General features: G+C 69.2%; 55 protein-coding genes and 1 pseudogene (1 of these 56 only partly in view). 27 read left to right on the top strand and 29 right to left on the bottom strand.

Translation table 11 applies throughout. The features are described 5' to 3' along the window. Together P0084_RS13255 and P0084_RS13250 are read left to right on the top strand one after the other, a co-directional pair. Positions 1–766: the 3' portion of a bifunctional 2',3'-cyclic-nucleotide 2'-phosphodiesterase/3'-nucleotidase gene (locus P0084_RS13255; protein ID WP_308917341.1), read on the top strand. It extends 1,175 nt beyond the left edge of the window; only the last 766 of its 1,941 coding nucleotides appear in the window; its start codon lies beyond the left edge, outside the window; the stop codon is at positions 764–766. 174 nt (positions 767–940) lie between these two features. Then, entirely contained in the window at positions 941–2,140 is a 1,200-nt protein-coding gene (locus P0084_RS13250) for a PQQ-dependent sugar dehydrogenase (RefSeq protein WP_308917340.1), read from the top strand. Between the two features lie 98 nt (positions 2,141–2,238). Here P0084_RS13250 and tig read toward each other — a convergent pair whose 3' ends face one another. The 5 genes from tig to P0084_RS13225 all read right to left on the bottom strand — a co-directional run bounded on the left by tig (position 2,239) and on the right by P0084_RS13225 (position 5,161). Next, entirely contained in the window at positions 2,239–3,567 is a 1,329-nt protein-coding gene (gene tig, locus P0084_RS13245; RefSeq protein WP_308917339.1) for a trigger factor, read from the bottom strand. A gap of 135 nt (positions 3,568–3,702) precedes the next feature. Next, positions 3,703–3,870, bottom strand: a complete 168-nt coding sequence (locus P0084_RS13240) for a hypothetical protein (RefSeq protein WP_308917338.1) — start codon at positions 3,868–3,870, stop codon at positions 3,703–3,705. Positions 3,871–3,949: 79 nt separating this feature from the next. Beyond that, positions 3,950–4,447, bottom strand: coding sequence for a MarR family winged helix-turn-helix transcriptional regulator (locus tag P0084_RS13235; RefSeq protein WP_308917337.1), 498 nt, complete (start codon positions 4,445–4,447; stop codon positions 3,950–3,952). A 67-nt stretch (positions 4,448–4,514) separates the two neighbouring features. Continuing rightward, positions 4,515–4,787 (bottom strand): succinate dehydrogenase assembly factor 2, encoded by a 273-nt coding sequence (locus tag P0084_RS13230; protein ID WP_308917336.1) that lies wholly within the window; start codon positions 4,785–4,787, stop codon positions 4,515–4,517. After that, entirely contained in the window at positions 4,784–5,161 is a 378-nt protein-coding gene (locus P0084_RS13225) for a helix-turn-helix domain-containing protein (protein WP_308917335.1), read from the bottom strand. The genes P0084_RS13230 and P0084_RS13225 overlap by 4 nt, the downstream gene beginning before the upstream one ends. 77 nt (positions 5,162–5,238) lie before the next feature. Here P0084_RS13225 and P0084_RS13220 point away from each other — a divergent pair, with 77 nt between their 5' ends. Further along, complete coding sequence (locus P0084_RS13220; protein WP_308917334.1) at positions 5,239–6,441, top strand: pyridoxal phosphate-dependent aminotransferase; 1,203 nt, start codon at positions 5,239–5,241, stop codon at positions 6,439–6,441. Positions 6,442–6,519: 78 nt separating this feature from the next. On the opposite strand, the gene P0084_RS13215 is transcribed toward P0084_RS13220, so the two are convergent. Together P0084_RS13215 and ndk are read right to left on the bottom strand one after the other, a co-directional pair. After that, positions 6,520–7,872 (bottom strand): MATE family efflux transporter, encoded by a 1,353-nt coding sequence (locus P0084_RS13215; protein ID WP_308917333.1) that lies wholly within the window; start codon positions 7,870–7,872, stop codon positions 6,520–6,522. 175 nt (positions 7,873–8,047) lie between these two features. Continuing rightward, on the bottom strand, positions 8,048–8,470 hold the full coding sequence (gene ndk, locus P0084_RS13210; RefSeq protein WP_308917332.1) for a nucleoside-diphosphate kinase: 423 nt from the start codon (positions 8,468–8,470) through the stop codon (positions 8,048–8,050). Positions 8,471–8,586: 116 nt separating this feature from the next. On the opposite strand from ndk, the gene P0084_RS13205 reads away from it, so the two are divergent. The 3 genes from P0084_RS13205 to P0084_RS13195 are packed head-to-tail and all read left to right on the top strand — an operon-like array spanning position 8,587 to position 11,656. Further along, complete coding sequence (locus P0084_RS13205) at positions 8,587–10,434, top strand: ABC-F family ATP-binding cassette domain-containing protein (RefSeq protein WP_308917331.1); 1,848 nt, start codon at positions 8,587–8,589, stop codon at positions 10,432–10,434. Further along, positions 10,431–11,033, top strand: a complete 603-nt coding sequence (locus tag P0084_RS13200) for a MarC family protein (protein ID WP_308917330.1) — start codon at positions 10,431–10,433, stop codon at positions 11,031–11,033. Before P0084_RS13205 ends, P0084_RS13200 begins: the two co-directional genes overlap by 4 nt. A 29-nt stretch (positions 11,034–11,062) precedes the next feature. Beyond that, positions 11,063–11,656 (top strand): retropepsin-like aspartic protease family protein, encoded by a 594-nt coding sequence (locus P0084_RS13195; protein ID WP_308917329.1) that lies wholly within the window; start codon positions 11,063–11,065, stop codon positions 11,654–11,656. A 156-nt stretch (positions 11,657–11,812) separates the two neighbouring features. On the opposite strand, the gene P0084_RS13190 is transcribed toward P0084_RS13195, so the two are convergent. Further along, positions 11,813–12,280: a DNA polymerase III subunit chi gene (locus P0084_RS13190; RefSeq protein WP_308917328.1), complete on the bottom strand. Its 468-nt coding sequence runs from the start codon at positions 12,278–12,280 to the stop codon at positions 11,813–11,815. Continuing rightward, entirely contained in the window at positions 12,270–13,745 is a 1,476-nt protein-coding gene (locus P0084_RS13185) for a leucyl aminopeptidase (RefSeq protein ID WP_308917327.1), read from the bottom strand. Before P0084_RS13185 ends, P0084_RS13190 begins: the two co-directional genes overlap by 11 nt. Before the next feature lie 233 nt (positions 13,746–13,978). On the opposite strand from P0084_RS13185, the gene add reads away from it, so the two are divergent. Next, on the top strand, positions 13,979–15,001 hold the full coding sequence (gene add / locus P0084_RS13180) for an adenosine deaminase (RefSeq protein ID WP_308917326.1): 1,023 nt from the start codon (positions 13,979–13,981) through the stop codon (positions 14,999–15,001). 34 nt (positions 15,002–15,035) lie between these two features. Continuing rightward, a complete protein-coding gene (locus P0084_RS13175; protein WP_308917325.1) occupies positions 15,036–16,109 on the top strand; it encodes a BMP family ABC transporter substrate-binding protein in 1,074 nt (357 codons plus the stop codon). A gap of 146 nt (positions 16,110–16,255) precedes the next feature. Here P0084_RS13175 and P0084_RS13170 read toward each other — a convergent pair whose 3' ends face one another. Beyond that, positions 16,256–17,113, bottom strand: coding sequence for a DUF4394 domain-containing protein (locus P0084_RS13170; RefSeq protein ID WP_308917324.1), 858 nt, complete (start codon positions 17,111–17,113; stop codon positions 16,256–16,258). Between the two features lie 102 nt (positions 17,114–17,215). On the opposite strand from P0084_RS13170, the gene P0084_RS13165 reads away from it, so the two are divergent. The 8 genes from P0084_RS13165 to rsmA all read left to right on the top strand — a co-directional run bounded on the left by P0084_RS13165 (position 17,216) and on the right by rsmA (position 25,976). Next, on the top strand, positions 17,216–17,830 hold the full coding sequence (locus P0084_RS13165) for a sigma-70 family RNA polymerase sigma factor (protein ID WP_374213654.1): 615 nt from the start codon (positions 17,216–17,218) through the stop codon (positions 17,828–17,830). Beyond that, on the top strand, positions 17,827–18,534 hold the full coding sequence (locus tag P0084_RS13160; RefSeq protein WP_308917323.1) for an anti-sigma factor: 708 nt from the start codon (positions 17,827–17,829) through the stop codon (positions 18,532–18,534). The genes P0084_RS13165 and P0084_RS13160 overlap by 4 nt, the downstream gene beginning before the upstream one ends. A 78-nt stretch (positions 18,535–18,612) precedes the next feature. Then, positions 18,613–19,740, top strand: a complete 1,128-nt coding sequence (locus P0084_RS13155; RefSeq protein ID WP_308917322.1) for an LptF/LptG family permease — start codon at positions 18,613–18,615, stop codon at positions 19,738–19,740. Then, positions 19,737–20,834, top strand: a complete 1,098-nt coding sequence (gene lptG / locus P0084_RS13150) for an LPS export ABC transporter permease LptG (RefSeq protein WP_308917321.1) — start codon at positions 19,737–19,739, stop codon at positions 20,832–20,834. Before P0084_RS13155 ends, lptG begins: the two co-directional genes overlap by 4 nt. Continuing rightward, a complete protein-coding gene (locus tag P0084_RS13145) occupies positions 20,834–22,966 on the top strand; it encodes an LPS-assembly protein LptD (RefSeq protein WP_308917320.1) in 2,133 nt (710 codons plus the stop codon). Before lptG ends, P0084_RS13145 begins: the two co-directional genes overlap by 1 nt. A 10-nt stretch (positions 22,967–22,976) precedes the next feature. Then, positions 22,977–24,179, top strand: a complete 1,203-nt coding sequence (locus tag P0084_RS13140; protein WP_308917319.1) for a SurA N-terminal domain-containing protein — start codon at positions 22,977–22,979, stop codon at positions 24,177–24,179. Next, positions 24,157–25,140: a 4-hydroxythreonine-4-phosphate dehydrogenase PdxA gene (pdxA, locus tag P0084_RS13135; RefSeq protein WP_308917318.1), complete on the top strand. Its 984-nt coding sequence runs from the start codon at positions 24,157–24,159 to the stop codon at positions 25,138–25,140. The genes P0084_RS13140 and pdxA overlap by 23 nt, the downstream gene beginning before the upstream one ends. Further along, positions 25,137–25,976, top strand: a complete 840-nt coding sequence (gene rsmA, locus P0084_RS13130) for a 16S rRNA (adenine(1518)-N(6)/adenine(1519)-N(6))-dimethyltransferase RsmA (protein WP_308917317.1) — start codon at positions 25,137–25,139, stop codon at positions 25,974–25,976. Before pdxA ends, rsmA begins: the two co-directional genes overlap by 4 nt. 38 nt (positions 25,977–26,014) lie before the next feature. Here the strand turns inward: rsmA and P0084_RS13125 are convergent, their stop codons facing one another. From P0084_RS13125 to P0084_RS13110, 4 genes are all read right to left on the bottom strand, one after another. Next, the gene (locus P0084_RS13125; RefSeq protein ID WP_308917316.1) at positions 26,015–28,558 is read right to left on the bottom strand and encodes a penicillin-binding protein 1A; all 2,544 of its coding nucleotides are present in this window, start codon (positions 28,556–28,558) and stop codon (positions 26,015–26,017) included. 97 nt (positions 28,559–28,655) lie between these two features. Next, positions 28,656–29,741, bottom strand: a complete 1,086-nt coding sequence (locus P0084_RS13120; protein WP_308917315.1) for an N-acetylmuramoyl-L-alanine amidase family protein — start codon at positions 29,739–29,741, stop codon at positions 28,656–28,658. Next, entirely contained in the window at positions 29,738–30,883 is a 1,146-nt protein-coding gene (locus P0084_RS13115; protein ID WP_308917314.1) for a pyridoxal phosphate-dependent aminotransferase, read from the bottom strand. The genes P0084_RS13120 and P0084_RS13115 overlap by 4 nt, the downstream gene beginning before the upstream one ends. A gap of 71 nt (positions 30,884–30,954) precedes the next feature. Then, positions 30,955–31,677 carry a helix-turn-helix transcriptional regulator gene (locus tag P0084_RS13110; protein ID WP_308917313.1) on the bottom strand — a complete coding sequence of 241 codons (723 nt, stop codon included), beginning with the start codon at positions 31,675–31,677 and terminating at the stop codon, positions 30,955–30,957. Positions 31,678–31,762: 85 nt separating this feature from the next. Between P0084_RS13110 and P0084_RS13105 the strand changes: the two genes are divergently transcribed. Next, entirely contained in the window at positions 31,763–32,185 is a 423-nt protein-coding gene (locus P0084_RS13105) for a RidA family protein (RefSeq protein ID WP_308917312.1), read from the top strand. A 46-nt stretch (positions 32,186–32,231) separates the two neighbouring features. Here the strand turns inward: P0084_RS13105 and P0084_RS13100 are convergent, their stop codons facing one another. Then, positions 32,232–35,456: an Rne/Rng family ribonuclease gene (locus P0084_RS13100; RefSeq protein WP_308917311.1), complete on the bottom strand. Its 3,225-nt coding sequence runs from the start codon at positions 35,454–35,456 to the stop codon at positions 32,232–32,234. Positions 35,457–35,951: 495 nt separating this feature from the next. Here P0084_RS13100 and P0084_RS13095 point away from each other — a divergent pair, with 495 nt between their 5' ends. Genes P0084_RS13095 through P0084_RS13085 form a run of 3 tightly spaced genes read left to right on the top strand, consistent with a single transcriptional unit; the run spans position 35,952 to position 37,308 of the window. After that, positions 35,952–36,281 (top strand): hypothetical protein, encoded by a 330-nt coding sequence (locus tag P0084_RS13095; protein ID WP_308917310.1) that lies wholly within the window; start codon positions 35,952–35,954, stop codon positions 36,279–36,281. Next, complete coding sequence (locus P0084_RS13090; RefSeq protein ID WP_308917309.1) at positions 36,281–36,703, top strand: hypothetical protein; 423 nt, start codon at positions 36,281–36,283, stop codon at positions 36,701–36,703. Before P0084_RS13095 ends, P0084_RS13090 begins: the two co-directional genes overlap by 1 nt. Continuing rightward, positions 36,700–37,308 (top strand): hypothetical protein, encoded by a 609-nt coding sequence (locus P0084_RS13085; protein ID WP_308917308.1) that lies wholly within the window; start codon positions 36,700–36,702, stop codon positions 37,306–37,308. Before P0084_RS13090 ends, P0084_RS13085 begins: the two co-directional genes overlap by 4 nt. A 54-nt stretch (positions 37,309–37,362) precedes the next feature. Here the strand turns inward: P0084_RS13085 and P0084_RS13080 are convergent, their stop codons facing one another. The 6 genes from P0084_RS13080 to purC form a co-directional block, all read right to left on the bottom strand. Beyond that, a complete protein-coding gene (locus tag P0084_RS13080; RefSeq protein ID WP_308917307.1) occupies positions 37,363–38,694 on the bottom strand; it encodes a sigma-54-dependent transcriptional regulator in 1,332 nt (443 codons plus the stop codon). Between the two features lie 11 nt (positions 38,695–38,705). Beyond that, positions 38,706–40,475 carry a sensor histidine kinase gene (locus P0084_RS13075; protein WP_308917306.1) on the bottom strand — a complete coding sequence of 590 codons (1,770 nt, stop codon included), beginning with the start codon at positions 40,473–40,475 and terminating at the stop codon, positions 38,706–38,708. Between the two features lie 32 nt (positions 40,476–40,507). Continuing rightward, positions 40,508–41,179 carry a phosphoribosylformylglycinamidine synthase subunit PurQ gene (gene purQ / locus P0084_RS13070; protein ID WP_308917305.1) on the bottom strand — a complete coding sequence of 224 codons (672 nt, stop codon included), beginning with the start codon at positions 41,177–41,179 and terminating at the stop codon, positions 40,508–40,510. A gap of 386 nt (positions 41,180–41,565) precedes the next feature. Beyond that, positions 41,566–42,600, bottom strand: a complete 1,035-nt coding sequence (locus P0084_RS13065) for a zinc-dependent alcohol dehydrogenase family protein (protein WP_308917304.1) — start codon at positions 42,598–42,600, stop codon at positions 41,566–41,568. 58 nt (positions 42,601–42,658) lie between these two features. Further along, positions 42,659–42,895 carry a phosphoribosylformylglycinamidine synthase subunit PurS gene (gene purS / locus P0084_RS13060; RefSeq protein ID WP_308917303.1) on the bottom strand — a complete coding sequence of 79 codons (237 nt, stop codon included), beginning with the start codon at positions 42,893–42,895 and terminating at the stop codon, positions 42,659–42,661. 1 nt (position 42,896) lies between these two features. Continuing rightward, the gene (gene purC / locus P0084_RS13055) at positions 42,897–43,658 is read right to left on the bottom strand and encodes a phosphoribosylaminoimidazolesuccinocarboxamide synthase (RefSeq protein WP_308917302.1); all 762 of its coding nucleotides are present in this window, start codon (positions 43,656–43,658) and stop codon (positions 42,897–42,899) included. A gap of 110 nt (positions 43,659–43,768) precedes the next feature. Between purC and P0084_RS13050 the strand changes: the two genes are divergently transcribed. Both P0084_RS13050 and bmt read left to right on the top strand, forming a co-directional pair. After that, positions 43,769–44,092 carry a DUF1476 domain-containing protein gene (locus P0084_RS13050; protein WP_308917301.1) on the top strand — a complete coding sequence of 108 codons (324 nt, stop codon included), beginning with the start codon at positions 43,769–43,771 and terminating at the stop codon, positions 44,090–44,092. 118 nt (positions 44,093–44,210) lie between these two features. Continuing rightward, positions 44,211–45,221, top strand: a complete 1,011-nt coding sequence (bmt, locus tag P0084_RS13045) for a betaine--homocysteine S-methyltransferase (protein ID WP_308917300.1) — start codon at positions 44,211–44,213, stop codon at positions 45,219–45,221. A gap of 98 nt (positions 45,222–45,319) precedes the next feature. Here the strand turns inward: bmt and P0084_RS13040 are convergent, their stop codons facing one another. After that, the gene (locus tag P0084_RS13040; RefSeq protein WP_308917299.1) at positions 45,320–46,393 is read right to left on the bottom strand and encodes a PA0069 family radical SAM protein; all 1,074 of its coding nucleotides are present in this window, start codon (positions 46,391–46,393) and stop codon (positions 45,320–45,322) included. Between the two features lie 113 nt (positions 46,394–46,506). Here P0084_RS13040 and P0084_RS13035 point away from each other — a divergent pair, with 113 nt between their 5' ends. From P0084_RS13035 to P0084_RS13020, 4 genes are all read left to right on the top strand, one after another. Beyond that, on the top strand, positions 46,507–47,481 hold the full coding sequence (locus P0084_RS13035) for an SGNH/GDSL hydrolase family protein (protein ID WP_308917298.1): 975 nt from the start codon (positions 46,507–46,509) through the stop codon (positions 47,479–47,481). Positions 47,482–47,556: 75 nt separating this feature from the next. Beyond that, entirely contained in the window at positions 47,557–48,255 is a 699-nt protein-coding gene (locus P0084_RS13030; protein ID WP_308917297.1) for a corrinoid protein, read from the top strand. Between the two features lie 62 nt (positions 48,256–48,317). Further along, entirely contained in the window at positions 48,318–48,830 is a 513-nt protein-coding gene (locus P0084_RS13025; protein ID WP_308917296.1) for a superoxide dismutase family protein, read from the top strand. Positions 48,831–49,039: 209 nt separating this feature from the next. After that, a complete protein-coding gene (locus tag P0084_RS13020; protein WP_308917295.1) occupies positions 49,040–49,732 on the top strand; it encodes a VPLPA-CTERM sorting domain-containing protein in 693 nt (230 codons plus the stop codon). Here P0084_RS13020 and P0084_RS13015 read toward each other — a convergent pair. The 7 genes from P0084_RS13015 to surE form a co-directional block, all read right to left on the bottom strand. Further along, positions 49,717–50,562: an ATP-binding protein gene (locus P0084_RS13015; RefSeq protein ID WP_308917294.1), complete on the bottom strand. Its 846-nt coding sequence runs from the start codon at positions 50,560–50,562 to the stop codon at positions 49,717–49,719. The two genes, P0084_RS13020 and P0084_RS13015, sit on opposite strands and share 16 nt — an antisense overlap. Beyond that, on the bottom strand, positions 50,559–51,455 hold the full coding sequence (tatC, locus tag P0084_RS13010; RefSeq protein ID WP_308917293.1) for a twin-arginine translocase subunit TatC: 897 nt from the start codon (positions 51,453–51,455) through the stop codon (positions 50,559–50,561). Before tatC ends, P0084_RS13015 begins: the two co-directional genes overlap by 4 nt. Next, entirely contained in the window at positions 51,452–51,886 is a 435-nt protein-coding gene (gene tatB, locus P0084_RS13005; protein WP_308917292.1) for a Sec-independent protein translocase protein TatB, read from the bottom strand. Before tatB ends, tatC begins: the two co-directional genes overlap by 4 nt. A 28-nt stretch (positions 51,887–51,914) precedes the next feature. After that, complete coding sequence (locus P0084_RS13000; protein WP_308917291.1) at positions 51,915–52,151, bottom strand: twin-arginine translocase TatA/TatE family subunit; 237 nt, start codon at positions 52,149–52,151, stop codon at positions 51,915–51,917. 109 nt (positions 52,152–52,260) lie between these two features. Next, positions 52,261–53,430: a peptidoglycan DD-metalloendopeptidase family protein gene (locus P0084_RS12995; RefSeq protein WP_308917290.1), complete on the bottom strand. Its 1,170-nt coding sequence runs from the start codon at positions 53,428–53,430 to the stop codon at positions 52,261–52,263. A 49-nt stretch (positions 53,431–53,479) separates the two neighbouring features. Next, positions 53,480–54,097: a protein-L-isoaspartate(D-aspartate) O-methyltransferase gene (locus P0084_RS12990; protein WP_308917387.1), complete on the bottom strand. Its 618-nt coding sequence runs from the start codon at positions 54,095–54,097 to the stop codon at positions 53,480–53,482. A 96-nt stretch (positions 54,098–54,193) separates the two neighbouring features. Continuing rightward, positions 54,194–54,979, bottom strand: coding sequence for a 5'/3'-nucleotidase SurE (surE, locus tag P0084_RS12985; RefSeq protein WP_308917289.1), 786 nt, complete (start codon positions 54,977–54,979; stop codon positions 54,194–54,196). A 65-nt stretch (positions 54,980–55,044) separates the two neighbouring features. Between surE and P0084_RS12980 the strand changes: the two are divergent. Beyond that, a pseudogene (locus P0084_RS12980) lies at positions 55,045–55,230 on the top strand (thioesterase); the annotation flags it as partial.

Below are 55,230 nucleotides of genomic sequence, written 5' to 3'. Positions count from 1 at the left end.
TGTCAGTCAAGCGCAACGGTGGTACGTCGATCAGTTATTGCAGGGCACGGAACACGAAGGTCTGCCGATCCTGTCCGCAGCGGCCCCCTTCAAGGCGGGCGGTCGCGGTGGCGCCGACTACTACACCGACGTGCCGGCGGGCGACGTGGCCATCCGGAACGTGGCGGACCTGTACCTCTATCCGAACACCGTGCGGGCGGTACGCGTGACGGGTCAGCAGGTGAAGGACTGGCTGGAGCGCAGCGCGGGCATGTTCAATCGGATCGAACCGGGCGGGGGTGAGCAGGTGCTGCTGAACCCCGACTTCCCGTCATACAACTTCGACGTGATCGACGGCGTGACCTACCGTATCGACCTGTCCCAGCCGTCCCGTTTCGACGCGGAGGGCGAGGTCGTGAACCCGGATGCGAACCGCATCGTGGATCTGGAGTACGATGGCGCGCCGCTGGACATGAACGCGGAGTTCGTGATCGCCACCAATAATTACCGCGCGGGCGGAGGCGGCAGCTTCCCCGGCACGGGCGACACGACGATCCTGGACGCGCCCGACACCAACCGCGACGTCATCGTCCGCTATATCGTGGAACAGGGCACGATCAGCCCCTCGGCCGACGGGAACTGGTCCTTCGTTCCGATGGACGGGACCGTGGTGCTGTTCGATACAGGGCCCGGCGGCGCGGCTTACGCGGACGAAGTACCAGGTCGTACCTTGGAACCGGCCGAGATCACGGAAGACGGCTTCCAGCGATACCGCATGCCGCTGTGACGATCGCAAACGGCCCCGGGGGCTGAGCCCCGGGTCTGTCCTTATGGTGGGACGGCGCCGAGCGGATCGCGGTCGACGAGCGGTCCGGGCACAAGCCGCCCATCCGATCGTGATGTGACCCCCTTCGCCGCCGCGCTAGCTGTGCGATCGAACCGATTATCCGGGAGACCCGACATGCCCATCCGTGCCCTTACTGCTGCCCCGCCCCTGGCGTTCCTCCTGATCCAGCCCGCCGCCTCGCAGGGCTTCACCTGGGGTGAGCGCAACACCGATTTCCAACCCGCCTTCGCGGAGCAGTTCCGCGCGAACCTCGAGGAGTCCGACGTCGATCTGAACGTGGAGACGGTGGTCGGTGGCCTGGTCCACCCCTGGGGGATCGCCGTCCTGCCCGACGGAGGCGGCTATCTCGTCACCGAACGCTCGGGGCAATTGCGCCACGTCACGGCGGACGGCAACCTGTCCGCCCCCATCGGCGGCGTGCCCGCCGTGTTGGCCCAGAACCAGGGCGGCCTCCTGGACGTTGCGGTCGGTCCGGAATTCGCCGACGATCGAAGGATCTACCTGACCTATGCCAAGCCCGTCGACGGCGGCAGCGTCACCGCGGCCGCGCGGGCTACGCTGTCGGACGACCTGGCCCAACTCACGGAGGTGGAGGACATCTTCGTCCAGGGGCCGCCGTCTCCGACGCCCATGCATTACGGATCGCGCATCGTCTTCCTGGACGACGGCACGGTCGCGATCACGACGGGCGAGCATTCCTCGCGCCGCGAACGGGTCTTCGCGCAGGATCTGGACAAGACCTACGGCAAGGTCATGCGTCTGAACCCCGATGGCACCGTCCCGGACGGCAACCCGTCCTTCGACGCCGCCGACGCCGTTCCGGGCATCTGGTCCTATGGCCATCGCAACGTGCAGGGCGCCGCCGTGGACGCCGATGGCACCCTATGGACGATCGAGCACGGACCCGCCGGCGGGGACGAGCTGAACCGACCGGAGGCCGGCCTGAACTACGGCTGGCCGGTCATCAGCTATGGCGAGAACTACAACGGCGACGAGGTCGGGTCGGGTCGGGCGGCGATGGAAGGCATGGAGCAGCCCGTCTACTTCTGGGATCCGGTGATCGCGCCAGGGGGAATGCAGTTCCATTCCGGGACCCAGTTCGGCGACTGGAACGGCGATCTGCTGATCGGTTCGCTCTATCCCGGCGGCGTCGTGCGCCTGTCCCTGGAGGAAGGGGTCGTGGTGGAGGAGGAGCGCCTTCTACGCGACCAGGGCCGCATTCGTGATGTCGAGGTGCTGGACGATGGAAGCTTCCTGATGCTGACCGATTTCGACAATGGCGCGATCCTGCAAGTGACCGAGGCGTCGGACTAGCTCGAGCCGGATCCGCCCGAACGTCGCGCGAACGATCTGGCGACCGTAATTCCCCCCGCTTTGCGCGAGGGGGCTTCCCCTGCTAATCAAAGTGCCAGCTAAGCGTCCTCTTCGAGCTTCTCCAACTCGGCCTGCAGCTCCTCCTTGCTGACGGTCCTGTCGGTGACCTCAGCCTGATCGAGGATGTGGTCGATGACCTTGTCCTCGAACAATGGCGCGCGGACTTGTTGGGCGGCCTGGGGATTCTTCTGAATGAACTCGAAGAACTCCCGCTCCTGGCCGGGATACTGTCGCGCCTGCTGCATGATCGCTTGCGTCATCTCTTGATCGGAGACCGTGACTTCCGCCTTCTGACCCAGTTCGGCCAGCAGTAGACCCAATCGGACGCGGCGTTCGGCCAGCTTGGTGTGTTCCTCCGTCGGCTCGATCTTGTCGTGGTCGTGGCCCTGAACGTCGGGGTTCTCCTCATGCCACAACTGATGAGCGATCTGATCGGCCTCCGCCTGCAGCAGGCTCGGGGGCAGATCGAAATCGACCTTCCCGTCGAGTTGGTCGAGCAGACGACGCTTGACGACTTGGCGCGCCGCGCCGGCGTACTCGGCCTTCAGACGTTCGGCGATCTGACCCTTCAACGCATTCAGATCCTCGGCACCGAAGCGCTTCGCCAACTCGTCGTCCAACGCGGCCTCCGCGGGGGCCTTCACCTCCTTCACTTTGCATTCGAACCTGGCCTGCTTCCCAGCCAGGTTCTCCGCTTGATAATCCTCCGGGAAGGTGACTTCGACGACCTTCTCGTCGCCGGCCGTTGCGCCGGCGAGCTGTGCCTCGAAGCCAGGGATGAAGCTGTTCGATCCCAGGACCAGGGGATAATCCTCGGCGGTGCCGCCTTCGAAGTACTCGCCGTCGACCGACCCCTTGAAGTCGATCACGACCTGATCGCCGTCCTCCGCTGCACCGTCCTTTGCCTCGAAGGTCTGGGCAGAGGATGCTAGTGACTTCAAAGCCTCGTCCAGATCGGACTCGGCTGGCTTGACCACCAGGCGTTCGATCGCCACGTCGGAGAAGTCGACCTCCGGCACGTCGGGCAGCGCCTCGTAGGACAGGGCGACCGCGACGTCATCGCCAGGCTTCCAGTCCTGGTTCGCCATTTCGACCTTGGGCTGCATCGCGGGGCGGTCGCCCGTCTCCTCGAAATGCTTGGACATGGCGCCGTCGATGCTCTCCTGCATCGCCTCGCCCATCAGGCGCAGACCGAACTGCTTCTTCAGTAGCGCCATCGGCACTTTACCCTTGCGAAATCCCTTCATCTCGACGGTGGGCTGCGCTTCTGCCAGCTTCGCGTCCACCTTCGCGTCGAGCTCGGAGGCGGGCACGGTAATGGAATAGGCGCGCTTGAGGCCTTCGTTCAGCGTCTCGGTGACTTGCATGTAGAGCATCCTCGGGGGCGTATGGCCGCCCGGGGGATCGCCGGTAGGACCCGGCCCGGGCGATGAAATCCGCGCCCTTCTAGGGATCGTTGGTTGGGGGTGCAAGCGGCGCCGAGGAAAGCCTGCGAAGCGGCGTCAGTTCGACGGCGACGGCGACCAGAGCCCGACGAACGCGATCACGAGGGCTGCGGGCATCGTCGAAGGAGATCGCGCTTCGCGCAGCACCGGCACGGTATCGGTGCGCAGTTCCTCCACCTCGATCTCGTGACGCTCCCGCCTACGCCGAAGCTTCTCCTTGGTCACGACGTCATTTACAGGAGGCCCGCTCGCAGTTCAGAGACAACAGTCAGTCCAATCTTCACCAGCCACTACCGTTCTGGGTTCAGTAGATGTACCGTATCTGATCGCTCCAATACCGTTCCACGCGACGAAGGGTGGATACGATCTCGACGAGACCGGCATCGGACAGGACGCCGGTGTGGCGGATCCCGTCGGCGTGGCGCTGGAACAGGTCGGCGACCGCGTCGCGGACGTCGCGCCCCTTCTCCGTCAGGCGGACGCGCACGGCACGGCGGTCGATCTCGCAACGCTGGTGGTGCATGTATCCCAGATCGACGAGCTTCTTCAGGTTGTAGCTGACGTTCGAACCTTGGTAGTAGCCACGGCTCTTCAGCTCGCCCGCCGTCACCTCGTTGTCGGCGATGTTGAACAGCAACAGCCCCTGGACGGCGTTGATCTCGAGGATGGACAAGCGTTCGAACTCGTCCTTGATGACGTCCAGCAGCAGGCGATGCAGGCGCTCCACTAATTGGAGGGAATCGAGGTATCCGGACATGAAGTCCGGCGCGTTCCTCGGTTGAATGTTGTCCAAGCGGCTCATGGGTGGCAGACCTTTCGCGGCGACGTTGGCGCATGTCGTCGCAGAAAAATCCCAACAAAGCGTAAAGTCAGCGGGATCGTGCCGCGCGTCGGTTCAGCGCGGCCATCAGCTGCGCGTATCGCGGAGGTGGCGCGTCGCGCCCGGTGACCCAGTTCAGAAGGTCGTGATCGGCTTCGCCCAAGGCCGCTTCGTACACGTCGACCTCGTCCGGTACCATCCCGTCGAGGTGCTCGTCCGCGTAGCCCCCCAGGATCAGATCCATCTCGCGGATGCCCCGCCGCCAGGATCGCAGGCGCAGGCGGCGCAGGCGCGTGGCGCGATCCTCTCGATCGTCGGTCATTCGACCCCCAGGCGTTCGCGGAGCCGATCTTCCAAAACTCTCAGGCGGTCGGACAAGAGCGCGGCGTCCTTGTGCGCCCTGATGACGGCTTCCAGCAGGCTGGCATCGTCCGTCCCCGCGACCGTCCCCTCGCCCACGCCCGTCAGCAGCCACATCAAGGACACGTTCAGCATGCCCGCCAAGCGCGACACGCGATCGGCGCGCGGCTCGGCGCGATCGGATTCCCATGCCCCAACGGTCTCCGACGAGACGCCGAGCCGGTCGGCCAACTCGGCTTGGGTCAGGCCCGCCGCCTCGCGCGCGCCCGTCAGCCGATCGCCGAACGTCGTGGCTTCGGGATCGTACCAATCGTCATCCGCGGCCTGGTCCGGCATCGCTCACGCTCCTTGATCCTGGGTCGGGGGCACCCTAGGACGGGCGCGCCGCCGCCGCAAACGCAGGGACCGACCCAATGGCCTTCCTCTCCGACACGCTGGACCGGGTGAAGCCGTCGCCCACCATCGCCGTGACCAACCGGGCCCGTGAGCTTCGGGCTGAAGGCCGCGACGTCATCGGCCTGGGCGCGGGGGAGCCGGACTTCGACACGCCCGACAACATCAAGGACGCCGGCATCCAAGCCATCCGGGACGGCAAGACGAAGTACACCGCAGTGGACGGCATACCGGAGCTGAAGCGAGCCATCTGCGCGAAGTTCAAGCGTGACAACGGTTTGGACTATTCCCCCGCACAGGTCACCGTGAACGCGGGCGGCAAGCACACGATCTACAACGCGATGGCGGCAACCCTGAACCCGGGCGACGAGGTCGTGATCCCCGCCCCCTATTGGGTCAGCTATCCCGACATGGTCCTGCTGGCGGGGGGCACCCCGGTCGTGGTGGAAGCCGGGATCGAGACGAAGTTCAAGCTGACGGCCGAGGCGCTGGAAGCCGCCATCACCCCTGAGACCAAGTGGCTGATCTTCAACAGCCCGTCCAACCCCACCGGGGCTGCCTATTCCGCGGACGAACTGAAGACCCTGACCGACGTCCTGTTGCGCCACCCGCACGTCTGGATTCTCACGGACGACATGTACGAACACCTCGTCTTCGACAACTTCGTCTTCGCCACGCCCGCGCAGGTCGAACCGAAGCTGCTCGATCGGACGCTGACCATGAACGGGGTCAGCAAGGCCTATGCCATGACCGGTTGGCGCATCGGGTACGCCGCGGGGCCAGAACATCTGATCGCCGCGATGCGCAAGGTGCAGTCGCAATCGACCTCGAACCCCTGCAGTATCAGCCAGTGGGCCAGCGTCGAAGCATTGGAAGGCACACAGGAGTTCATTCGGCCCAACCAGCAATTGTTCAAGAAGCGCCGTGACCTGGTGGTGGCCGGATTGAACGAGTGCCCAGGCGTCGAATGCCCCACGCCCGAAGGCGCGTTCTACGTCTATCCGTCCATCGCAGGCTGCATCGGCAAGACCAGCGCCGGAGGGACCCTGATCGAGGATGACGAGACGTTCGCCAAGACGCTGTTGGACGAAGGCGACGTGGCGGTCGTCTTCGGCGCGGCCTTCGGCCTCAGCCCCCATTTCCGGGTCAGCTATGCCACGTCGGAGGACGCGCTGACCGAAGCGTGCGTCCGGATCAAGCGGTTCTGCGAAGGGCTGACCTGACGGGCCCGCGATGGGGCGGACGGGCGACCATCGGCAGTCCGCGGAGGCGTTCATGCCGACATTGTGGGAGACGGAGACTCAGACGCTTCCCAGCCGGATGGGACGAGCATCCCGGTCCGCGACGAGGCGCCAGAACCGGACCGTCAGCAGGATCGCCGCGACGGCCAATCCGACGCATAGTCCCAACCATACCCCATAGGCACCCAACGCGGTGTGGAAGCCGAACAGATAGCTGACCGGGATCCCGCACCCCCAATAGGCGAGCACCGCATAGATCATCGGCCGCTTTGTGTCCTGCAATCCACGCAGGCAGCCCAGGGCCATGACCTGACCCGCATCGACCAGTTGGAACAGGCCCGCGACCAGCAACAGCCCCACGCCGAGCGACAGGATCGTCGCCGCCTGCGGGTCCCCCGGATCCAGGAACGCCCCCACCATCGTCCCGCCCGCGAACCAATAGAGGGCCATGGCAAGCGCCACCGCGATGCCCGATAGCGCGAACGCGGCCACCGCCGCATCGCGCAGCCCGCCCCGATCGCCTTGTCCGGCATAGCGGCCGACCCGGACGGTCGCGGCCTGCGACAGGCCGAGATGCACCATGAACGTCGCCCCCGCGATCTGGATCGCGATGCCGTGCGCGGCCAATTCACGAGTGCCCAGATTGCCCATCATCAGGGCCGAGGCCGCGAACAGTCCCGACTCCGATACATGCGTCAGACCGATCGGCCAACCCAGGCGGAACACTTGGCCGAACGCCTGCCAGTCGGGCCGCAGCGGGTTGCGGAACAGTTCCCACCGGGCCATGCCGGGACCCCGTGCCGCATAGAGGGCGAGCATCGCGCCCATCGCGACGTTGACGCCCACGCTGGCCCATGCCGCGCCACGCACGCCCAGTTCGGGGAACGGACCGGCGCCGAAGATCAGGATCGCGTTCAGCCCCACGTTCAACGCGACGCCCGCCAGCGTGACCCATAACACGATCCGGGTGCGTTCGAGCGCGGAGAGATGCGATCGGATCGTCACCGTGAACAGTGCTGGGACGAGGCCGAGGGCGACGATGCGGAGATAGGCCTCCGCCTGAATCACCACGTCGGCCGGCTGCCCGAGCGCCGTGAGGATCGGACCGGACAGGAACATGATCGGCATCGCGGCCAGTCCGGCGAGCACGGCCAGCCACAGGCCCATCCGCGCCGCGCGTCGCACGCCGCGTTCGTCGCCCCGCCCCGCCGCGTCCGACGACAGACCTATGATCCCATAGGCGAAGCCCGAAGTCAGCAAGAACAACGTGAAGAAGAACGTCGCGCCTAGGGTTCCCGCAGCCAGCGCGGGCACGGAATAGCGGCCCAGCATCAGCGTGTCGGTCAAGCCGATCAACATCTGCGCGACCTGACTGCCCACGAGTGGCAATCCAAGCGTGAGCGTCCGGGTCATGTGGATGCGAAGCGGGATCATGGGACGCCGCTACGCCCGGTGGTCGCGACGGGCAACACCGGCACGGCCCGAAACGAGGCGAGCGGCACGAGGGGCCGCCCGCGGCGCGCATGTCGGACTGCATTCATGAGACCTGCATGGTACCGGGTTTGGCCCGGCACGCAGGCCAGCCGGATCAGCCTACGATTTCGAGGTCGGAGAAGAAGAACTGGATCTCCTCCGCCGCCGTTTCCGGAGCGTCGGAGCCGTGAACGGAGTTCTCCCCGATCGACAGCGCGTACTCCTTGCGGATGGTGCCGTCGGCGGCCTCCGCCGGATTGGTCGCACCCATCACTTCGCGGTTCTTCGCGATGGCGTCCTCGCCTTCCAGCACCTGCACCACGATCGGCTCGGACGCCATGAACGTCGTCAGCTCGTCGAAGAAGGGGCGTTCCTTGTGCACGGCATAGAATTGGCCCGCCTGCTCCTTGGACAATTTGATCCGCTTGGACGCGACGACCCGCAGGCCGGCTTCCTCGAACTTCTCGATGATGGCGCCCGTCAGGTTCCGCTTCGTCGCGTCGGGCTTGATGATGGAAAAGGTGCGTTGGACGGCCATGGGCTTCGCTCCGAATAAAGGGTGAGTTCGCGCGGGCGCCTAGCACCCGTGTCGGACGAAGGGAACCGCCCGCGCCGGTGTTGACGCCGCGCGCGCCCCGGCGCAGTGGCACGGCCATGCTTCAGATCACCGATATCTCCTATTCCGTGGCGGGGCGGCCCCTGTTCGAAGGAGCGTCCGCGACCATTCCCGACGGGCACAAGGTTGGGCTGGTCGGCCGCAACGGCACCGGCAAGACGACCCTGTTCCGTCTGATCCGAGGGGAGCTGACGCTGGATGGGGGCCGCATCGACCTGCCCGTCCGCGCGCGGATCGGCGGCGTCGCGCAGGAGGCACCGGCATCGGACAAGAACCTGATAGACACCGTGCTGGAGGCCCATGCGGAACGGGCCGAACTGATGGCCGAGGCCGAAATCGCGACGGATCCTGCCCGCATCGCGGCCGTGCAGACTCGTCTGACCGACATAGACGCCTGGTCGGCCGAAGCGCGGGCCGCGACGATCCTGAAGGGCCTGGGCTTCGACGAGGCGGCGCAGGCGCAACCCACGGGGGACTTTTCAGGGGGCTGGCGTATGCGGGTCGCCCTGGCGGGCGTCCTGTTCGCACAGCCCGACCTCCTGCTGCTGGACGAGCCGACCAATTACCTCGACCTGGAAGGCGCGCTGTGGCTGGAACGCTATCTCGCCGCCTACCCCCACACCGTCATCATCATCAGCCACGATCGCGGCCTGTTGAACCGCGCCGTCGACACGATCCTGCATCTGGAGGATCGGACCCTCACCACCTATGCCGGTCCCTACGACCAGTTCGCCCGGCAGCGGCGGGAACGCCGGATGCAGCAAGCGGCGGCGGCCGCGAAGCAGGAGGCCGCGAAGGCGCACATGCAGGCCTTCGTGGACCGGTTCCGCGCGAAGGCCAGCAAGGCGAAGCAAGCGCAATCCCGGCTGAAGGCCATCGAACGGATGGAGACGATCCGCGCGCCCGAGGATGCGGCCCGAACGGTCTTCACCTTCCCGGCGCCCGACGAACTGTCGCCTCCCATCCTGCGGTTGGAGGGGGCGGCCGTGGGCTACGGCGGCGATCCCGTGCTCCGACGGCTTGACCTGCGTCTCGATCAGGACGATCGCATCGCCTTGCTGGGTCGGAACGGAGAAGGAAAATCCACGCTTTCCAAGCTGTTGTCGAACAAGCTTTATCCCGCCAGCGGGCAGCGCCATGCCAGCGGCAAGCTAAGGATCGGCTACTTCGCCCAGCATCAGGTTGACGAACTGCACCTGGACGAAACGCCACTCCAGCATATCCAGCGGGAACGTCCGAACGAGACACCCGCCCGCTTACGTGCGCGCTTGGCTGGGTTTGGCCTGGGTGCCGACCAAGCGGAGGTCGAAGTCGCGCGCCTGTCGGGCGGGCAGAAGGCGCGGCTGTCGCTCCTGCTGGCCACGCTGGACGCGCCGCACCTTCTGATCCTCGACGAGCCGACCAATCACTTGGACATCGAATCCAGGGAAGCGTTGGTGGAGGCGCTGACGACCTATGACGGTGCGGTCGTGCTCGTCAGTCACGACATGCATCTGCTGTCGATGGTCGCGGACCGTCTGTGGCTGGTCGGCGAGGGCACGGTGAAGCCCTACGACGGGGATCTCGAAACCTATCGCGCGATGCTGCTGTCGGATGGAAAACCCAGCAGGCCCGCCAAGCCGAAAGCCGATCGGCGGAAGGCTTCGCGCGACGAGATCCTGGAGTTGCGCGCCGAGGTCCGTCGCTGCGAAGCTCGCGTCGAGAAGATCGAGGGAATGCGTGACAAGCTTGCGAAGAAGCTGGCCGACCCCGTCCTGTACGAGGATGGCAATGCCGGTCAGTTGGAGGTTTGGAACAAGAAATACGCGGAGGTGATGGACGCCTCCGACCGGGCGGAAGCCCTGTGGATTCGTGCGGCGGAGGCGCTGGAGCGGGCCGAGGCATGAGCGCGGCGGAAGCATTGACGGCATTCACGGCCCTGTTCGTGGTCATCGACCCGATCGGCCTGACGCCCATCTTCGCGGCGCTGACCGCGGGCCTGTCCGCACGTGCGCGCAACGCCATCGCGTTTCGTGCGCTCGGCCTGTCCGCGCTGATCCTCGTGGTGTTCGCCGTGTCGGGGGAATCACTGCTCGGATTCCTCGGCATCTCGATGCCCGCGTTCCGCATCGCGGGCGGTTTGCTTTTGTTCCTGACTGCCCTGGAGATGCTGTTCGAGCGGCGCCAGGAACGGCGGGACGGCAACCGCGACGTGGTCGTGGACGACCCGTCCGTGTTCCCCCTGGCGCTGCCGCTGATCGCGGGGCCCGGGGCCATCGCCACGATGATCCTCCTAACGGACGGGGGCGACGCGATGAACGTCGCGTCCGCGGTGGGGGTCATGCTGGCCGTGCTCGGCGTCTGCCTGGTGCTGTTCCAGTTGGCCGCGCCGATGGAGCGGGCGTTGGGACGCGTGGGCATCAACGTCGTCACGCGCTTGCTGGGGATGCTGCTGGCGGCGCTGTCGGTCCAGTTCGTCTTGGACGGCGTGCTGGCCATCTGGTGATCGCCGCCCCCTCCCCTATCTAGGGGGACATGAGTTCCGACGACGGCATGCAACTAGTCTATTGGCTGCTCCTGGGCGGGGTGATCGCGTTCGGGTTCCTGTTCGCGAACAGACACCGGATGGGCGCGATGGTTCGGATGGCGCTGACCTGGGCCGCGATCTTCGCGGGGGTTACCCTGTTGGTGGGGATATTTCTGGAGGATCAGTCACTCATGGCGCCACCGCGGCAAGCCGTGGTCGTGGATGGCGACGGGGGCCTGGCGATCGAGGTGCCGCGGTCGCGGGATGGGCATTACCACATGGTAATGGGGGTCGAGGGGGAGCCGGTGCGCTTCGTCGTGGACACCGGCGCGACCGACATGGTGCTGACCCGCGACGACGCCGAACGTGCCGGCATCGATCTGGAATCGCTGCGCTTTTCCGGCAGGGCGCGGACCGCGAACGGCGAGGTCCGGACCGCAGACGTCGTGCTGGACGAGGTGCGGCTGGGGGATGCGGTGGACCGAAACGTGCGGGCCGTCGTGAACGGCGGGGAGATGAGCCAGAGCCTGCTGGGGATGTCGTACCTGCAGACGTTCGGACGCATCGAGATCGAGAACGACGTCCTGCGCCTGACCCGCTGAGGGACGCCGTATGGTGGGGGGCACCCCCCGTACACCCCCCGTACATACGCAAAGGCACCGTCTGGGGATGATCTTGCGTGATGCATGATCGTTCCAATGGAGGGCAGCGGGGTCCCGCCCGGGCGGATCGCCTATCCGATGCCCGCTGGCGGAGGGTCAGTCCACGTTCGCAGTCGCCTTCTGCGCCCACTTGCCGGATTCCTCCGACCAGTAGCGGGCGCCGATCCCGGCGCGCTTGAGCGCCGCCCATTGGCCGCGGGCGTGCTGGACCGCGTCGTCGTCCATGCCGTCGAAGACGATGCAGGCGCGCCGGAGGTCGGACAGCTCGCCCGCGTCCAGGTCGGCCCCGTCGATGGTCATGACGCAGTCCCGGCCGGTCGCGGTGGCGGCGGTCGTCAAGAGGACGGGTTGTCGGTCGTCGTGCGTGCCCCCCGCCAGCCCGTGGGGGAGGAACGCGTCGGGCGGGCCGCCCCACAGATCCGCGTCGAGCCGTTCGAGGCGCGCGAGGTCTCTGCCGCGTACGGCGACACGCCAGCCCTGCGCCAGGGCGCGGTCCAGCAGCATCGCCAGACCTTCGGCGACGGAGCGGCGGGTGAGGTGGTAGAAATAGACCTCAGCCGGCATTCTCGAACCGGTCGGCGATCAGGCGGTCCAGCGCGCGGACGCCCCAACCGGTGGCGCCCGCGGGCGATAGGTCGGTGCCCTTCGCCACGCTGGCCACGCCCGCGATGTCGAGATGGATCCAGGGCGTGTCGTCCTTCACGAAGCGTTGCAGGAACTGCGCGGCAGTGATGGATCCCGCAGCCCGTCCACCGACGTTCTTCATGTCGGCCACGCGGGACTTGAGCAGCTTGTCGTAGGCCGCGCCCAGCGGCATCCGCCATGCGCCTTCCCCTTCGGCCTTCGCGGCGGCCAGGAACGCATCGCAGAGCGCGTCGTCGTTGGAGAAGACGCCCGCGTTCTCGTGCCCCAGGCCTACGATGATGGCGCCGGTCAGGGTGGCGAGGTCGATCATGCCCGCAGGCGCGAACCGGTCCTGTGCGTACCACATGACGTCGCACAGGACCAAACGGCCTTCGGCGTCGGTATTGATGACCTCCACCGTGTCGCCCTTCATGGACGTGACCACGTCGCCGGGGCGCTGCGCCAGACCATCGGGCATGTTCTCGACCAGGCCCACCAGGGCCACGACGTTGGCACGGGCCCGGCGGGTGGCGACCGCGTGCATGGCGCCCGCCACGGTGCCCGCGCCGCCCATGTCCATGGTCATGTCCTCCATCCCCGCGCCGGGTTTGAGGCTGATGCCGCCGGTGTCGAAGGTCACGCCCTTGCCGATCAGGGCCAGGGGCTTCTCGTCCCCGCCGCCGTTCCACTGCATGACCACGACCTTCGACGGCATGGCCGATCCCTGCCCCACGGCCAGGAGCGTGTGCATGCCCAGCCGTTCGAGTTCATCCTCCTCCAACACCTCGACGTCCACGCCGAGGTCGCGGAGCGAGTCCAAGCGTTCGGCGAAGGTCACGGGGGTCAGGACGTTGGCGGGCGCGTTGACCAGGTCGCGGGTCAGGAACACGCCTTCGGCAGCGGCTCGATGGGCGTCGAAGGTGGTGGTGGCCTCGTCGGGCTTCGACACGGCCACGGTCACGGCGGCGGGGTCGCCTGGCTTGTCGCCGGTCTTGTGGTCGGTGAAGTCGTAGTCGCGCAACACCAGGCCCAGCGTCACGTCGGCAGCGGCGCGGTGCTTGCCCGCCGCCAGCAGGACGGCGCGGGTGCCGCGCAGGCGGGCGAGCGCCGCACCCGCCCTCATCGCCACGTCGCGGTCGGGGCGATCGGGCAGGCGCAGGACCGCGACGGCGGAGGCAGCCGCGTTTGCCGGGAAGGCCAAGTCCATCAGATCCCCGTCAGACAGCTTCTCCCACGCGGGGCTGGCCGTCGCGCGTTCCACCGCACCCCGAGTTAGGCGGTTCACCCGACGCGCGACCTGCGACAGCTTGCCATCGGCCGGCACGATCACAGCCAGGATGCCGTCATGGGCGGCGGCGGCGTCCGCGTCGAACGCCGTGAAGGTGACGGGGGCGGGTCGTGTCATGGCGCGGGCTCCGGGCAGCGGGTGTCGCGCGAAACCTAGGCGGGGGCCGGTGCGAAGGCCAGAGGGGCGGGAACACGCATCGGCGCGCGGCTGACCGAACCGCCCAAAGTTCCGGCAGACCCCGCCCCAGCCGACGTGGCGCTGTGCCGTTACCGTTGCCTGGCGCCCCACAGCCGCCGCACCATCGGCCTGCGACCCGCGTCACGGGCGCGACCGACGGGGGGGGGATGCCTATGACGACCGAGATGGAACGCTTCATCCACGGATTGCCGAAGGCCGAGTTGCACGTCCATCTGGAAGGCACGCTGGAGGCGGAGATGCGCTTCGCGCTGGCCGAACGGAACGGGGTCGATACGGGGTTCGACACGATCGAGGCACTGCGCGAAAGCTATGTCTTCCACGACCTGCCGAGCTTCTTGCAGGTGTTCTATGACGGCGCGTTCGTGATGCTGAAGGCGCAGGACTTCTCGGACCTGTGCTACGCATACCTCGAACGGGTGGCGGCACAGAACGTGCTGTATTCCGAGATGTTCTTCGACCCGCAACAGCATACCGACCGGGGCGTCCCCTTCGAGGTGGTGATCGAAGGGCTGACCGACGGGCGGAAGCGGGCCGAGGACGCGTTCGGCATCAAGTCGGCGCTGATCCTGTGCTTCGTTCGCGAACGCAGCGCGGACTCGGCCATGCAGACGCTCGAATGGGCGATCCCGCACCGGGACCGGATCGTGGGCCTGGGCCTTGATTCCGACGAGAACGGCAACCCGCCGTCGAAGTTCGCCGACCACTTCGCCCGGGCCCGCGCGGAGGGCTTCCACCTGACCATGCATTGCGACCTGGATATCCCCGGCACGCACGAACACATCCGGCAGGTGATCGAGGACATCGAGGTCGACCGCATCGACCACGGCGCCAACATCCTGGAGAGGCCCGACCTGATCGAGAAGACGAAGGCACGGAACCTGCACTTCACGATCTGCCCCACCGCCAATACCATGATCCGAGGTCCGCACGAGCAGGACGTGGTGCGGCGGTCGATGGAGCATGGCCTGCACTTCTCGCTCAACTCCGATGACCCGGCCTATTTCGGACGCGACTACATGAACGGGACGTTCGAGATCACGCAGGCGGAGGCCGGCCTCACGCGGAACGATCTGATCACCGTCAGCCGCCATGCCTTCGAGGCCGCATGGGTGGATGCGGATCTGCGGAACGGGTTCTTGCGCGAACTGGACGCCTACGCCTCCGCGACCGCCTGACGGCGCCCCCTCATCCCTAGGAAAAGGATCGATCATGGATCGCAGGACGTTCCTCGCCGCGAGCGCCGGGCTGATGACGCCGCGCATCGCATCGGCCACCACGGAAACGGCGACCGTGGGCCTGCTGCTTGTGGGACCCAAGACGGATGGCGGCTGGTCGCAGCACCATCACGAAAGCATGCAGGAAGCCATCGATCGGTTCGACGGACGGGTCGATATGATGGTCCAGGAGAGCGTGCCGGAGGGCGCGGACGCCGAACGCGCGCTGACGCAGATGGCGCTGCGGGGCGCGGACCTGATCTTTGCGGCGTCGTTCGGCTACATGGACCCGACCATCGCGGTAGCATCCCGGTTCCCGGACGTGCGGTTCGAGCATGCCACCGGGTTCAAGACCGCGCCGAACGTGGCCGTCTACAACCCCCGTTTCTACGAAGGGCTGGCGGTGATGGGTCATATCGCGGGCCGGATGACGGAGACGAAGAAGATCGGGATCGTCGCGCCCTATCCGATCCCGCTGGTGTTCCGGGGGATCAACTCGATCTTCGCCCATGCCCGGCAGCAGGCCCCGGACGTCGAGATGAACATCGTGTGGATCAACACGTGGTTCGATCCCGCAAGGGAGGCGGACGCGACGCGGGCCCTGCTGGAACAGGGGGCCGACTTCGTGCTGTCGTTGACGGATTCGACCGCGCCCCTGGCCGCGATCGAAGCGCATGGGACCGGATGGGGGTTCGGGTTCACGTCGGACATGGTCGAATACGCGCCGTACCCGCGGCTGTCGTCGGTGATCACCAACTGGACCCCCTACTACGCCGAACGGATCGGCGCGCTGCTGGATGGCACCTGGACCAGCGGGAACCGGTGGGACGGCTTGGCCCATGGGATGGTCTTGGTGGGCGACTTCTCGGACGCGATGCCGCCGGAGGTGCGCGAAAGCGCCGGGGCGCTGGCTGCGGACATCGCATCGGGGGCCGTGCATCCGTTCACCGGGCCCCTGCGGCGGCAGGACGGGTCCGTCTGGTTGGCCGACGGGGCGGTGGCCGACGACGGATCCCTGGCCGGAATGGACTTCCTGTTGGACGGGATCGCGAGCCCGATGCCGCGCTAGGCGGTCATCGATGCACCGGAGAGCGACCCTGTCCTGTGGTGCCGGACCCCTGAAACTAGAACGCCCCGGCCTTTCGGCCGGGGCGTCCCTCGCAGCACATGCGCGGCGGGGGTGGCGGGCCAAGCCGGCCCCTACTCGTATCCGCGTTACATTCCGCCGTGCGAGGCCGCGAAGCCCGTGATGCCGCCCAAGCCCAGCTCGCCCAGGAGCGTAAGGGCGCCAGAGCTCAGGTCGACGAGATAGAGGCCGGCGGTGTCCTCAGCGTCGATCTGCAAGACCGCATAGGCGAGGTCCGATCCTTCCGCCTCCGACACGATGTCGAAGCCGCCGGTGTCGAGGACGTCGACGGCATCCCCATCGATCGTCAGAAGGCCGACCGTCGCCAGCTCGCCCGCGTTGTTGGCCAGCGTCACGAGGGCGTTGGCCCGCGCATCGAGTGCGTATTGCGCCGTGGCGGAGGCCGTACGCCCGTCTATCGCGTTGGTATAGGCATTGGCGAAGATCAACGGGTCCGCGCCGGCAGACGCGTCGCCGTCGACGTAGAACGCATCCGTGAAGCGGCGCACCGAGTTCGCCCGCTCGTCCCCGTCGCCGAACCCTTCCGGGAAATAGACGAGGTTCGCGCCGTCCGCGCCCACCGCGCGCACGGCGTCGATCTGATTATTGAAGTCGAAGGCGACTGCCCCCGCGCCGATGGACGCGTCGTCCGCGAAGGTCGCGCCCAGGTCGGTCAGCGTGCCGGTCGCGGGGTCGATCTCGTACATCGCGCCGTCGGCGTAGCCCAGGAGCTGCCCGGTCACGGGACGATAGGCGATGGCGCGCAGCGGCGCATCAAGGTCGAAGGTCCGCGCGTCGCCCGGCGACGCGATGTCGGACATGGTCACGAGGGTCGCGCCGTCCCCGGCGAGGGCATAACCCATCGTGCCCGCATGGCCCATGGCGAGGGCCGGGCCGGCGGTCGCGAGCGCGAACGCCGTGGCGAGTGCGATCCGTGTCGTGTCCATGTCGTGTGCCTTTTCCCTTGTGCTGGCCCCGCGTTTCGGGACCAATCGTCGGAGCCACGGGGGGCGAGGGTTGGAAGTTTCGGTCGGGTCGGTTTTTTGCGGATGGGCGCTGTGAGCGCCACGGACGGACGGTCCGGTCGGCGGGACCGGCCCGCGGCGCCGTCGGGGGACGTCGCGGCGGATCGCGCGGCGATCGAAGGGTACATCGCACGCGCGGCCTTGGGGGAGCGGGCGGCGTTCACCGCGCTCTATGATGCCACGAGCGGGAAACTCCACGCGGTGTGCATCCGTGTGTTGGGTGCAGGGCGGGATGCAGAGGACGCGATGCAAGACGCCTATGTAAAGGTTTGGCGCAACGCGGGGCGCTATCGCGCGACGGGCCATTCGCCGATGACCTGGCTGATCACGATCGCGCGCAACACCGCCATCGACCGCCTGCGCGCGCGTCGCGGGGATGCGGACGTAGCCGATTACGACGCCGCGTTGGCCGCGCCCGGCGCGACGCCGGAGCAATCGGCCGTGGCCGCGTCCGAGGCCGGACGCCTGGTGGCCTGCCTGGACGAGCTGCCTGCGGATCGCCGCGCGGCCATCACGGGGGCGTATCTGGACGGGCGCAGCTATGCCTGGCTGGCGGCGGAGGCGGGCGTCCCCCTCAACACGATGCGGACGTGGCTGCGGCGCGGCCTGATCGCGCTGCGGGCGTGCATGGCGCGATGACGGACGAATTGGACCCCATCCCCGAGGACGAGCGGGACGACGTGCTGGCGGCGGAATATGCTCTGGGCCTGCTGGAGGACGCGGAGCGCGACGCGGCGCGGCGCCGGGCGGGTGCTGAGCCTGACTTCGCCGCGCGCGTGCTGGCGTGGGAGGCGCGGCTGGCCCCGCTGGGGAATCTTGCGCCGGTCCCGCCGCCCGCCGCCGCCCGCGCGGCCCTGCACGCCCGCCTGTTCCCGGACGCGGCGCCCAAGCCGTTCTGGCGGCGGGCCGGCCCGTGGCAGGTCTTGGCCGGGGCGGCGCTGGCCCTGGCCGTGGCGGTCCTTCTGCTGGTATCCTTCGATCGGAACGGCGGCGGCGGGCCGCTCTATCCGGCCGAGATCGCGTCCGAGGCGGGGGACTTCCGCGTGATCGCGGTCGTGGACAAGACCCGCGACGAGGTCGTCCTGACGCGGACCGCTGGGGCCGCGCCGCCGGGCCGGGTCCTGCAGGTCTGGGCGCATGGGCCGGACGAGCCAGCGCAGTCCGTGGGCCTGTGGCCCGCCGGCGAGACCGTGCGGTTGCCGCTGCCGCCCGAGATCGCCGCCGTGCGGGGCACCCTTACGCTGGGCGTGTCGGAGGAACCGCCCGGCGGGTCGCCCACCGGCTCGCCGTCGGGCCGCGTGTTCGGGACGGTCGACATCCCGGGCGTCGGCCCGTCGTCGTGACGGACGGGGGCGACGCCCTTGGCCCGGTCGCGCGCCGCGGCTAGGAAGAAGCCGACCCCCGCCGGAGCCGCCCCGCCCGTGAGCACGTTCGACCGATACCTGACGGGCCGCCTGCTGGTCTATTTCGCCTTCTTCGCTTCCGTGCTGGCGGCGGTGTATTGGGTGAACCGGGCCATCGGCCTGTTCGACCGGCTGATTGCCGGGGGCTCGAACCTCCGGGTATTCCTGGAGTTCACGGCCCTGGGCCTGCCCTACGTCATCTATCTGACGCTGCCCTTCGCCGCATTGATCGCGACGCTCTATGGCGTCAACCGGCTGGCGTCGGACAGCGAACTGATCGTGGCGCAGACCACCGGGCTGGGCCCCTGGCGCCTGGCTCGACCCGTTCTGGTCTTCGGGCTCGCGGCGGGGCTGGCGGCCGCGATCCTGGGCAATGCGCTGGTGCCCGCCGCGCGCACGGTCCTGGCCGAGCGGGGGGAGGCACTGAACCGCGACGTCACGGCCCGCTTCCTGCGCGCGGGCGAGTTCCTGCACCCCGGCACGGGCGTCACCGTCTATGTTCGCTACGTCACGCCGGAGGGCGAGCTGTTGGGCCTGTTCCTGCAGGACCGTCGGGGGTGGCGGTCGAACACGACCTATACGGCCGCGCGCGCCTATCTGCTGGAAGGACGGCCCGGATCGACCGGCCCGCGGCTGGTGATGCTCGACGGAATGGCCCAAACCCTGGACCGCGCGTCCCGGAACCTGATCACCACGACGTTCGCGGACTTCGCCTATGACCTGGCGGGGCTGGCCGGGGGCGACGAGGTCAGGCGACGCGACGCGCGCGAGATGGGGACCCGTGCGCTGCTGTCGGCCAGCCCGGCCCTGCGGGGCACCACCGGACGCAGCGCCGCGGAATTGCGGTACCTGGGCCATGCCCGCATCGCGGAGCCCCTGTTGACCGCGGTCCTGCCGCTGGTAGCGTTGGGGTTCCTCTTGCTCGGCGGCTATTCCCGAATGGGGCTGTGGCGGCAGATCGGCGCCGCCGTGCTGGTCGCCATCATCCTGCACCTGCTCGCCAACGTGGGGGAGAAGGCGGCGGTGGAGGACGGCGCGCTATGGATGACGTATCTGGCCGTCCTGATCGGGGCGGCGCTGGCCGCGGGACTGCTCTGGCGCGGCACGGCGTCCCGGGCTCCGTTCCGCCGAGGGCGGGCGGCATGACCCTGTCGCTGTACCTAGCGCGGCGCTTCGCGTTCCTGACCGCGCTGGTCACATTGGTCTTCACCGGCCTGATGCTGCCCATCGACCTGGCCGAACAGCTGCGCCGGTTCGGCGACGACGGCGCCACCTTGGGCGACGCCGCGCGGTTGGCCGCGCTGAACCTGCCCGGGGCACTTAACCAGATTCTGCCGCTGATCGTGATCCTGGCGACGCTGGCTCTGTTCCTTTCGCTCGCGCGCTCTTCGGAATTGGTTGTCGTCCGAGCCGCCGGTCAATCGGGCTTGCGGGCCGTTTCGGCCCCCGCCGCGGCGGCGCTGGTCCTGGGGATTGCGGGGCTGGCAGTCGTGAACCCGATCGTCGCAGCCACGCAGGCGACGTACGAACGCGAAGCGGCGCGCTTCGCGAACGACTCAACTTCCGTGCTGTCGGTCGACGACGAGGGGGTCTGGCTGCGTCAGGGTGACGATGATGGGCAGACGGTGATCCAGGCGCTGCGCTCGTCGCTGGCGGGCACGGTCCTGTTCGATGCGACATTCACATCCTTCGCGCAGGACGGCACCCCGGTCGAGCGGATCGACGCATCACGGGCCGAACTGCGCGACGGCGACTGGTCGTTGCGTTCCGCCAAGCGCTGGCCGCTGGCGGCGTCGGAGAACCCCGAGCGGGACGCGGAGACCGTGCCCCTGTTGACGATCCCGTCCACCCTGACGGAGGACCAGATCCGCGACAGCTTCGGCGTGCCGTCTGCCATCCCCATCTTCGAGCTGCCGCGCTTCGTCGCCCGGCTGGAGGCGGCGGGGTTCTCCGCGCTGGCGCACCGCATGTGGCTACAGATGGAACTGGCCTCACCGTTGATGCTGGCCGCCATGGTGCTGATCGGCGCGGCCTTTACCATGGGACACGTGCGGGCGGGCGGGACCGGGCCCCTGGTTCTGCTAGCGCTGGTGCTGGGCTTCGGCATGTTCTTCCTTCGGGACTTCGCGCAGGTGCTGGGCGAGTCGGGCCAGATCCCGGTCGCCCTGGCGGCCTGGACCCCGCCCCTGGCGGCGATCCTGCTGGCGCTCGGGATCATCCTGCGACTGGAGGACGGCTGATGGGGAAGGGATTCGCCTATCTCCTGGTCGCCATGCTGATCGCGACCGCCCCTGCGGCGCGGGCACAGACGGGTCCCGCGACGCTGGTCGCCGACGACATCGCCTTCGACCAGGGCAGCCTGACAGCCAGCGGCGCGGTCGAGATATTCGCCGATGGACGCGTCCTGCGCGCGCGCCGGCTGACCTATCTGCGCGAGGAGGATCGCCTGCTGGTCGAGGGGCCGTTGACGCTGGTCGACGGGGACCGATCGATCCTGGTCGCCGACTTCGCGTCGCTATCGCGCGACCTGCGCGGCTCCGTGCTGCGCGGGGCCAGGCTGGTCCTGGACCGCCGCCTGCAGATCGCCGCCAACGAGGTCGTACGCGACGAGGCGGGACGCTACACGCAACTCTACGAGACGGTGGCGTCCTCCTGCGAGGTCTGCGCCGACCGACCCACGCCGCTGTGGCAGATCCGTGCCCGCCGGATCGTCCGCGACGAGGTCGAGCGACAACTCTACTTCGAAGGCGCGCGCTTCGAGGTCGCCGGCGTGCCCGTTGCCTGGTTCCCGACCCTACGACTGCCGGGACCCGGGCTCGCGCGGTCGACCGGGTTCCTAGCTCCGCGGTTCCGGTCGGACGACATCCTGGGGACCGGCGTAACGGTCCCCTACTTCGTCGCGCTGGGGCCGTCGCGGGATCTGACCGTGGCGCCGTTCGCCACGAACCGGGGCGCTACGGCGCTGAACCTGCGGTACCGTCAGGCGTTCGACGCGGGCGCCTTCGCCATCGAAGGGGCGTTCGGTCGCGACGACACCCGCCGCGGATCCACCCGTGGCTATGTCTTCGCGGACGGGTCGTTCGTGCTTCCGCTAAACTACCGGCTCGACTTCGACCTGGAGGCCGTCACGGACGACACGTACCTGCTGGACTATGCGATCACCGAGAAGGACCGCCTGGACAGCCGCATCGCCCTGTCGCGGGTGGAACGCGACAACCGGATCCTGGCGGAGGTCATCGCCTTCCGCACCCTGCGCGACGGCGAGCGTAGCGACACGCTGCCGTCCCGCGTGGTGACGTTGACCCGCGAGCAGCGCCGCGACCTGTGGGGCGGCATCAGAAGTTGGCAGATCGAGGCGCACGGACGGGAACGGCCGGTCAGCGTCGCCCCCCCGGGCTTCCCCCCGTCCTCCGCGCGGGACGTGGCGCGGCTGTCGGCCTCGGCCGGGTGGCGGCGGCATTGGGTCCTGGGACCGGGCCTGGTGACGACCGCCTTCGCCGAAGGGCATTTGGACGTCTACCAAGTGGCGCAGGACCCGACCTTCGCGGACCGGATGGTCACGCGCTTCGTCCCGTATGCCGGGCTGGAGGCGCGCCTGCCCCTCGTGCGCCACGACGGCACCGTGCGGCACGTCCTGCAGTCGATCGCCCAGATCGTCCTGGCGCCCGACCGCCGCCCCGCGGTCCCCAACGAGGACAGCATCACGCCGGAGTTCGACGAGGGCAACCTGACCGCCACCTCGCGCTTTCCCGGCCGTGACGTGCGCGAGTTGGGTCGCCGGGTGAACCTGGGCCTGTCCTATGCGCGCGAACCGTTGGAGGGCTGGTCGGTGGACGCCTTCGTCGGTCGCACCTTCCGCACCCGCGACTTGACGCAGTTCCCGACGGGGACGGGTCTGGATTCGAAGGCTTCGGATTGGCTGGTGTCGCTGGCCGCGGGCACGGGCGAGCGCATCTCGGTGCTGTCGCGGACCTTGTTCGACGACCGCCTGGACGTGTCGCGGTCCGAGACGATCCTGCGGTGGCGCGACGCGGATGCGCGGCTGGAGACACGCTATACCTTTCTGGAAGCGGACGCCGCGGCGGGGCGGCCGATCGACACGTCCGAGTGGGGCCTGGACGCGGGCGTGGACCTGACCGCCGACTGGACGGGCCGCGTCAACTGGCGCTATGACTTCGTGACGAACGACGCCAGCCGCGCGGGGATCGGTCTGACCTATCGCTCCGATTGCGTGACGGTCGATTTCGACGTCGAGCGGCGGTTCACCTCCGGGTCGGTCCTGCAATCGACGACGCTGTTCGGGCTGAGCGTCGAGCTTGCGGGATTCGGCGCGGATGATGCAAGGAAGCGGCGGAACCGCTGCGGCACGTAAGGACCCATCGATGAAGACGCTCTCGACCCTCCTGGTGCTGGTGGCCTGCGCCCTTTGCTTGATGCCCAGGCCCGCCGCGGCGCAGTCGCTGTTTGCGCCGGTGGCCACGGTCAACGGAACCGTCATCAACCAATATCAGGTCCAGCAACGCGCCCGCTTCCTGGGGCTGCTGCGCGCGCCCGACGCCGATTTCGAAAGCGCGCTGGACCGCCTGATCGAGGAGGCGGTGCAGGTCCAAGCGGCCAGGGCGGAGGGGATCGACGTGTCGGCGGAGGATCTGGACGCCGCGATGGTCGAGTTCGCGGGCCGGGCGAACCTGGCGCCCGACCGGTTCGTCGCCGAGTTGGAGCGCAACGGCGTCGCTCCGGAGACGTTCCGCGACTTCGTCCGCAACGGCTTGCTTTGGCGCGAACTGGTCCAGGCCCGGTTCGGCCCCCGCGCGCGCCCGTCCGAGGAGACGGTGCGCCGGGCCTTGGCACAGGGCACGACCACGTCGGGCACGCGCGTGCTTCTGTCCGAGATCGCCCTGCCCCTGCCCCCCGAACGCGTGGACGAATTCCTGCGCGCGACCGAGGAGCTGGCCGCGTCCATCGACGGGCCGGCCGCGTTCGAGGAAGCGGCGCGCCGCTTCTCGCGTGCGCCTTCGGCGGAACGGGGGGGACGCCTGGACTGGATCCCCGTGGCGGGCCTTGCCCCTGCCCTGTCGCGCGAGATCCTGGCGCTGGCGCCCGGCCAGCGGACGCGCCCGCTGAACCTGGGGGCCTTCGTGGGGATCTATCTGTTGCGGGCCATCGACGAGGGTCTGCCGGTCACCGCGGACACGCTGTCGGTGGACTATGCCGAACTGCGATTGCCCGGTGGCCGCACCCCCGAGACCCTGGCCCGCGCGCAGCGGATCCGCGATCGGATCGATACCTGCGACGACCTCTATGCCGCCGTGGCGGGGCAGACCGTCGCACGCGAGACGTTCCCCGTCTCGCAACTGCCCGCCGATCTGCGCCAGGTCTTGGCTGCGCTGGACGAGAACGAGGTCACGACGGTGCTGTCCGATGCCGGCGCCCTGCGCTTCGTGATGCTGTGCGAGCGCGTGACGGACGCGTCGGAGGATCTGTTCCAGCGGGTCGGGCAGCAGCTGCTGACGCAGCGCTTGACGGACTATGCCCGCGGATACCTCGATTCACTGCGCGCCGATGCCGTCATCACCCGCCCCTGACGGGGCCGCACCGCCAATCGCCGTCACCTGCGGCGAGCCGGCGGGGATCGGGCTGGAGGTCGTGGCGAGCGCGCATCCGCTGGCGCCCGACGTGCCGTTCTTCGCCATCGGCAACCCCGATCACTTCGCAGGCCACGGCGTGCCCATCCGCGTCATTGCCGATCCGGGGGAGGTCGGGCCGGACGCCCTGTGCGTTCTGCCCCACGACATCCCGGGCCCCGCCACGCCCGGGCGCCCCGATCCGCGGCACGCGTCCGGCGTGATCGACGTCATCGCCCGGGCGGTGGACCTGACCCGGCGCGGGGTGGCGGGCGCGGTCTGCACGGCGCCGATCAACAAGAAGGCACTGACGGACGGCGCGGACTTCGCCCATCCGGGCCACACGGAGTACCTGGCCGCCCTGGCGGGGGATGCGGACGTGGTGATGATGCTGGCCTGCGACGCCCTGCGCGTCGTGCCCGCGACCATCCACATCCCGCTGGACAGGGTCGCCGACGCGCTGACCCCCGCCCTGCTGGACCGGACGCTGCGGATCACCCATCGCGGCCTGCGGCGGGATTTCGGCATCGAGCGGCCGCGCATCGCGGTGGCCGGCCTGAACCCCCATGCGGGCGAGGGAGGCACGATGGGGCGGCAGGAGCGGGACTGGATCGCCCCCCTGATCGAACGGCTGGCCCCCGAATTGGGCTGCTTCGGCCCCCTGCCCGCCGACACGATGTTCCACCCCGCCGCCCGGGCCGGCTTCGACGCGGCCGTCTGCATGTATCACGACCAGGCGCTGATCCCCATCAAGACGATCGACTTCGCGGGTGGAGTCAACGTTACGCTGGGTTTGCCGTTCATCCGCACCTCGCCCGACCACGGGACGGCGTTCGACATCGCGGGCACCGGCCGGGCCGACCCGACCTCGATGGTCGCCGCCCTGCGGCTGGCGCGGGACATGGCGGCCCGGCGCGGATGACCGCCAACGACGGGCTGCCCCCCCTGCGGGCGGTGATCGCAGCCCACGAACTACGCGCCCGCAAGGCGCTGGGTCAGAACTTCCTGCTCGATCTGAACCTGACCGCGCGCATCGCCCGCCTGGGCGGCGCGGCGGGCGCGCAGGTGCTGGAGGTCGGGCCGGGTCCCGGCGGCTTGACCCGCGGCCTGCTGGCCGAGGGGGCCGCCCACGTCCTGGCGGTCGAGAAGGACCCCCGCGCCCTGCCCGCCCTGGCCGAGATCGCGGCGGCCTATCCCGGGCGGCTGACGGCGTTGGAGGGCGACGCCCTGGCGGTGGACCCCACGGCCCACCTGACGGCGCCGTGGAAGGTGATCGCGAACCTGCCCTACAACGTGGGGACCGAGCTGCTGGTCCGCTGGCTGACGCCGCCCGATTGGCCGCCGCCCTGGTCGTCGCTGACGCTGATGTTCCAGCGCGAGGTCGCGCAGCGCATCACGGCGATGCCGGGATCGAAGGCCTATGGCCGCTTGGCCGTCCTGGCGCAATGGCGGGCCGAGCCGCGGATCGTGATGTCCCTGCCGCCGGAGGCGTTCCTTCCGCCGCCCAAGGTCCATTCCGCCGTCGTCCACCTGGCCGCCCTGCCCGCGCCCCGCTTCCCCGCCGATCCAGTCGTATTGCAGCGGGTGGTCGCGATAGGGTTCAACCAGCGCCGCAAGATGCTGCGCGCGGCATTGAAGGGGCTGGGCCCGGATGTGGAGGACCGGCTGCGCGCGGCCGGCCTGCGCCCCACCGACCGGGCGGAAGTCGTGCCCCTGGAAGGGTGGTGCGCCCTGGCGCGGGTGGTCGCGGACGCCTGACGCGGCCCGCGCACCCCGACCGCGACGCCCTCACGCCGTCAGTAGAGCCCGCCGGAGGACAGCGTGCCGAACGTCGCGCGCGGCGGCACCACGACCCTGTCCCCCGTCGATGTCTGGACCTGCGTCCCCTCGTCGGCGGCGTCCTCGCCCCGGCCATAGAGCGGCAGATCGCCCGCCATCGCGAAGCCGCCGTCGATCACCAGTCCCGCGCCCAGTCCGGCGAACAGGTCCGCGCCCTCGCGGAAGTACTCGGCCACGACATGGTCGCCCGACGCGTCCGCCGGGAGTCGCGCACCGCTGTACCGGTCGATGTTCTGGAAGTAGCCGCCCGGCGGCACCTCGAACGGACCGCCGCCGTATTTGGCGATCGCCTCCTCCATGAAGTCGTCGAACACCGGCCCGCAGGTCCCGCCGCCCGACGCCCCGCGCCCCAGGTTCCGCGGCCGGTCGAAGCCGATATAGCAGCCCGCGACGATGGTGGACGAGAAGCCCACGAACCAGACGTCCTTGCTGTCGTTGGTCGTGCCCGTCTTGCCCGCGATCGGCACGGACAGGTTGACGGTCCGCGACGCGGTGCCCCGGTCGACCACGCCCTTCATCATGCTGGTCAGCTGATAGGCCGTGATCGGGTCCATCACACGCTCGCGCCGGGACTCGATCCGCGGCGCCTGCCCGTCCGGCAAGCTGGCGAAGCGGTCGCAGTCCAGGCAGACCCGGCGGTCGTGCGCGTACACGGTCTGCCCGTCGCGGTCCTGGATGCGGTCCACCAGCGTCGGCTCGACACGCTCGCCGCCGTTGGCGAACATCGCATAGGCCGCCACCATCTTGTAGAGCGTCGTCTCCTGCGACCCCAGGCTGTTGGCCAGAAGCTCCGGCATGCGGTCGTAGACGCCGAACTTCTCGGCGTAGCGCGCGACCGTATCCATGCCGACATCCTGCGCCAAGCGCACCGTCATTAGATTCCGCGACCGTTCGATCCCCGTCCGTAATGGCGAGGGGCCGTAGAACTTGTTGGACGCGTTCTTCGGACGCCAGATCTCGCCGTTGCCCTGGTCGATCTCGATGGGGGCGTCCACGACGATGGTGTTGGGCTGGTACCCGCTGTCCAGCGCCGCGGCATAGACGAACGGCTTGAAGCTTGACCCGGGCTGCCGCGTCGCCTGCGTGGCCCGGTTGAAGACCGAATGCTGATAGCTGAAGCCGCCCTGCATCGCCAGGACGCGGCCGGTGTTGACGTCCATCGCCATGAAGCCGCCCTGCACCTCCGGCACCTGACGGAGCGACCAGGCATCGCCTTCGGCGCGCACCAGGACGACGTCGCCCGGGTCGAAGTTGTCGAAGAAGTCGCCGCGCAGCCATTGGATGTCGGACCGCGGCACGGTGCCGGCCGCCTCCACCCCTTCCACGCCCACGGTCAAAGCCTGGTCCGCGACGTCGAGCACCACGGCCGGACGCCATGCCCCCCCGAGGTCGATGTCGCGCGGCACCTTCGTCGCGTCCAGGGCGGCGCGCCATCCGTCGCCGTCCAGCAGGGCGGTGTCGATGGTCTGCCCCGTGCCGCGCCATTCGCCGCGGTTGCGGTCGTAGTCCTGCAACGCCGTGCGCAGCGCGCGGGCGGCGGTGGCTTGAAGCTCCGCGTCGATGGTAGCGCGCACGCTGAAGCCCTGCGTGAAGAACTCGTCCTCGCCGAACTGCTCGGTCAACTGGCGCCGGATCTCGTCGGTGAAGTAGTCGCGGGGCGGCAGGCCAGCCCGGAACGGCGCGATGTGGCCCGACTGGACCGTCAGCAGCGGCTTGGCCTGCGCCGTCTGCATCTCGCCCCGCGTGATGTAGCCGTTCTGGAACATCTCGCGCAGGACGTAGTTCCGCCGCTCAATCGCGTACTCCATGTTGCGGACCGGGTGCAGGGTCGATGGCCGCTTGGGCAGCGTGGCCAGATAGGCCACCTCCTCCAGGGACAGCTCGCCCAGGACCTTGTTGAAATAGGTCTGCGCCGCCGACGCGACGCCATAGCTGTTCTGCCCCAGGAAGATCTCGTTGAGGTACAGCTCCAGGATCTCCTCCTTGCTCAGCGTCCCCTCGATCCGGGAGGCGAGGATGATCTCCTTAATCTTGCGCTCGGCCCGACGGTCGGCGTTCAGGAGGAAGTTCTTCACCACCTGCTGCGGGATCGTCGACGCGCCGCGCACCTCCTGCCCCCGGGAGGCCACGGCCTCCACGGCGGCGGCGACGATGGCGCGCGGGTCGTACCCGGCATGAAGGTAGAAGTTCTTGTCCTCCGCGCTGATGAAGGCCTGCTTGACGAGATCGGGGATCTCCTCCGCCGGAGCGAAGAGGCGACGCTCGCGCGCGAACTCGTCCATCAGGCGACCCTCGCCCGAATAGATGCGGCTGATCGTGGGCGGTGCGTACTGAGCCAACTGCTCGTGGTTGGGCAGATCGCGGCCATACATCCACAAGACGCCGCCGATGGCGATGGCCGCCGCGACGATGCCCAGCGTCACCGCCGAGAAGATGCCCCCGATGGTGGACAGGACGAACATGGTCGCGCCCGTCAGCGCGCGATTCGCGGTCTGGATCATGCCTGCTTCCCCGGTACCCGATGGATCAGACCTAGCACCCCCACCGCGGACCCGGAAGGCCAGGTTCGTTCACGAAACGACGGCACGTCGGCAGGGTTCAGCGCATGCGGCGGCCCGCGGCGACCGCATCGTCGAGGGTCCAGGCCGCGATCCCATCCGCGATGGCCTGTGCCATGATCGCGCGCCAGACCGGGTCCTGGATGTTGCGCAGATCGCGCGGGTCCGACATGAACCCCAGTTCCAGCAGGAGGGACGGAATCTCGGGCGCCTTCAGGACGGTGAAGGCCGCCCCCTGGAGGGGTCGCTTGTGCAGGTCGATGCCCGCATCCCGGAACGCGTCCAGCAGGTCGTCGGCCAGCGCTTCGGCCCGTGGGCCGGTGTCCTGCCGTGCGAGGTCCATCAGCACGCCCGCCACTTCGTCGCCAGGGGCATCCAGCTCGACCCCGGCGAGCCTGTCGCCCTGCCCGTGCCGCGTCAGCAACTCGGCCGTCAGGGCGTCGGGATCGTCGGTCGACAGCGCATAGATCGTGGCCCCCGACGCCCCGCCCCCCGCGACCGCGTCCGCGTGGAGCGACAGGAGGACGTCGGCCCCGGCGGCGCGCGCGGCGCTGACCCGGCCGGGCAGGCTGACGAAGGCGTCGTCCTCGCGGGTCAGGACGACGCGGAAGCCCGCGCGCCGCAACACCTCCGCGACCTCGCGGGCGAAGGACAGCATGAGATCTGCCTCGTTCGCCGTCCCGCGCAGGGCGCCGGGATCGACGCCGCCGTGCCCGGGATCCAAGGCGATGGTGACCGCCCCCGTTCCAGCATCACCCAGAACGTCTTCAACGGGTTGTGGGTTCATCCTGATGTCGATGGCGATGACGGCAGCGTCGGTGCCGGTCCGCATCTCGGCGGACGCGACCGTCGCCGCCACGGGCAGCGGCACGCGCAGGACCATGCTTCCGTCCGGTCCCGTCCGCAGATCGAGCGCCGCATCCGCCGCGGCGCCAGGCGGCAGGCCGACCGCGAGGGCGGGCGGCGCGCCCAACATGCGGACGGTCCAGGGCGCCGGTTCGGATAGGGTCACGGTCACGGTTCCATCGGGTCCGTCCAAGGTCGTGTCCACCCTTCGGACGATCACGTCGGCCCAGATCGCATGGGGCCACAAGATCACGAGCAGGAGCGCCGTCCGACGTATCATCCGCGCATCCCGCGCAGGCGGTCCAGTCCCTCCTCCACCTCGGCGGTGGTGCGGGCATAGGACAGGCGCAGGGTCCGCCGGCCCCGATCGGGATCGAAGTCGACCCCCGGCGTCACCGCGACGCCGGTGCGGTCCAGGATGTCCGCCGCCAAGGCCACGCTGTCATCCGTCAGGTGGGACACGTCCGCATAGACGTAGAAGGCACCGTCCGGCGGCGCGACGGGCGTAAGCCCCAAGTCCGGTAGCCGGTCCAACATCAGGTCGCGGTTCGCCGCATAGACGCGGACGTTGGCGTCGAGTTCCTCGGCCGCGTCGAGCGCATGCAGCGCGGCGACCTGGCTGGCATGGGGCGGACAGATGAACATGTTCTGGGCCAGGCGTTCGTACGTCCGAACGTGCCGGCCCGGCACGACCATCCAGCCCACGCGCCACCCCGTCATCGAGAAGTACTTCGAAAAGGAATTCATGACCGTCGCGTCTTCGGACACCTCCAGCGCCGTGACGGCACGCCGTCCGAACTCGACCCCGTGATAGATCTCGTCGCTGACGAAGTGCGCGCCGATCGCTGAGCATCGGTCCGCGACCGCTTGCAAGGCGGTGCAGTCCAGCATGGTGCCGGTGGGGTTGGCGGGCGACGCGACGATGAACCCGGCCAGATCGTCGGACACGTCGCTTGCAACCGGTTGCAATCCGTTCGCGGCCTGTGCCTGCACTCCGACGGGAACGAGGGACAGGGCCCGCAGGATCTGGCGATAGGACGGATAGCCGGGCAGTCCCAGCCCGACCCGGTCGCCCGCGTCGAAGAGGGCGGTGAAGGCCAGGACGAAGGCGCCCGATGCCCCCGCCGTCACGATCACGCGGGCGGGATCCAGATCGACGCCGTACCAGTCCGCATAGTGTCGCGCGATCCGCGATCGCAGGTCCGGCAGGCCCAGCGCCACTGTGTAGCCCAAGGGTCCGCGCTCCATCGCATCTGCCAGCGCCCGGCGGGCGGCGGCGGGGGCGGGCGTGCCGGGTTGGCCGACCTCCATGTGGATCACGCGGCGGCCCGCGGCTTCCGCCCGGCGGGCCCGTTCCATCACGTCCATCACGATGAAGGGATCGACCTGACCCCTGCCCGATACGCCCCGCGCGTCCGTCATCCGCCCCTCCGCCTGTTCGCCCCCGGGGATAAGGTCGTGGGGGCCGGGGTCAACACGGGATGCGGCGTCCGTCAGGGTCCGTCCGGGGGGCGGAACGGGCAGACGTCGTCGTCGAACGGAACATGGCGCACATGGAAGGGGGGTCCATCGACGATTGCGGGCCCCGTGATGCGGTCCATGCGGAAGCGACGGAAGTCGCCCCGGTCCGGGTCCCAGGCGACGAGATACCATAAGGGCGGCAGGACCAGCATCGCCTGGGGCTCGACGATTCGGGTCGACCTGCACCCGTTAGCATCGCGGTAGGCGAAGCGAAGCGGCATCCTACGGAGGAACGCGGCCTCGAACGCGGGCAGCAGCACCGGGTCCATCGGCCCCATCGCGGACAGATCCTGCCGCGGGGACAGCGCGCCGACATAGAGCCGGGCCAGAAGCGCGTGCAGGTCGCGCAGGCGGTCCGGCGGAAGCGCGGCCTCGATCTTGGTCAGACCTGCATCGGCCAGGTCCCCGAAGGGAAGGTTCCGTGCCATACGCATCGCCGCCACCCCGAGCAACAGGGCGAACACCTCCGCCACGGTCAGCCGCGGCGTGGTCTGAACCGATCCCGGATCGAGGCGGACCCCGCCGCCGCGCCCGGGCTCCGTCACCACGAGGAAGCCGCGGTCGCGCAGGGCCGCGATGTCGCGCAGGATCGTGCGCCGGGATGCACCGACCTCGCGCGCCAACTGCGCCACCGTCGCATCCGCCCCGCGGCGCAGACGGCGGACCAACGCGTCCTGCCTGTCCCGGACATCCATGCTGCCCGATATCGCATACGGTGACAGGGGGTGTCACCATATGCGCTTAGGGCACCATCACCATCAATCCTGCAGGAGACGGACCATGACGACGCAACGGACCACAACCGCCACGCCGGAGATCGTGACCCCCGCCGGATCGTGGGATCCGACGCCGCACGGATACAGCGCCGTGGTCGTGGCGCCCCCGGGGGCGCGGCTGGCGTTCGTGTCGGGCCTGAGGGGACAGGATGCGGCGGGCGGACTAGCCCCCGACTTCGCCACCCAGGTGCGGCAGGCCTATGCGAACCTCGCGGTGGCACTGGACGGACTGGACGCCGCCCCGGACCGCGTGGTCAAGCTGATGACGTTCGTCGTGGACCACGAGGTGGCGAAGCTGGAAACGTTGACGCGGGCCGTGGTGGACCTGTTCGGGGACCGCCTGCCCGCCCAAACGCTGGTGCCCGTCCCGTCCCTCGCCCAGGACGCCATGCTGTTCGAGGTGGAGGCCGTCGTCGCCCTCGATTGAAGGACGTCGCCGCGTGGAGGTCCACCCGGCGACGCCATATGCAGGATCAGCCGCGAAGGGCGGACCACCAGCCCCGCCGCTTCGGCTTGGCTGCCTCGTCCGATGCGTCCCCTGCATCGTCCGGCTGCGCGTCGTCGGACCCCGCCGCATCGGGCGCGGCGTCCGTCGGCTTCTCCGGGGCCTCGGAACGCATCGCGGTCGCGGAGGCATCGTCCCCCTCGTCCGCCGGGGCATCGGCCGCGGCATCGGCCGCGTTCGCGGCCTCCACCACCTCGGGCGAGGGCGCGGGCGCCTTGGCTCGGGTTCGGGTGCGGCGCTTGGGCTTCGCTGACTCGGCCTCGGCCGGGGCTTCCGGTTCCGGCTGGGGGTCGGACGGAATAGACGCATCGGATCCGGTCCGATCCTCCGCCATCGAAGGCGTTTCCACGGTATCGGAAGCCGACGACCCCGCTGGCGCGTCGGATGGCGCGGCTTCCGCCGCGGGGGCGTCGGCAACGATGTCCTGGTCGGCATCCGGTTCGGTCTTGCGACGGGACCGCGTCCGGGAGCGGCCGCGGCCACGGGGCTTATCCTCCGCGTCGCCACCGGACTGGGCATCGGCGTCGCCCTCGTCGTCACCGGATTCCGTCGGCGTCGCCTCGCCCTCCGCGGTGGCCGACGCGTCCCCGTCGCCGTCCGCGGACGGCAGGTCGTCACCATTGCCGCCGCCCTTGCGCCGGCGCGACCGGCGGCGACGCTTCTTCTTCGGGCGGTCGTCCTCCGCCGTCGCGTCCGCCTCCGTTTCCGCCTCTGGTTCGGTGGGCGTATCCTCGGTCACGTCTTCCGCAGTGCCCTCGATGGCCTCGGCTCCGGCCTCGTCGCCCTCCTCCGCGGTGGACGTCCAGGAGGTGTCGGTCTGGACGACGTTCGCCGGCGCCTTGGGCACCTGGCGGGTCGCGGTCTTGAACTTCTCGATCTGGTGATCCTCGCCCGACAGGGCGGGGTCGGCTTCGACCCGGACGGCCATGGCATAGCGCGTCTCGATCAGGGCGAGATGCTCGCGCTTCTCGTTCATGAGGTAGTTGGCGACCTGGACGGGCAGCTTGACCAGGACTTCGCGCGATCGCTTGCGCGTGCCCTCCTCCTCCAGGGCGCGCAGCACCTGCAACGCAAGGCTGTCGTTCGACCGGATCAGGCCCGTGCCATGGCAATGGGCGCAGGGCTGGGTCGTCGCCTCCAACATGCCGGGACGCAAGCGCTGGCGTGACATCTCCAGCAGGCCGAAGCCGCTGATGCGGCCCATCTGGATGCGGGCGCGGTCGTTCTTCAGGCTGTCCTTCAAGCGCTTCTCGACGGCGGCGTTGTTCTTCCGCTCGTCCATGTCGATGAAGTCGATCACGATGAGGCCGGCCAGGTCGCGCAGGCGGAATTGGCGCGCGACCTCCTCGGCGGCTTCGAGGTTGGTCTTGGTCGCCGTATCCTCGATGGAGCCTTCCTTCGTGGCCTTGCCCGAGTTGACGTCGATCGCGACCAGCGCCTCCGTGATGCCGATGACGATGTAGCCGCCCGACTTCAACTGGACCGTCGGATTGAACATGGAATCGAGGTAGTTCTCGACCCCGTGCTTCGCGAACAGGGGCAGCGGATCGTCGTGTTGGCGCACGTTCTTCGCGTGCGTCGGCATGATCAGGGTCATGTAGTCGCGCGCCTGCAGGAACCCGGCCTCGCCCGCCACGACCACCTCGTCGATGTCGCGGTTGTAGAGGTCGCGGATCGATCGGTGGATCAGATTGCCTTCCTCGTAGATCGGCGCCGGCGCGATGGAGTTCAGCGTCAGTTCGCGCACCTGCTCCCACTGGCGCTGCAGGTATTCGTAGTCGCGCTTGATCTCGGACTTGGTCCGCTTGGCGCCCGCGGTCCGCACGATGAGACCGGCGCCCTGCGGGACGTCGATCTCCTGCGCGATCTCCTTGAGCTTCTTGCGGTCGGCGGCGTTGGTGATCTTGCGGCTGATGCCGCCGCCACGGGCGGTGTTGGGCATCAGGACGCAATAGCGGCCCGCCAGCGAAAGGTAGGTCGTCAGCGCGGCGCCCTTGTTGCCCCGTTCCTCCTTGACGACCTGCACCAGCATGATCTGCCGGACCTTCACGACCTCCTGGATCTTGTACTTCCGGGCCCGCGGCTTGGGCGGCACGCGGATATCGTCGGTCTCGTCGTCGTCGGCCACCGTCTGCACGGCGCTGTCCTTGTCGGCCGCGTCCTTGCGGGACCGGCGGCGGGACCGCTTGCGGGGCGTCGGATCCTCGACGGGGGCGGCATCGTCCTGCGCGCCACCGTCCAAATCCACGACGTCCATGCCGGACGGACCGGACGGTTCCTCCGCGGCACCGTCCGGCGCCTCGGACACGTCGTTGCTCGCATCCTGTGCCGGGGCGTCGGAATGAGGTGTGGCGTCCTCCCCAGACGCGGCGTCGGCCGGTGCGTCGCCCCCCGCGACGTCATCCGTCGCGGCACCGTCGTCCTCTGGATCGTCACCCTCCGACAGGGTCTTGTCCTCCAGGCCCGCGCTTTCCGCGATCGTGCGGTCAGGATCCGCCTCGGGATCCGAATCGGGCCGGTCGGATCCTTCGGCCTCCGCCGCCTCGGACACGTCCGCCGCCCCGCCGGACACGATCCCGGTCTCGGTGGCGGCCTCCTCGCGGATCACGGTCTCGACGTCGGGACCGTCCGACGCCTCGTCCGAGGCGTCCGCCGCGGTCGCGTCTTCGTCGCCGACGGGCGACGCGTCTTGCGAGGCGTCCCCGGCCCCCTCCGCATCGGTGGCGTCGGGCGCGTCGGGCGAAGCCTCCTCCGGGGCGTCCTTCTTCTTCCGGCGGGACCGGGTGCGGGACTTGCGCTTGGGCTTGTCCTCCGCCGCGGGGGCATCGTCGTCGTCGGACGCCGCGTCCTCGTCGTCGGCTTCCTCGTCGCCCATCGCCGACTCGCGCGCGGCGAGGGCCTCGGCGTAAGCGCGTTCCTCGGCCAGGAGCGCGTCGCGATCGGCCTTCGGGATCTGGTAATAGTCTGGATGAATCTCCGAGAAGGCGAGGAAGCCGTGCCGATTCCCGCCATAGTCGATGAACGCCGCCTGGAGCGACGGTTCGACCCGCGTCACCTTCGCCAGATAGATGTTGCCCGCAAGCTGCCGCTTGTTCAGGCTTTCAAAGTCGAATTCCTCGACCTTGTTTCCGTCCGCCACCACGACCCGGGTCTCTTCCGGGTGGGTGGCATCGATAAGCATTTTCTTCGCCATGTATCCCAACGCAGGCACGCCTTCGGATCGCCCCGGGGGGCGCCGACGGTCTGGCCTGTCCAACGATTGCGGATGCGGGACGCAGCGGCACCCGGCGGTCGGACCGCCGTCGCGCTTGCGCTTGCGTCGCGTGCATCATCGCGCTTCACCTCGACCCCCCGGCGTGATCGCACGCCGCCGGGCCATCCTACGACCCGGACGTAGCTGTCCGAGCGAACCAAAGGGGCGTTCACGGAACCGCGCCCCTTCCATGCTTCAGTCACGTGGCGGCCCTTCGTCAGCCTGCCGTCATGAAGAAGAATTCCACCGGTCCCGCCGCCCGAAGGCGCCCGCGGACCCGTCGGGCAACTTATGGGCAAAACCTCCGGAAGGGCAATCGGAATCGGCGGGGTGGAGGGACACCGCCCATTTTCCCTGTCCGTGGCGAACGGATCTTCGCAATTCCCCCGAGCACGCTATCCTTGGGATGGACCGAAGGACGAAGGGGCCGGCAGGATGGGTTTCACCATCACGAACGCGCAACGGCAGGTGGTGCGCGACCGTCTGGACGAGCGGGACCGACAGAAGCTGGTCGACTATCTGACGACCCTGCCGTTCTTCGCGGGCACCGACCGCGATCGGCTGGACGCGTCCGTCGCGCGCGCCTTCGACAGGCGGAAGGCTTTGAACGTGCGCACGCCGAACGGCCTGGCATGGTTGGTCCTGCTGACGCATCTGGGCGACACCCATCCGGCCTTCGCCCGCACCCTGACGCGCATCGACGAGTTGCGGCACTGGTCCTTCGACCAGATCGCGCGGATGCTGGCCATCGGGGACCGTCGCTGATGGGCGCGATCGCGATCCCGATAGGCAAGCTGATCGTCGATGGCATCATCGCGGGCGCGGTGATCATCGGTGGGATCATCCTGCTCAGCAAGGTGGCCGAACTGATCGGCGACTACATCGCCCGGGAACTGTCGGAGGTCATCGAGCGCGCGCGCGAGTGCCGCAACTGCGATTGCGGGGAATGCGTTCCGCCGAAGGGCACCGTCCGCTACCGCGTTGATTGGGTGCCCCCGAGCCGCCCCCACTGGCCGTGCGAGGGCAGCCACGTCCATTTCGAGGTGCGCATCCAGAACCCGACCACCTGCGCGTGCTTCTGGAACAAGGACCGAAGGAAGGTCCTGTGCCTGCCCGACGATGTCGGGCCGGGCGACTTCGACCCGTCCGACCTGGGCCCGAACGTCATTCCCGGCGCAGGGACATGAGCGGCGCGTTCGGGAGGTGGCTGCTGGGCTACGACGTCCGGCTGGAGGGCGATCACCTGTCACGGTTCGCCCATGCCCATGGCATCCCGCACCGCCCCGACCTTGTCCCCGTCTCCTTCGACCGCGCCGCCACGCCGGAACTGTTCGTGCCGCAGGGGGCGCAGGACTACGATTGGCAACGCGTTGTGCCGGATACCGTCTGGGCCGATCCCTTCTGGCAGACGTTCGGGTTGTTCCGCAGCGTCGAGGACGCGCTCAGCTGCCTTGCCGACCCCGCCCCCCCGGGCGTCGGGCTGCACCGCTACGTCCTTCGCTGGCCGCTCGACGCCCACTCGGGCGAGGACGGTCCGTTGGGGGGGATCGTCGGGGCCATGGAAAGCGACGCGGCCCTGCCGTCCGACGCGCCGTTCCGCCCGCTGGGCATAGATGTCCTCGACCGCAACGGCGTGTCGATGCTGCACCTGTACCGCGACCCGCCCGTGGATGCGCCGGTCGCCCTGGACGACCTGCCTGCGCTCTATCCCCGTCTCGACGAGCCCGGGGCGACCTTCGTCGAGATCGCGGGCTGCGTGCATCCGTACTGGTTCCCCCACACCATCGCATGAGGAAGACCCACGGGATGCGCGCCGCCGATGGACGATCACCGGGCGCGACCCGACCTAGAGGTAGTTCGAACGGCTCAGCGAATACTTCGCCATCTTCTCGTTCAGGGTCCGCCGGGGCAGTGACAGCTCGTCCATCACCGATTGGATCGATCCGCGGTGACGGCGCATCGTGTTGTCGATCAGCATCCGCTCGAACGCTTCGACGTATTCCTTCAGGGGCTTGCCTTCGGTCGTGACCTGCGGGGTCTGCGCCTGTTCCTCCGTGTCGGCCATCAGGAGGGACGCGATGGACCCCGTGCCGCGGCGCTGCTGGAGAACCGCACGTTCCGCTAGGTTCATAAGTTGCCGCACGTTGCCAGGCCAGGGGGCCTGCAGCAGCTGGGCCGCCTCCTGCGCGGCGAGCTGCGGGGGCTGGGCGCCGTATTCCTCGCCGTAGCCTTCGGCGAAGTGGGTGAACAGCGTCAGCACGTCCTCGCCCCGCGCCCGCAGAGGCGGCAGCGTCAGCTTCATCGCCGCGAGGCGATAGTACAGGTCGGACCGCAGCGCCTGCTCGCAGGACTTGGACGGGTCGGAGCCGTTGCAGATGGCGACGATGCGCGTTTCGGCCGGCGTGCCCTGGTCGTTGATGAAGGTCAGCAGGCGGGCTTGCTGGCTGATCGGCAGCGCTTCGATGTCCTCGAGCACGAGGGTTCCGCCGCGCGCCTCCTCCACCAGAGGCAGGCCGTCCTCGGTCGGGCCGAACAGCTTCGTGCCGAGGTCGGATTCGGTCAGGGCCGCGCAGGACAGCAGGGCGAAGGTCCGGCCCGCGCGGGGGCCGACCGCGTGGAGGGCGTGGGCGACCAGTGTCTTGCCGGTCCCCGTCTCGCCGTCGATCAGGACGTGGCCATCGGCCTGTCCCAGATCGAGGATGTCCTCGCGCAGGCGTTCCATGGGGGGCGAGGTGCCGATCAGCTTCCGCATCAAGACGCTGCCGTCGGACAACTCGCGCCGCAGGGCGCGGTTGTCCAGCGCCAGCTTGCGCGTCGCGGCGGCCCGACGAGCCAGTTCGGTCAGCCGGTCCGGATTGAACGGCTTCTCCATGAAGTCGTAGGCGCCCAGCTGCATCGCCTCCACCGCCATGGGGACGTCGCCGTGCCCCGTGATCATGATGACCGGCAGGCTGCTGTCCTGCGACAGGAGACGGCGGAGCAGCGTCATGCCATCCATGCCGGGCATGCGGATGTCGGTGATGACGACGCCGGGATACTCGGAGCCGAGGTTCTTCAAAGCCTCCTCGCCGGAACCGTAGGTTTCCGTGCGGAAGCCCGACAGGGCCAGCCACTGGCTGATGGACTGTCGCATGTCCTGCTCGTCGTCGACGATCGCGATGCGCGTCTGTTCGGTCATGCGTCCACCATTCATTCGGCTGCTTCCGAAGGGATATCTAACCGCGGCAGGCGAACTTCAAAGACCGCACCACCGGACCGCGCGTTCCGGGCGGTCAGCCGCCCACCGAATTCCTTCACGATGTTCGAGCTGATCGCCAGGCCCAGCCCGACCCCCTCGCCCGCCGTCTTGGTCGTGTAGAACGGCTCGAACAACTGGTCCGGCTCGACGATGCCGTGCCCGCTGTCGCGCACGGACAGGGTCGCGTCCTCCGCCGCGAAGAGCAGGATCTCCAACTCGCGGCGGTCGCGGCCGCGCATCGCGTCGATGGCGTTGCGCACGAGGTTGATGACCACCTGCTCCATCCGCAGGCGGTCGGCCTCCACGATCACGGGCTCGGGCGGCAGGACCTGGGTCAGACGCACCTCCTGCTGGCGCAACTGCGGCTCCATCAAGGTCAGCGCCGATCCGATGGCGGCGCGCAGGTCGAACCGTTCGAACCCCTCGCCGCCCTTGCGGGCATAGGACTTCAGTTGCCGGGTGATGGCGCCCATGCGGTCTATCAGGTCGTCGATGCGCTGGAAGCTGGACAACGCCTCGTCCGGACGCCGGCGCTGCATCAACAGCTTGGCGCCCGCGAGGTACGTCTTCATCGCCGCCAGGGGCTGGTTCAGCTCGTGGCTGACGGCGGCGGACATCTCGCCCAGGACGGCCAGCTTCGAGGACTGCGCCAGGCTCTGCTCCGTTTCCTTCAGTTCCTCCTGCACGCGCTCGCGCTCCGCGACCTCACGCGACAGGCGGTCGTTTAAACGGCGCAGGGCTTCGGATTCCTGCTGGAACAGCAACGAGCGCAGGGCGGTCCGGCGGTTTAGCAGGTAGAACCCCAGCGCCAGGGTCAGCGCGAAGCCGGTGACGATCAGCAGGATGATCCCGTTCACCCGGTCGCGTACCGATTCGTAGGACGTGAAGCTGATCAGGCGCCAGCCCCGGAACGGGATGCGCGTCTCCAGCTGCAGGAGAGCGCCGTCCTCCAACGTCTCGCCCCCCGGTCCGCCGAAGGGCGTGGTGCGCGACAGCGCGCGGTCGAGCGCGGACGGCACCGACAAGGTCGCCAGCGCATCGTCCAGCGAGCGGCCCCGCCAGCGCGGTTCGGTCGACACGATCACGCGGCCCTGCGCGTCCGTCACAACCACCGCCGCCGTCGTGCCGCGCCAGCGCCGTTCGAACTGGACCATGTCCACCTCGACCTGCAGGACGCCCAGCGCCTCCGTGCCGTCGCGGACCTGGCGGCTGAAGGAGGCCCGGAAGGTGCCCGCCTCCGTCGGGGACAGGGTGAAGACCGTGTCGTTGCCCGCGATGGCGTCGAGGAAGAACGGCGCGTCGACGTAGCTGGCGCCCAGATCCTCGCGCGTGGTGGCCGCGACGGTGCGCCCGTCCATGTCCAGAAGCGTGATGGAGGCGGCCCCGATCTCGTCCACGAGCGAGATCAGCCGCTGGCTCGACGCGGAGAAGTCGCGGGCCTTCAACGCGGCGATCAGCGTGGGATCCCGCGACAGGAGAAGCGGCACCACGGAGTTGCGCTGCAGCTCCGACAGGATCGCCCCGCTGTACAGCGACTGGCGCAACTCCGCCCGTTCGCGGGTGGATTCGACGAAGCGGTCGGTGAGGACGATGTTGGCCGCCGCGATCGCGGCGACGAGGCCGGCGAGCAGCAGCAGCAGGAGGACGCGAACCAGCCAGGGCAGGCGCAGGCGGGGCCGATCCTCGGTGGTCGGCGGCGAGATGTCGGGGCGGCCGAGCATTCCGCCCGTCCTGACAGAGCGGCCCTGCCCCATCAAGCGCGGGCCAGCATCCCCTCCGCCAGCCCGCGGAACAGCGCCGCCCCGTCGATCCGCCCATGCGCCGTCTCGCAGGCCCGTTCCGGGTGGGGCATCAGCCCCAGCACCCGGCGGTTGGCGGACAGCACCCCGGCGATGTCGTCCGCCGCTCCGTTGGGGTTGGCGAGGTAGCGCAGGGCGATCCGGTCCTCGGCCTCCAACATCCGCAGCGTGTCGGCGTCCACGGCATAGTTACCCTCGTGGTGGGCGATCGGAAGCGCGATCTCGGCGCCCACGCCCCAGCGCGCGGTGAAGGCGCTGCTTGCCGTTTCCACCCGCAACGGAACGGTGTCGCAGATGTACTTCAGGCCCGCGTTGCGCAGCAGCGCGCCGGGCAGGAGCCCCATCTCGGTGACGATCTGGAACCCGTTGCAGGGCGCCAGCACGTAGCCGCCGCGGTCCGCGTGCGACCGCAGCGCCGCCGCGATGGGCGACCGCGCGGCGATGGCCCCGCAGCGCAGGTAGTCGCCATAGCTGAACCCCCCCGGCACGCCCACCACGTCCGTGCCGATGGGCAGCGCCGCGTCGCGGTGCCAGACCATGTCCACGTCGAACCCCGCCTGGCGGAACGCGACGGCCAGGTCGCGGTCGCAGTTCGAGCCGGGAAAGACCAGTACCGCCGCCTTCATCCGTCCACTCCGCCTGGGGTCGCGATGCGCCCCCATCGCATGGCCGCGGCGGCTTGGCGAGGGTGGAGGGCATCCCGTTCGGGGGGCGGTGGCGCCGCCCGTCATGCTGCGGTGCGGCGAGTATTCATGCGTTCCGCGGGTGGGCGGGACGGGTCGGCACGGTCAGTGTGCGTCCGAGCGGGTGGCGATGCAACCGGGGGCGATCGTCAGGGAAACAACGGCCCCACGCATGCCGCAAAGGACCAGCGGCTTGGTTGGACGGGCCGATCGGGCCGGTCCGGCGGGTGTCTGCGTTCCGTCTGCCCCGCGTCTGCGCGGTGTCGGACGGATCGCGTGATTCGCCCGGGGCGGGGCATTCGTGCGGGGGACGGTCGCCGCCCGGTGGGTCAGGCGGCGAAGTCGGTGACGACGGCGACGCCCGGCGGCGTGGGTCCGTCGAAAGCGGCCAGCTCCGCGCCCACGTCCGACAGGCCGACCCTCCGGGCGATCAGGGGCGACAGGTCCACCTGCCCCGCCTCGATCAGCGCGAGCAAGGAGGGATAGCGCCAGGACGGCATCCCCCGCGTGCCGAACAGCGCGAGGTTGCCGGCATAGACCGATGCCATGTCGAGGGGCATGGTGGCGTGCTCGACGGACGGCATGCCGACCTGCACGTGACGGCCAAGCGGACGCAGGCACTTGACCGACGCATCGACCGTCACGGGGATGCCCAGCGCTTCCACGGAAACGTGCGCGCCGCCATCGGTGATGTCCCGGATCCGCGCGGCGGTGTCGTCGCCCGCCAGGACCACGGCATCGACCCCCAGGGACCGCGCGTGGTCCAGCTTCTCGGGCACCACGTCCACGGCGACCACGCGCGCGCCCAGCGCCCGCCCCAGCAGGGCGGCGGACAGGCCGATGCCGCCCGTGCCGTGGACGGCCAGCCATTCGCCCCCCGCCAGGGCGGCCCGGCCCGTCAGCGCGTGCCACGCCGTCGTGACCCGGCAGCCCAGGGCGGCGGCGAGGGCGGGATCGAGATCGTCGGGCAGGCGGGCGAGATTGTGGTCGCGCGGCACCGCGAGGTACTCGGCGAACGCGCCCGGCTGCGTGAAGCCGGGCAGGCGCTGGTCCAGGCAGGTGTTCTGCGCGCCCATCCGGCATTGCGGGCAGGTGCCGCAGGCCAGGATGAACGGCGCGATCAGCCGGTCGCCCACGGCGAAGGTCGCGTCCGGCCCGGCCTCCACCACCTCGCCGCAATATTCGTGGCCGCCGACATGGCCCAGCGCGATGCGCGGATGGTGACCCGTCCAGCCGTGCCAGTCCGACCGGCACACGCCGCAGGCGATGACCCGCAGGATCACGCCATCGGTCGGGCAGTCCGGATGGGGGACGTCCTCGATGGACAGGTCGGCGTGGAACTCGCGGATGACGGCGGCGCGCATGGTGCCCTCCGGGTCGTGGAACGGAACGAGCCGATGGGGCCGATCCCGTGCGCGGCTGTCAACCGGCGGGCATCTCGATCGCGTAGCTTTCGATCACCGTGTTCGCCAGCAGGCGGTCGCACATCGCGCGGACCTCGTCCCGCGAGGTCCCGTCCGCGAGGTCCAGCTCCAGCAGCTTGCCTTGCCGGACGCCCTGCACGCCGTCGAAGCCCATGGTTCCCAGCGCGCGGCGGACGGCCTCCCCCTGGGGGTCGAGGACGCCGTCCTTCAGCATGACCGTGACGCGGACCCGCATGTCAGTTGATCAGCGTGGGCCGGGCCACGGGCCCCGAATTGTGGGGGATCACGCCCAGGCGGCGCGCGACCTCCGTGTAGGCGTCGGACAGCGACCCCAGATCCTGGCGGAACACGTCTTTGTCCAGCTTCTTGCCCGTCTCGATGTCCCACAGGCGGCAGGAATCGGGGCTGATCTCGTCGGCCAGGATCAGGCGCTGGAAGTCTCCGTCCCAGACGCGCCCGACCTCGATCTTGAAGTCCACCAGCTTGATGCCGACGGCCATCATGCAGCCCGACAGGAAATCGTTGACCCGCAGCGCGAGCGCCACGATGTCGTCCAGATCCTGCTGGCTGGCCCAGCCGAAGGCGATGATGTGCTCCTCCGTGACGAGGGGGTCGCCCAGCTTGTCGTCCTTGTAGCAGAACTCGATGATGGGGCGCGGCAGGGCGGTCCCTTCCTCGATCCCCAGGCGCTTGGACAGCGACCCGGCAGCGACGTTGCGGACGACCACCTCCAACGGGATGATCTCGGCCGCGCGGATCAACTGCTCGCGCATGTTGAGGCGGCGCATGAAGTGGGTCGGCACGCCGACCCCGTTCAGGCCCTGCATGAAGAATTCCGACAGGCGGTTGTTCAGGACGCCCTTGCCGTCGATGACGTCCCGCTTCTCCGCGTTGAAGGCGGTGGCGTCGTCCTTGAAGTACTGGACCAGCGTGCCGGGTTCGGGACCTTCATAGAGGATCTTGGCCTTGCCTTCGTAGACCTTCTTCCGTCTCGCCATGTCGGGTGCCCCAGGGTTGGCCGTGCCTGGCCCACATAGGCAAAGGCCCCCTTGTCCGCAAGCGCGCCGACCCGCATATCCCGGACTGGACCAGAGGAGAGGGATACGCCATGGCAGGCAGCTTCGACGACCGCCAGAAGAGCTTCGAAAGCAAGTTCGCGCACGACGCGGAGCTTCAGTTCAAGGTGGAGGCGCGGCGCAACCGGCTGCTGGGCGAATGGGCCGGGGGCATCCTGGGCAAGTCCGGCGACGCGCTGAAGGACTATGCCCGCGAGGTGGTGAAGTCCGACTTCGAGGAGGCGGGCGACGAGGACGTGTTCCGCAAGGTCCACGGCGACCTGGGGGACAAGGTGTCGGAGGCGGACCTGCGCGCGAAGATGACCGCGCTGAAGGGCGACGCGAAGCGTCAGGTCATGGAGGAGGTGGAGGGCTGATCGGGCCCCGCCCGCACCCGACTTTCGAACCGCTCAGGATCTTCTTGAGGCATCGGCGATTGCGCGCGGCCCCGCGCGCGGTCATGGCGAACGTGACGCGCAGCTTGCCGAGGGTTCGATGACCGATCGATTGACCGCCCTGCTCGCGACCCGGGACTGGCTGCTGGCCGACGGGGCGACGGGGACGAACCTGTTCAACGCGGGGCTCGAATCCGGCGATCCGCCGGAATTGTGGAACGCCGACCGTCCGGGCGACGTGCGCGCCCTTTATCGCGGGGCGGTGGAGGCGGGTTCGGACCTGTTCCTGACCAACACGTTCGGATCGAACGCCGCGCGGCTGAAGCTGCACGGCGCGCAGGATCGGGCGCGCGATCTGTCCCGCCTGGGCGCCGCCCTGGGGCGCGAGGTCGCCGATGCCGCCGGGCGCGACGTGGTCGTCGCCGGTTCGATGGGACCGACCGGCGAGATCATGGAGCCGATGGGCCCCCTGACCCATTCGGATGCGGTGGCCATCTTCCACGAACAGGCCGAGGGCCTGAAGGAGGGCGGCGCGGACGTCCTATGGGTCGAGACGATCAGCGCGCCCGAGGAGCTGCGCGCCGCGTCGGAGGCCGCCGCCCTGGCGGGGATGCCCTGGTGCGTGACCATGAGCTTCGACACAGCGGGCCGGACGATGATGGGTACGAACGCGCCGGGGATGGCGCGCATGGTCGGCAAGCTGAACCATCCGCCCGTGGCGTTTGGGGCGAATTGCGGCGTCGGGGCGTCCGACCTGGTCCGCACCTTGCTGGGCTTCGGGACGGTCGACCGGCCGCTGATCGCGAAGGGCAATGCCGGCATCCCGAAATACGTCGACGGCCACATCCATTACGACGGCACGCCGGACCTGATGGCGGATTACGCGTGCCTGGCCCGCGACGCGGGTGCGCGCATCGTCGGGGGATGCTGCGGGACCACGCCCGCGCATCTGCGTGCGATGCGAACGGCGTTGGAGGAGCGTCCGAAGGGGCCACGGCCCACGTTGGACGCGATCGAGGCGGCCCTTGGGGGATTTTCGTCGGACGGGGACGGCGTCGCGGCCAAGCCCGCCCGGGACCGGAGCGGACGCCGCAGGCGCGCGCGCGCCTAGGGCGGCGGCCCGGGTTACGGTCGCGGGCTCGGTTCCCCGGCATCGATCCCCGCGCCGCGCGACCGGATCGTGCCCCAGGAAGCCGGGCACGGCTGCCGTCAGAACAGCGACATCTGCCCCGTCTCGACCTGCGGCACGCGGAACAGGTCGGTCCGCAAGGGCGGCATCCGCAACGCGACGCCCGCCTCGGCGCAGGCGCGCTTGAAGCGGGCCTGCAGCAGGTCGGCGTGCACCCCCCTGCCCCGCATCCGCTGGCCGAACCCCGCATCGTAGAGCTTGCCGTCGTGGAAGGACCGGATGCGGTTCAGGACCTTGCGGGCGCGTTCCGGATAGTGGACGCGAAGCCATTCCTCGAACAGCGGCGCCACCTCGCGCGGGAGGCGGAGGGGGATCATGCTGGCGGCCACCGCACCCGCATCGGACGCGGCGCGGATCACCGCCTCCACCTCGTGGTCGGTCAGGCCGGGGATCACGGGCGACACCATCACGCGCACGTGGACCCCCGCGCGGGCCAGCACCTCGATCGCCCGCAGGCGGCGCGCGGGGGACGGGACGCGCGGTTCCAGCTTGCGCGCCAGGTCCGCGTTCAGCGTCGTGACGCTGAGGCCGACGCGGCACAGATCCGTGCCCAGTTCGGCCAGGACGTCGGCGTCCCGCTCGACCATGGTGCCCTTCGTCGTCACGGCGACCGGGTGGCGGAAGTCGCGCAGGACCTCCAACACGCCGCGGGTGATGCGACGATCGCGTTCGGCCGGCTGGTAGGGGTCGGTATTGGCGCCCAGCGCGATCAGGCGGGGGACGTAGGATCGGCCCGAAAGCTCCCGGCGCAGGGCGTCCGCGGCCCCGGGCTTGGCGGTGATCCGCGTTTCGAAGTCCAGGCCGGGCGACAGGCCCAGCCAGGCGTGGGTGGGCCGGGCATAGCAGTAGACGCACCCATGCTCGCACCCGCGATAGGGGTTGATCGAACGGTCGAAGCCGAGATCCGGCGACGCGTTTGACGAGATCACCCTGCGCACGCCTTCGTCCCGAACCTCCGTCCGCAGGACGGTCGCCTCGGCGGGTGTCCAGCCGTCCGCCACCCGGGACCGGGTGTGACGTTCGTAGCGGCCCGTGGCATTCGTGACCGCCCCCCGGGTGGGGGTCGGCACGATGCGTTCGATATCGTTTATCATGGACATGGCCACGTTAGAACAAAAACGGAACATCAAGGCAAGACGCGATGTAGCCGTTGTGGAAGTCCCGACAAAGGTTAACGGTCGAACCACATTGGCTTGGGAGAATCCGAATGTCGAAGCTGTCAATCCGCGCATTTGGGATCGCCGCGACGCTGTGCGCAACGACGGCATCCGGTGCATCCGTGGACGACTTCACCGGTCTGGTCGTGCTGGGCGATAGCCTGTCCGACCTGGGTCGGGCAAATGCGATATCGAACGGGGCGCTGGCGTCCGACCCGCCCTACTTCGAAGGGCGCTTTTCGGACGGGCCGATCTGGGTCGACTACTTCGCGAGCGACGCGCTCACCGCGTCCGAACCGGGCTTCAGCTTCGCGGTCGGCGGGGCGACGGCCGTCGACAATGGGGACTTCCTGCCCGATCTGGACATCCAGACCGAGGAACTGCTCGGCGACGCAGAAGTCCGCGCCCTGATCGGCGACAACCCCCTGCTCGCGCTCTGGTTCGGCGGCAACGATCTGCGCGCGTTCATCGGAGGGCCGGACGAAGTGATCCTGGCCGAGCGGACGGCGGAGGCGATCGGCGATGCCGGCCTGGTCCTGCTGAACGAAGGGTTCGACGACATCCTGCTGTTCAACCTGCCCGATCTAGGGCGCATCCCCCTCTACGCGCTGGCGAACCCGGACCTCGCGGCGGAGGCGACCCTGGCGACGCAGGCGTTCAACGTCGCCATCGCCGATCAGGCGGACGTCCTGCGCGATGCGGGCGCGACCGTCTTCGAAGTGGATATCGCCGGCATCTTCGACGCGCTGTTGGCCGATCCGCTGGCCTTCGACATCACCCAGCCCTTTCTGCCCTGCGTGATCCAGGATCAGAACCTGGAGGTCGTCGAAGCCTGCCCGGATTCCACCGGCTTCCTGTTCTTCGATGCACTGCATCCCACGACGCAGGTGCACGCCATCATCTCGGACGTGGCGATCGACGCGATCGACGGTCCGACCCCGGTGCCGCTGCCGGCGACGATCGCGCTGCTGATGGCCGGACTGGGCGCCGTGGGGAGCCTGCGTGTCGTTGGCAGACGGGCCTAGGTCGCAATCCGCTGCGACCCGCCGGCGGTTTGGCGGCAAGGCGGGCGGCACACGAGGCACGGAAGGACCGGCATCATGGCGGAAGACGGCGACGACATCGTCCTGAGCGAGCTGTCCGACGACGACCTCGTGCAGCAGATGTTCGACGATCTCTACGACGGCCTGAGGGAGGAGATCGAGGAGGGCGTGAACATCCTGCTGGAACGCGGATGGACCCCCTACGACATCCTGACGAAGGCCCTGGTCGGCGGCATGACCATCGTGGGCCACGACTTCCGCGACGGGATCCTGTTCGTGCCGGAGGTGCTGCTGGCCGCCAACGCGATGAAGGGCGGCATGGCCATCCTGAAGCCGCTGCTGGTCGAGACGGGCGCGCCGCAGGTCGGCAAGATGGTGATCGGCACCGTGAAGGGCGACATCCACGACATCGGCAAGAACCTGGTGTCGATGATGATGGAAGGTGCCGGCTTCGAGGTCATCGACCTGGGCATCAACAACGACGTGGACAAGTACATGGCCGCGCTGGACGCGGAGAAGCCGGACATCCTGGGCATGTCCGCGCTGCTGACGACCACGATGCCGTACATGAAGACCGTGATCGACACGATGGTCGAACGCCGGATCCGCGACGACTACATCGTCCTGGTGGGCGGCGCGCCCCTGAACGAGGAGTTCGGGCGCGCCATCGGGGCGGACGCCTATTGCCGGGACGCAGCCGTCGCGGTGGAGACGGCGAAGGAGTTCGTGGCCCGCCGCCACAACATGCGCGCCTGACGCCCTGGGCCGTACGGCCCGCGGCGCTAGCTTCCCGTCGAGCAACAGACGGGAGGAAACCCATGCGAACCCACATCCTGGCGACGGCCGTGATCCTGGCGGCGGGGTCCGCCGCGGCGGACGGCCATGTCGGCGCCCGCGTCACCGGCGACATCCAGAACCGCGCGGGCGAGAACATCGGCTCCGTCTCGGTCTTCGAGACGGCGTCGGGCGTCACGCGCATCATCGTGCAGGCCATCGACATCCCGCCCGGCACCCATGGCGTCCACCTGCACGAGGTGGGCGAATGCGTGGGCGACTTCTCCTCCGCCGGGGACCACATCGGGGACGGCATGAACCACGGGCTGGTGGAGGGCGGGCCCCATCCCGGCGACCTGCCCAACGCCTATGTCGGCGAGGACGGGGAACTGGCGATGGAGGCGCTGAACGAACGCATCTCCGTCGAGGATCACCTGCGCGACGCCGACGGGGCCGCGTTGATCGTCCATTCGGAGGCCGACGACTTCGTCAGCCAGCCCGGCGGAGCCGCGGGCGACCGGATCGCTTGCGCGGTGCTGAACTTGATGGACGAATGAGGCAAGCGCGATCGTCCCGGCGACTCGGGCGGCGCGGATCGTGACGGGCGCAGGTCGGCCACACATGCGGCTGACCTCGCGGCCCGCCTCGATCCCCTGACATGCAAATGCGGGTGCCGGTGACGGGTCCTCGATTCCGCTTGCCCGGTAATCCTTCGGATCATTAACCATTTCTTTATACGAAACTCCGCTCGGATCGGACCGCACGAATGAAACTCAATATCCTGTCAGCCATCCTGATTGCGGCATTTTCGGTCTCGGTACCCGCTGCGTCGGCCGCGACGGTCGTGATCGTTTCGCCCGACCAACCCCAATCGCTCGATCTCATCGGCCGGAAGATGGATATCAGGCTGGCCCGCGACAGCTACAACGACACGGATAACGTCACCGGTTTCGCCTATCACGATGGCTATTTCGCCCTTTCGATCGAGGGCATCGTATCGGTGAACGTGGGCCGGTCCCTGGACCGCTTCGAACCAGATCTCGACGATGCGTACTTCTTCGGCAGCGCCGGCGTAGCGTACGAGCGTGGCACCGGGTACATATACGGTTCCTATGCATCCATGACAGGATCGGTCCACGAAGGGTTCACCGACGAATTCACCTCGGTGTTCGGCGAGGACGGCGAAATAGAGGTGTCGCATCAAATCTGGAATCCCGCCGGCCGGAATTTCTCTTATTACGACGCCGTCTCGTTCTCCGATCTCGTCTCGGCGATGGAGGATCCCCGGACACGTCTGACGTTCACCTTCAGCGGTAACGGGCTTACCGAACAGTACAGTCTTTTCCGCAACGACCAGGGATCGCTTCTTCTGGCGTCGATGCCCCTGCCCGCGGGAGCATGGCTCCTGATCGCGGGCATGGGCGCCCTCGGTTTCGCCACCCGCTATCGGAGGGTCTGAAGGGCCACGCCCTCCCGCCCCGCGAGGTCCACGAAGAACTGCCAGGCGACGCGGCCCGAACGGGAGCCCCGCGTCGCCTGCCATTCCACCGCCTCCGCGCGCAGGCGTTCGGCGGGCACGTCCACGCCCCAGGCCGCGCAATAGCCCCGTATCATCGCCAGGAACGCGTCCTGGTCGCAGGCGTGGAAGCCCAGCCACAGGCCGAAGCGGTCCGACAGGCTGACCTTCTCCTCCACCGCCTCGGACGGGGTGATCGCGGTGGAGCGTTCGTTCTCGATCATGTCGCGCGCCATCAGGTGACGGCGGTTCGACGTGGCATAGAACAGGACGTTCCCGGGCCGCCCCGCCACCCCACCGTCCAGGACGGCCTTCAGCGACTTGTACGCGGCGTCTCCCTGCTCGAACGACAGGTCGTCGCAATACAGCACGAACCGCTCCGGCCGCCCGGACAGGACCGCAAGCAGGCGGGGGATGCTGGCCAGATCCTCGCGCGGGATCTCGACCAGCTTCAGCCCCGTCCCCTCCAGCCGGCCATGCACCGCCTTCACGAGGCTCGACTTCCCCATCCCCCGCGCGCCCCACAGGAGCGCGTTGTTGGCGGGCAGCCCTTCGGCGAACCGACGGGTGTTCGCCAGCAAGGTGTCCCGCTGCCGGTCGATGCCGACCAGCAGGTCCAGGTCGATCCGGCTGGGATGCGGCACCGGCCGCAGCGCGTCGGGATCGGCGGTCCACAGGAAGACGGGGGCCGACCAGTCGTCCGGCAGCACCGTCCGCGCGGGCGCCAGCCGGTCCAGCGCATCCGCGATGCGGACCAGGGGGTCGTCCGTCATTCGTCGTCGCCGTCCAGCAGTCCTTCGGCCCGCAGGCGTGCGTCGCGCTTGCGCTCCACGATCCGCACCAACTGGATCGACACCTCGTAGAGGCCATAGACGACGACGAACAGGATGATCTGCGTGATGACGTCGGGCGGCGTGACCAGCGCGGCCAGCAGCAGGATGCCCACGACGGCGTACTTGCGCACATGACCCAGCCCGTCGGCGCTGACCAGGCCCGCCTTGCCCATCAGGGTCAGCAGGACGGGCAACTGGAAGCACAGGCCGAACGCCACGATCATCTTCAGTGTGATGTCCAGGGACTCGTTCACCTTGCCGTCGAACACGATGTCGATTCCGCCATCGTCCGCCGGCGCCACGGGCTCGGTGATGACCACGCCTTCGGGCACCTCCGTCGGGATGACGCCGACGATGACCTCGCGCACGTCGGCGAAGCCCAGGAAGAACTGCATCGCCAGCGGCACCACGACGTAATGCGCGAAGGCGGCGCCCAACAGGAACAGCAGCGGCGAGGCCAGCAGGAACGGCAGGAAGGCCGACTGCTCGGTCCTGTAGAGGCCGGGCGCCACGAACCGCCACAACTGGTGCGCGATCACAGGGAACGACACCATCAGCCCCGCCACGACCGACACGCGGATCTGCGTGAAGAAGTATTCCTGCGGCGCGGTGTACTGCATGCTGGGGTTCGGGTCGCCCAGGGACCGCATCGTGTCCTCGATCGGACCCAGGAGGAAGGCCAGCAGGTCCTGCGCGAAGGCGAAGCAGATCACCATGCCCACGAGGAACGCCGCCACGGCGCGGATCAGGCGGGTCCGCAACTCGGCCAGATGCTCGATCAGAGGCGCGGCGCTCGCGTCGATATGCGCGTCGCGATCGTCCACGGCGCTCATGCCGATCGGTCCGCCGGTTCGGGCGCCGCGGGGTCCGGCACGGGCGCGTCCGCTGCGGGCTTGGCCGTTTCGGCGGCGGCCTTGCGCGCCGCGGCGCGATCGGCGTCACCGGTCCGGGGCGGCGCCGGCGCGTCCTCGTCCGGGCGCCATGCGGTCAGGTCCTTCGTCGCGTCCTTCAGGGTGTCGATGCCGTACCGCTTGGGGTTCGACAGCTTGCGCAGGTCGCCCGCGACGTCGTCCACGCCGCTGTCGCGGGCGGCGTCGTTCATCGCGTTCTGGAACTCGCGCGCCATCCGGCGGGCCTTGCCCGTCACCTCGCCGATCTTGCGAAACATGATCGGCAGGTCCTTGGGGCCGACGACGATCAGCGCGACCACGCCGATGACCAGCATCTCCGCCAGTCCCAGGTCGAAGACCATGGGCTGCGTCACGGCCCCGCTCCCCGGCCCGGCCCCGGCCTCAGACCTTCTTGTCCTCGGCCTCGGGCGTCACGTCGCGCGTGGCGGCCGTGTCCACGGGACCGTCCGCGGCGATGGCCGCGTCGTCGTTCTCCGAGCCGTCCTTGACGCCCTTCTTGAACGCGGTGATCCCCTTGCCGACCTCGCCCATCAGGGACGAGATCTTGCCCCGCCCGAACAGGACCAGCACGACGACGGCGATCAGCAGAAGGCCAGGCAGGCCGATGTTGTTCAGCATTGTTCGACTCCCTCCGGCGCCACGATGGGCGCGTATCCCGTCGGGAACCTAATCGCATCCGATCCCGGTTGAAAGACGGGGGCGGCGATTTGTGCGCCCCCGCGCGCCATCAGCGCAGGAACGGCGTCGGGTCGATCGGGTCCAGGCCGCGCCGCAGCTCGAAGTGCAGGAAGGGCGGCTCGCCCGGTCCCACGGACGCGATGCGCTGGCCCGCGCGCACGCTGTCGCCCTTGGACACCACGATCTGGTCGATGTTGGCGTAGACGGTCAGCAAGCCCCCGTCGTGACGCAAAACCAGGATCGGGACCTGGTCGGTGTCGCGCGTGATCGCGGCCACCGTGCCGTCCGCCGCCGCCGACACCGCGGCGCCCGCACCCGCGGCATAGTCCAGCCCCTCGTTCGACGCGGAATAGCCCCGGCGGATGCTGCCCGACACCGGCGCGCGCAGGCGGATGCCGCCCGACGCGGCCTCCGACCGAGCTGGCGCGGCGGGGGCCGCCTCCGGGGGCGGCGGCGGCGCGGCATCCGTGCGGAACTGGTCGAGGTTGGGGCTGGGGGGCAGCGCCTCGGCCTGGATCGTCTCCGGCAGGGCGGACGACGCCGATGGCGGGACCGGCGTGGCGGTGCCGCGCCCCGGCTCGACGGACGCGTCCACGACCCCCGCCGTCGTGCCGGGCAGCACCAGCGGGATCAAAAGGAACTGCCCTTCCCGCACGGCCAGATCCGCGCCCAGCCCGTTCCAGTCGGCCAGCGCACGCGGCGTGACGCCGTAGAGCCGCGCGATCGAGAACGCGGTCTCGCCGCGCGCGACGCGGTGGCGCACGGGCTCCGGCCCGCTGGCGGTCGCGGTGCCGGGGGCCGCGCCCGATGCGCGGTCGATGGCCGCGCCCGCGATGCTGGCGATGTCGCGTCCGCCGCCGGCCGCGCCCGCGCGGCTCTGCAGGGCCAGCACGGCGCCCGCGTTCAGCCCCGCATCCGCGGCCAGGCCGTTGAACCGCGCCAGCTGCGCCGCGTCGACGCCGATGCGCCCCGCCACGTCCGCGACCGTGTCGCCCCGCCGCGCGACGGCGACTTGATAGTTCGGATAGGTGATCAGACCCCGGGCGTCCGGCGTGGGGCGGTCCGCCGTGGCGCCCAGCGCCGCGTCGGTCGTGTCCAGCCCGCCCGGCAGACCTTCGCGCAGATCCACGTCCAACCCGTCCGCGCAGGCCGCCAACAGCAGCGCCCCGCATCCCAGCACCGCGACCCGACCGGCCCGGCGATACGTTCGTTCGGTCATCACGACCCCCCTGCGACGCGCCCCCGGCCGTTCCGGCCATGGCGGACGTCTATTCCTGCTCGATGCCTTCGATCAACGGGACGAAGCGCACCGGCATCAGCTCCTCGTAGTCGAAGCCGTCCCCGTCCCGCGTGACCTTGATCAGCGTCTGAATGTGGTCCGACACGCCGACCGGCACGACCATGCTACCCCCGTCGCGAAGCTGGCTCAACAGCGGGCCGGGCGGGTCCTCCGCCGCGGCCGTCACCAGGATGCGGTCGAACGGCCCCTGGTCGGGCAGGCCGAAGCTGCCGTCGCCCGAGATCACCGTGACGTTGGTCAGGCCCAGCGCCGCGTGGTTGGCGCGCGCCATGCGGACCAGCGACCGGTGACGCTCCACCGAATAGACACGTCGCGCCAGTTGCGACAGGATCGCGGACTGGTAGCCCGTCCCCGACCCGACCTCCAGCACGACATGGCGCGGCCCCACCCGCGCGGCCTGCGTCATCAGGCCCACGACCGACGGCTGGCTGATCGTCTGGCCCGCCGCGATGGGCAGCGCGGTGTCGTCGAAGGCCGCGTCCGCGAACGTGTCGGACACGAAGATCGAACGGTCGATCCGCTCGAACGCGCCCAGGACGCGGGCGTCGGTGACGCCCGCCGACCGCAGCGCGACCAGGAGGCGCATGGTCTGCTCGGGCGTCACGCCGAGATCCCCATCGAAGCGGCCCTCGCCCCCATCGGCACGGCCCCCGCCCCAATCGGCACGGCCCCCGCTTCCATCTCAGGCGTCCAGCACGCCCGACAGCCCGTCCAGGGCCGCGCGGTCCGTCAGGTCGCATCGCATGGGCGTCACGCTGATCCAGCCGTCCACGTTGGCCGCCACGTCCGTGCCGGGCGCCGTGGGCTCGCCCTGCGCCGAACCGCCGACCCAAAGGTACTCGCGCCCCGACGGCGACGTCTGCGCGGTCACCCCCATGCGCCCGTGCCCGCGATAGCCCTGCGCCACGGCGGCCAGGCCGCGCGTCTTGTCGGCGGACAGGGGCGGGAAGTTGACGTTGTAGAACAACTGGTACGTGTCGCCGCCCCAGGGCGCGTCCGCCAGCAACCTGCGGACCGCATCGCCGCCATGGGCGCGCGCCGATTCGAAGGGGTCGTCCAGGGACACGTTGCCGGGCCCGTAGAACTGCGACAGCGCGATGGCTGGCACGCCCTGCAACGCGGCCTCCATCGCCGCGCCGATCGTGCCCGAATAAACGGTGTTCTCGCCGGAATTGTTGCCGCGGTTCACGCCCGACAGGACCAGGTCCACGGGTCCGTCGACGACGTGGCCCAACCCCGCCAGGACGCAATCGGCGGGCGACCCTTCCACCGCGATGCGCCGCTCCCCGATCGACGAGATCAGGGTCGGGCGGACGTAGTTGATGCAATGGCCTACGCCCGACTGCTCGAAGGCGGGGGCGACGGTCCAGACCTCCCCGTCGGGGCCGGCGATGTCGCCCGCGATTTCGGTCAGGACGGCCAGCCCGGGTGCGCCGATGCCGTCGTCGTTCGTGATGAGGATGCGCATGACCGCGCCCTAGACCGCGCGCGCGGGCGCGTCCAGACGGGGGTGGCGACGCGGGGGGGGATTCGATGACGATGCCGGCGATGGACGTGGATGCGCTGCGCGCCTTCTTGCGACGCGACTTCGATCAGATCGGGCCGGAATTCGCGATCGACGCGGTCACCGACGATGGCGTCCGCGTGCGGCTGATGCCGGACGACCGCCACCTGCGCCCGGGCGGCACCGTGTCGGGGCCGGCGATGTTCGCCCTGGCC

This window comes from Jannaschia maritima, assembly GCF_030973515.1.
Lineage (GTDB): Bacteria > Pseudomonadota > Alphaproteobacteria > Rhodobacterales > Rhodobacteraceae > Jannaschia > Jannaschia maritima.
The sequence above is the reverse complement of the archived record's forward strand: the minus strand, read 5'-3'. Positions and strand labels throughout refer to the sequence as shown.

Excerpts from the sequence above, each read along its gene's own strand:
- P0084_RS13250 (WP_308917340.1), top strand. The coding sequence starts at position 941 with ATGCCCATCCGTGCCCTTACTGCTGCCCCGCCCCTGGCGTTCCTCCTG.
- tig (WP_308917339.1), bottom strand. The coding sequence starts at position 3,567 with ATGCAAGTCACCGAGACGCTGAACGAAGGCCTCAAGCGCGCCTATTCC.
- P0084_RS13235 (WP_308917337.1), bottom strand. The coding sequence starts at position 4,447 with ATGAGCCGCTTGGACAACATTCAACCGAGGAACGCGCCGGACTTCATG.
- P0084_RS13230 (WP_308917336.1), bottom strand. The coding sequence starts at position 4,787 with ATGACCGACGATCGAGAGGATCGCGCCACGCGCCTGCGCCGCCTGCGC.
- P0084_RS13225 (WP_308917335.1), bottom strand. The coding sequence starts at position 5,161 with ATGCCGGACCAGGCCGCGGATGACGATTGGTACGATCCCGAAGCCACG.
- P0084_RS13220 (WP_308917334.1), top strand. The coding sequence starts at position 5,239 with ATGGCCTTCCTCTCCGACACGCTGGACCGGGTGAAGCCGTCGCCCACC.
- P0084_RS13215 (WP_308917333.1), bottom strand. The coding sequence starts at position 7,872 with ATGACCCGGACGCTCACGCTTGGATTGCCACTCGTGGGCAGTCAGGTC.
- ndk (WP_308917332.1), bottom strand. The coding sequence starts at position 8,470 with ATGGCCGTCCAACGCACCTTTTCCATCATCAAGCCCGACGCGACGAAG.
- P0084_RS13205 (WP_308917331.1), top strand. The coding sequence starts at position 8,587 with ATGCTTCAGATCACCGATATCTCCTATTCCGTGGCGGGGCGGCCCCTG.
- P0084_RS13200 (WP_308917330.1), top strand. The coding sequence starts at position 10,431 with ATGAGCGCGGCGGAAGCATTGACGGCATTCACGGCCCTGTTCGTGGTC.
- P0084_RS13195 (WP_308917329.1), top strand. The coding sequence starts at position 11,063 with ATGAGTTCCGACGACGGCATGCAACTAGTCTATTGGCTGCTCCTGGGC.
- P0084_RS13190 (WP_308917328.1), bottom strand. The coding sequence starts at position 12,280 with ATGCCGGCTGAGGTCTATTTCTACCACCTCACCCGCCGCTCCGTCGCC.
- P0084_RS13185 (WP_308917327.1), bottom strand. The coding sequence starts at position 13,745 with ATGACACGACCCGCCCCCGTCACCTTCACGGCGTTCGACGCGGACGCC.
- add (WP_308917326.1), top strand. The coding sequence starts at position 13,979 with ATGACGACCGAGATGGAACGCTTCATCCACGGATTGCCGAAGGCCGAG.
- P0084_RS13175 (WP_308917325.1), top strand. The coding sequence starts at position 15,036 with ATGGATCGCAGGACGTTCCTCGCCGCGAGCGCCGGGCTGATGACGCCG.
- P0084_RS13170 (WP_308917324.1), bottom strand. The coding sequence starts at position 17,113 with ATGGACACGACACGGATCGCACTCGCCACGGCGTTCGCGCTCGCGACC.
- P0084_RS13165 (WP_374213654.1), top strand. The coding sequence starts at position 17,216 with ATGGGCGCTGTGAGCGCCACGGACGGACGGTCCGGTCGGCGGGACCGG.
- P0084_RS13160 (WP_308917323.1), top strand. The coding sequence starts at position 17,827 with ATGACGGACGAATTGGACCCCATCCCCGAGGACGAGCGGGACGACGTG.
- lptG (WP_308917321.1), top strand. The coding sequence starts at position 19,737 with ATGACCCTGTCGCTGTACCTAGCGCGGCGCTTCGCGTTCCTGACCGCG.
- P0084_RS13145 (WP_308917320.1), top strand. The coding sequence starts at position 20,834 with ATGGGGAAGGGATTCGCCTATCTCCTGGTCGCCATGCTGATCGCGACC.
- P0084_RS13140 (WP_308917319.1), top strand. The coding sequence starts at position 22,977 with ATGAAGACGCTCTCGACCCTCCTGGTGCTGGTGGCCTGCGCCCTTTGC.
- pdxA (WP_308917318.1), top strand. The coding sequence starts at position 24,157 with ATGCCGTCATCACCCGCCCCTGACGGGGCCGCACCGCCAATCGCCGTC.
- rsmA (WP_308917317.1), top strand. The coding sequence starts at position 25,137 with ATGACCGCCAACGACGGGCTGCCCCCCCTGCGGGCGGTGATCGCAGCC.
- P0084_RS13125 (WP_308917316.1), bottom strand. The coding sequence starts at position 28,558 with ATGATCCAGACCGCGAATCGCGCGCTGACGGGCGCGACCATGTTCGTC.
- P0084_RS13120 (WP_308917315.1), bottom strand. The coding sequence starts at position 29,741 with ATGATACGTCGGACGGCGCTCCTGCTCGTGATCTTGTGGCCCCATGCG.
- P0084_RS13115 (WP_308917314.1), bottom strand. The coding sequence starts at position 30,883 with ATGACGGACGCGCGGGGCGTATCGGGCAGGGGTCAGGTCGATCCCTTC.
- P0084_RS13110 (WP_308917313.1), bottom strand. The coding sequence starts at position 31,677 with ATGGATGTCCGGGACAGGCAGGACGCGTTGGTCCGCCGTCTGCGCCGC.
- P0084_RS13105 (WP_308917312.1), top strand. The coding sequence starts at position 31,763 with ATGACGACGCAACGGACCACAACCGCCACGCCGGAGATCGTGACCCCC.
- P0084_RS13100 (WP_308917311.1), bottom strand. The coding sequence starts at position 35,456 with ATGGCGAAGAAAATGCTTATCGATGCCACCCACCCGGAAGAGACCCGG.
- P0084_RS13095 (WP_308917310.1), top strand. The coding sequence starts at position 35,952 with ATGGGTTTCACCATCACGAACGCGCAACGGCAGGTGGTGCGCGACCGT.
- P0084_RS13090 (WP_308917309.1), top strand. The coding sequence starts at position 36,281 with ATGGGCGCGATCGCGATCCCGATAGGCAAGCTGATCGTCGATGGCATC.
- P0084_RS13085 (WP_308917308.1), top strand. The coding sequence starts at position 36,700 with ATGAGCGGCGCGTTCGGGAGGTGGCTGCTGGGCTACGACGTCCGGCTG.
- P0084_RS13080 (WP_308917307.1), bottom strand. The coding sequence starts at position 38,694 with ATGACCGAACAGACGCGCATCGCGATCGTCGACGACGAGCAGGACATG.
- P0084_RS13075 (WP_308917306.1), bottom strand. The coding sequence starts at position 40,475 with ATGCTCGGCCGCCCCGACATCTCGCCGCCGACCACCGAGGATCGGCCC.
- purQ (WP_308917305.1), bottom strand. The coding sequence starts at position 41,179 with ATGAAGGCGGCGGTACTGGTCTTTCCCGGCTCGAACTGCGACCGCGAC.
- P0084_RS13065 (WP_308917304.1), bottom strand. The coding sequence starts at position 42,600 with ATGCGCGCCGCCGTCATCCGCGAGTTCCACGCCGACCTGTCCATCGAG.
- purS (WP_308917303.1), bottom strand. The coding sequence starts at position 42,895 with ATGCGGGTCCGCGTCACGGTCATGCTGAAGGACGGCGTCCTCGACCCC.
- purC (WP_308917302.1), bottom strand. The coding sequence starts at position 43,658 with ATGGCGAGACGGAAGAAGGTCTACGAAGGCAAGGCCAAGATCCTCTAT.
- P0084_RS13050 (WP_308917301.1), top strand. The coding sequence starts at position 43,769 with ATGGCAGGCAGCTTCGACGACCGCCAGAAGAGCTTCGAAAGCAAGTTC.
- bmt (WP_308917300.1), top strand. The coding sequence starts at position 44,211 with ATGACCGATCGATTGACCGCCCTGCTCGCGACCCGGGACTGGCTGCTG.
- P0084_RS13040 (WP_308917299.1), bottom strand. The coding sequence starts at position 46,393 with ATGATAAACGATATCGAACGCATCGTGCCGACCCCCACCCGGGGGGCG.
- P0084_RS13035 (WP_308917298.1), top strand. The coding sequence starts at position 46,507 with ATGTCGAAGCTGTCAATCCGCGCATTTGGGATCGCCGCGACGCTGTGC.
- P0084_RS13030 (WP_308917297.1), top strand. The coding sequence starts at position 47,557 with ATGGCGGAAGACGGCGACGACATCGTCCTGAGCGAGCTGTCCGACGAC.
- P0084_RS13025 (WP_308917296.1), top strand. The coding sequence starts at position 48,318 with ATGCGAACCCACATCCTGGCGACGGCCGTGATCCTGGCGGCGGGGTCC.
- P0084_RS13020 (WP_308917295.1), top strand. The coding sequence starts at position 49,040 with ATGAAACTCAATATCCTGTCAGCCATCCTGATTGCGGCATTTTCGGTC.
- P0084_RS13015 (WP_308917294.1), bottom strand. The coding sequence starts at position 50,562 with ATGACGGACGACCCCCTGGTCCGCATCGCGGATGCGCTGGACCGGCTG.
- tatC (WP_308917293.1), bottom strand. The coding sequence starts at position 51,455 with ATGAGCGCCGTGGACGATCGCGACGCGCATATCGACGCGAGCGCCGCG.
- P0084_RS13000 (WP_308917291.1), bottom strand. The coding sequence starts at position 52,151 with ATGCTGAACAACATCGGCCTGCCTGGCCTTCTGCTGATCGCCGTCGTC.
- P0084_RS12995 (WP_308917290.1), bottom strand. The coding sequence starts at position 53,430 with ATGACCGAACGAACGTATCGCCGGGCCGGTCGGGTCGCGGTGCTGGGA.
- P0084_RS12990 (WP_308917387.1), bottom strand. The coding sequence starts at position 54,097 with ATGCGCCTCCTGGTCGCGCTGCGGTCGGCGGGCGTCACCGACGCCCGC.
- surE (WP_308917289.1), bottom strand. The coding sequence starts at position 54,979 with ATGCGCATCCTCATCACGAACGACGACGGCATCGGCGCACCCGGGCTG.